At 71.6% G+C, this 57,152-nt stretch carries 46 protein-coding genes, 1 tRNA gene and 1 pseudogene (2 of these 48 running past the window's edge); 20 read left to right on the top strand and 28 right to left on the bottom strand.

Features of this window, described 5'->3' with window-relative positions; genetic code table 11:
* Positions 1–411: the beginning of a phosphatase PAP2 family protein gene (locus QFZ64_RS13190; RefSeq protein WP_307065328.1), read on the bottom strand. 717 nt of this gene lie to the left of the window's left edge; only the first 411 of its 1,128 coding nucleotides appear in the window; it begins with the start codon at positions 409–411; its stop codon lies off the left edge, out of view.
* Between the two features lie 178 nt (positions 412–589).
* Between QFZ64_RS13190 and QFZ64_RS13185 the strand changes: the two genes are divergently transcribed.
* On the top strand, positions 590–1,186 hold the full coding sequence (locus tag QFZ64_RS13185) for a histidine phosphatase family protein (RefSeq protein WP_307065326.1): 597 nt from the start codon (positions 590–592) through the stop codon (positions 1,184–1,186).
* Positions 1,187–1,220: 34 nt separating this feature from the next.
* On the opposite strand, the gene QFZ64_RS13180 is transcribed toward QFZ64_RS13185, so the two are convergent.
* Positions 1,221–2,684 carry a tetratricopeptide repeat protein gene (locus QFZ64_RS13180; protein ID WP_307065325.1) on the bottom strand — a complete coding sequence of 488 codons (1,464 nt, stop codon included), beginning with the start codon at positions 2,682–2,684 and terminating at the stop codon, positions 1,221–1,223.
* A 252-nt stretch (positions 2,685–2,936) separates the two neighbouring features.
* Between QFZ64_RS13180 and QFZ64_RS13175 the strand changes: the two genes are divergently transcribed.
* Entirely contained in the window at positions 2,937–3,368 is a 432-nt protein-coding gene (locus tag QFZ64_RS13175) for a hypothetical protein (RefSeq protein WP_307065323.1), read from the top strand.
* A gap of 97 nt (positions 3,369–3,465) precedes the next feature.
* Complete coding sequence (locus QFZ64_RS13170; protein ID WP_307065321.1) at positions 3,466–4,473, top strand: spermidine synthase; 1,008 nt, start codon at positions 3,466–3,468, stop codon at positions 4,471–4,473.
* Positions 4,474–4,554: 81 nt separating this feature from the next.
* Here the strand turns inward: QFZ64_RS13170 and QFZ64_RS13165 are convergent, their stop codons facing one another.
* Entirely contained in the window at positions 4,555–5,112 is a 558-nt protein-coding gene (locus QFZ64_RS13165; protein ID WP_307065319.1) for a hypothetical protein, read from the bottom strand.
* A gap of 130 nt (positions 5,113–5,242) precedes the next feature.
* Between QFZ64_RS13165 and QFZ64_RS13160 the strand changes: the two genes are divergently transcribed.
* From QFZ64_RS13160 to QFZ64_RS13150, 3 genes are all read left to right on the top strand, one after another.
* A complete protein-coding gene (locus QFZ64_RS13160) occupies positions 5,243–5,947 on the top strand; it encodes a response regulator transcription factor (RefSeq protein WP_307065317.1) in 705 nt (234 codons plus the stop codon).
* Positions 5,944–7,368, top strand: coding sequence for a HAMP domain-containing sensor histidine kinase (locus QFZ64_RS13155; RefSeq protein ID WP_307065315.1), 1,425 nt, complete (start codon positions 5,944–5,946; stop codon positions 7,366–7,368). Before QFZ64_RS13160 ends, QFZ64_RS13155 begins: the two co-directional genes overlap by 4 nt.
* A 204-nt stretch (positions 7,369–7,572) precedes the next feature.
* Positions 7,573–9,042, top strand: a complete 1,470-nt coding sequence (locus QFZ64_RS13150) for a cellulose binding domain-containing protein (protein ID WP_307065313.1) — start codon at positions 7,573–7,575, stop codon at positions 9,040–9,042.
* Between the two features lie 274 nt (positions 9,043–9,316).
* Here the strand turns inward: QFZ64_RS13150 and QFZ64_RS13145 are convergent, their stop codons facing one another.
* Both QFZ64_RS13145 and QFZ64_RS13140 read right to left on the bottom strand, forming a co-directional pair.
* The gene (locus QFZ64_RS13145; RefSeq protein ID WP_307065312.1) at positions 9,317–10,738 is read right to left on the bottom strand and encodes a GH1 family beta-glucosidase; all 1,422 of its coding nucleotides are present in this window, start codon (positions 10,736–10,738) and stop codon (positions 9,317–9,319) included.
* Between the two features lie 410 nt (positions 10,739–11,148).
* The gene (locus QFZ64_RS13140) at positions 11,149–12,192 is read right to left on the bottom strand and encodes a LacI family DNA-binding transcriptional regulator (RefSeq protein WP_307065310.1); all 1,044 of its coding nucleotides are present in this window, start codon (positions 12,190–12,192) and stop codon (positions 11,149–11,151) included.
* A gap of 495 nt (positions 12,193–12,687) precedes the next feature.
* On the opposite strand from QFZ64_RS13140, the gene QFZ64_RS13135 reads away from it, so the two are divergent.
* From QFZ64_RS13135 to QFZ64_RS13115, 5 genes are all read left to right on the top strand, one after another.
* Positions 12,688–14,004, top strand: a complete 1,317-nt coding sequence (locus QFZ64_RS13135) for an extracellular solute-binding protein (RefSeq protein WP_307065308.1) — start codon at positions 12,688–12,690, stop codon at positions 14,002–14,004.
* Positions 14,005–14,503: 499 nt separating this feature from the next.
* The gene (locus QFZ64_RS13130; protein WP_307065307.1) at positions 14,504–15,499 is read left to right on the top strand and encodes a carbohydrate ABC transporter permease; all 996 of its coding nucleotides are present in this window, start codon (positions 14,504–14,506) and stop codon (positions 15,497–15,499) included.
* Between the two features lie 14 nt (positions 15,500–15,513).
* The gene (locus QFZ64_RS13125) at positions 15,514–16,437 is read left to right on the top strand and encodes a carbohydrate ABC transporter permease (protein ID WP_307065305.1); all 924 of its coding nucleotides are present in this window, start codon (positions 15,514–15,516) and stop codon (positions 16,435–16,437) included.
* A gap of 279 nt (positions 16,438–16,716) precedes the next feature.
* On the top strand, positions 16,717–18,180 hold the full coding sequence (locus QFZ64_RS13120; protein ID WP_307065303.1) for a GH1 family beta-glucosidase: 1,464 nt from the start codon (positions 16,717–16,719) through the stop codon (positions 18,178–18,180).
* A gap of 225 nt (positions 18,181–18,405) precedes the next feature.
* Entirely contained in the window at positions 18,406–19,461 is a 1,056-nt protein-coding gene (locus QFZ64_RS13115; protein ID WP_307065301.1) for a LacI family DNA-binding transcriptional regulator, read from the top strand.
* 72 nt (positions 19,462–19,533) lie between these two features.
* On the opposite strand, the gene QFZ64_RS13110 is transcribed toward QFZ64_RS13115, so the two are convergent.
* The 5 genes from QFZ64_RS13110 to QFZ64_RS13090 all read right to left on the bottom strand — a co-directional run bounded on the left by QFZ64_RS13110 (position 19,534) and on the right by QFZ64_RS13090 (position 23,506).
* A complete protein-coding gene (locus tag QFZ64_RS13110; RefSeq protein ID WP_307065299.1) occupies positions 19,534–20,259 on the bottom strand; it encodes a hypothetical protein in 726 nt (241 codons plus the stop codon).
* A 170-nt stretch (positions 20,260–20,429) separates the two neighbouring features.
* Positions 20,430–20,502 (bottom strand) — tRNA-His (locus tag QFZ64_RS13105).
* A gap of 127 nt (positions 20,503–20,629) precedes the next feature.
* Positions 20,630–21,232, bottom strand: coding sequence for an oligoribonuclease (gene orn, locus QFZ64_RS13100; protein WP_307065297.1), 603 nt, complete (start codon positions 21,230–21,232; stop codon positions 20,630–20,632).
* Between the two features lie 150 nt (positions 21,233–21,382).
* A complete protein-coding gene (locus QFZ64_RS13095; RefSeq protein ID WP_307065295.1) occupies positions 21,383–22,672 on the bottom strand; it encodes a helix-turn-helix domain-containing protein in 1,290 nt (429 codons plus the stop codon).
* A gap of 387 nt (positions 22,673–23,059) precedes the next feature.
* Positions 23,060–23,506: a hypothetical protein gene (locus QFZ64_RS13090; protein WP_307065293.1), complete on the bottom strand. Its 447-nt coding sequence runs from the start codon at positions 23,504–23,506 to the stop codon at positions 23,060–23,062.
* 404 nt (positions 23,507–23,910) lie between these two features.
* On the opposite strand from QFZ64_RS13090, the gene QFZ64_RS13085 reads away from it, so the two are divergent.
* The gene (locus tag QFZ64_RS13085; protein WP_307065291.1) at positions 23,911–24,438 is read left to right on the top strand and encodes a universal stress protein; all 528 of its coding nucleotides are present in this window, start codon (positions 23,911–23,913) and stop codon (positions 24,436–24,438) included.
* A gap of 130 nt (positions 24,439–24,568) precedes the next feature.
* Positions 24,569–25,135, top strand: coding sequence for a GPR1/FUN34/YaaH family transporter (locus QFZ64_RS13080; protein WP_307065289.1), 567 nt, complete (start codon positions 24,569–24,571; stop codon positions 25,133–25,135).
* Positions 25,136–25,333: 198 nt separating this feature from the next.
* Here the strand turns inward: QFZ64_RS13080 and glmS are convergent, their stop codons facing one another.
* On the bottom strand, positions 25,334–27,151 hold the full coding sequence (gene glmS / locus QFZ64_RS13075; RefSeq protein ID WP_307065288.1) for a glutamine--fructose-6-phosphate transaminase (isomerizing): 1,818 nt from the start codon (positions 27,149–27,151) through the stop codon (positions 25,334–25,336).
* Between the two features lie 70 nt (positions 27,152–27,221).
* Entirely contained in the window at positions 27,222–27,479 is a 258-nt protein-coding gene (locus tag QFZ64_RS13070; protein WP_307065286.1) for a hypothetical protein, read from the bottom strand.
* A gap of 177 nt (positions 27,480–27,656) precedes the next feature.
* Between QFZ64_RS13070 and QFZ64_RS13065 the strand changes: the two genes are divergently transcribed.
* Both QFZ64_RS13065 and QFZ64_RS13060 read left to right on the top strand, forming a co-directional pair.
* Complete coding sequence (locus QFZ64_RS13065; protein WP_307065284.1) at positions 27,657–29,240, top strand: metallophosphoesterase family protein; 1,584 nt, start codon at positions 27,657–27,659, stop codon at positions 29,238–29,240.
* Between the two features lie 261 nt (positions 29,241–29,501).
* Positions 29,502–30,386, top strand: coding sequence for an amidohydrolase family protein (locus QFZ64_RS13060; protein WP_307071677.1), 885 nt, complete (start codon positions 29,502–29,504; stop codon positions 30,384–30,386).
* A gap of 20 nt (positions 30,387–30,406) precedes the next feature.
* Here the strand turns inward: QFZ64_RS13060 and QFZ64_RS13055 are convergent, their stop codons facing one another.
* The 9 genes from QFZ64_RS13055 to QFZ64_RS13015 form a co-directional block, all read right to left on the bottom strand.
* Entirely contained in the window at positions 30,407–32,176 is a 1,770-nt protein-coding gene (locus tag QFZ64_RS13055; protein WP_307065282.1) for an IucA/IucC family siderophore biosynthesis protein, read from the bottom strand.
* On the bottom strand, positions 32,173–32,727 hold the full coding sequence (locus QFZ64_RS13050) for a GNAT family N-acetyltransferase (RefSeq protein WP_307065279.1): 555 nt from the start codon (positions 32,725–32,727) through the stop codon (positions 32,173–32,175). The genes QFZ64_RS13055 and QFZ64_RS13050 overlap by 4 nt, the downstream gene beginning before the upstream one ends.
* Positions 32,724–34,007, bottom strand: coding sequence for a lysine N(6)-hydroxylase/L-ornithine N(5)-oxygenase family protein (locus QFZ64_RS13045; RefSeq protein WP_307065277.1), 1,284 nt, complete (start codon positions 34,005–34,007; stop codon positions 32,724–32,726). The genes QFZ64_RS13050 and QFZ64_RS13045 overlap by 4 nt, the downstream gene beginning before the upstream one ends.
* A complete protein-coding gene (locus QFZ64_RS13040; RefSeq protein ID WP_307065275.1) occupies positions 33,991–35,433 on the bottom strand; it encodes an aspartate aminotransferase family protein in 1,443 nt (480 codons plus the stop codon). The genes QFZ64_RS13045 and QFZ64_RS13040 overlap by 17 nt, the downstream gene beginning before the upstream one ends.
* A gap of 193 nt (positions 35,434–35,626) precedes the next feature.
* Entirely contained in the window at positions 35,627–36,676 is a 1,050-nt protein-coding gene (locus QFZ64_RS13035) for an ABC transporter substrate-binding protein (RefSeq protein ID WP_307065274.1), read from the bottom strand.
* A gap of 197 nt (positions 36,677–36,873) precedes the next feature.
* Positions 36,874–38,034 (bottom strand): acyl-CoA dehydrogenase family protein, encoded by a 1,161-nt coding sequence (locus tag QFZ64_RS13030; protein ID WP_307065272.1) that lies wholly within the window; start codon positions 38,032–38,034, stop codon positions 36,874–36,876.
* A 4-nt stretch (positions 38,035–38,038) separates the two neighbouring features.
* Positions 38,039–39,046 (bottom strand): hydroxymethylglutaryl-CoA lyase, encoded by a 1,008-nt coding sequence (locus QFZ64_RS13025; RefSeq protein ID WP_307065270.1) that lies wholly within the window; start codon positions 39,044–39,046, stop codon positions 38,039–38,041.
* Positions 39,043–40,980, bottom strand: coding sequence for a biotin carboxylase N-terminal domain-containing protein (locus QFZ64_RS13020; protein WP_307071676.1), 1,938 nt, complete (start codon positions 40,978–40,980; stop codon positions 39,043–39,045). The genes QFZ64_RS13025 and QFZ64_RS13020 overlap by 4 nt, the downstream gene beginning before the upstream one ends.
* Positions 40,981–41,036: 56 nt before the next feature.
* Positions 41,037–42,659: a carboxyl transferase domain-containing protein gene (locus QFZ64_RS13015; protein ID WP_307065269.1), complete on the bottom strand. Its 1,623-nt coding sequence runs from the start codon at positions 42,657–42,659 to the stop codon at positions 41,037–41,039.
* An 85-nt stretch (positions 42,660–42,744) separates the two neighbouring features.
* Between QFZ64_RS13015 and QFZ64_RS13010 the strand changes: the two genes are divergently transcribed.
* Together QFZ64_RS13010 and QFZ64_RS13005 are read left to right on the top strand one after the other, a co-directional pair.
* Positions 42,745–43,365, top strand: a complete 621-nt coding sequence (locus QFZ64_RS13010) for a TetR/AcrR family transcriptional regulator (RefSeq protein ID WP_307065267.1) — start codon at positions 42,745–42,747, stop codon at positions 43,363–43,365.
* Between the two features lie 217 nt (positions 43,366–43,582).
* The gene (locus tag QFZ64_RS13005; RefSeq protein WP_307065265.1) at positions 43,583–44,374 is read left to right on the top strand and encodes a phosphatase; all 792 of its coding nucleotides are present in this window, start codon (positions 43,583–43,585) and stop codon (positions 44,372–44,374) included.
* 55 nt (positions 44,375–44,429) lie between these two features.
* Here QFZ64_RS13005 and QFZ64_RS13000 read toward each other — a convergent pair.
* The 3 genes and pseudogenes from QFZ64_RS13000 to QFZ64_RS12990 all read right to left on the bottom strand — a co-directional run.
* A pseudogene (locus QFZ64_RS13000) lies at positions 44,430–45,376 on the bottom strand (cation diffusion facilitator family transporter); the annotation flags it as partial.
* Positions 45,377–45,495: 119 nt separating this feature from the next.
* A complete protein-coding gene (locus QFZ64_RS12995) occupies positions 45,496–46,377 on the bottom strand; it encodes an acyl-CoA thioesterase II (RefSeq protein ID WP_307065263.1) in 882 nt (293 codons plus the stop codon).
* A 61-nt stretch (positions 46,378–46,438) separates the two neighbouring features.
* Entirely contained in the window at positions 46,439–47,596 is a 1,158-nt protein-coding gene (locus QFZ64_RS12990) for an acyl-CoA dehydrogenase family protein (protein WP_307065260.1), read from the bottom strand.
* Between the two features lie 288 nt (positions 47,597–47,884).
* On the opposite strand from QFZ64_RS12990, the gene speB reads away from it, so the two are divergent.
* Positions 47,885–48,865, top strand: a complete 981-nt coding sequence (gene speB, locus QFZ64_RS12985; protein ID WP_307065258.1) for an agmatinase — start codon at positions 47,885–47,887, stop codon at positions 48,863–48,865.
* 337 nt (positions 48,866–49,202) lie between these two features.
* On the opposite strand, the gene QFZ64_RS12980 is transcribed toward speB, so the two are convergent.
* Positions 49,203–50,075 (bottom strand): endonuclease I family protein, encoded by an 873-nt coding sequence (locus QFZ64_RS12980; protein ID WP_307065256.1) that lies wholly within the window; start codon positions 50,073–50,075, stop codon positions 49,203–49,205.
* A gap of 137 nt (positions 50,076–50,212) precedes the next feature.
* Positions 50,213–51,637, bottom strand: a complete 1,425-nt coding sequence (locus QFZ64_RS12975) for an MFS transporter (protein WP_307065254.1) — start codon at positions 51,635–51,637, stop codon at positions 50,213–50,215.
* Between the two features lie 55 nt (positions 51,638–51,692).
* Between QFZ64_RS12975 and QFZ64_RS12970 the strand changes: the two genes are divergently transcribed.
* Together QFZ64_RS12970 and QFZ64_RS12965 are read left to right on the top strand one after the other, a co-directional pair.
* A complete protein-coding gene (locus tag QFZ64_RS12970) occupies positions 51,693–52,451 on the top strand; it encodes a helix-turn-helix transcriptional regulator (RefSeq protein WP_307065252.1) in 759 nt (252 codons plus the stop codon).
* Positions 52,452–53,478: 1,027 nt separating this feature from the next.
* Positions 53,479–54,042: a dihydrofolate reductase family protein gene (locus tag QFZ64_RS12965; RefSeq protein ID WP_307065251.1), complete on the top strand. Its 564-nt coding sequence runs from the start codon at positions 53,479–53,481 to the stop codon at positions 54,040–54,042.
* Positions 54,043–54,122: 80 nt separating this feature from the next.
* Here the strand turns inward: QFZ64_RS12965 and QFZ64_RS12960 are convergent, their stop codons facing one another.
* The gene (locus QFZ64_RS12960) at positions 54,123–55,823 is read right to left on the bottom strand and encodes a CocE/NonD family hydrolase (protein ID WP_307065249.1); all 1,701 of its coding nucleotides are present in this window, start codon (positions 55,821–55,823) and stop codon (positions 54,123–54,125) included.
* Positions 55,824–55,881: 58 nt separating this feature from the next.
* On the bottom strand, positions 55,882–57,152 hold the 3' portion of the coding sequence (locus QFZ64_RS12955; protein ID WP_307065247.1) for an amidohydrolase family protein. 70 nt of this gene lie beyond the right edge of the window; the window shows 1,271 of its 1,341 coding nt (coding positions 71–1,341); its start codon lies off the right edge, out of view; it ends in the stop codon at positions 55,882–55,884.

The raw sequence follows: 57,152 nt of genomic DNA, 5'->3' as shown, positions 1-57,152 counted from the left end.
GTAGTGCAGCGACGCGTACCAGAAGTCGGCCGGGACGCCGGCCCAGGCGTGCTGCGTGAACAGCCGGTTGAGCGGATGCTCGGCGTTGATGTGGAGGGTCTTCTCGACGCGCAGGATCGCCAGGCCGTGGTCGACGGCACCGGGCACGTCCCCGCGCACTATGAGCCGTCCCGCCGAGTACGCGACGTACACCACGACGATCAGCGGCAGTTCCGTCCACCAACGGGCACGGGTCCGCGCGGGCTTCTCCGGGGCCTGGTCCCGGCCCCGGTCCCGGTCCTGGTGCGGCCGGACCTGCGGGCGCTGCTCGCGCTCCGGCACGGGCCGCGGACCCGCCTCGATGTCCGGCGATTCGGTCTGCGCCATCCGATCGCCCTCCCCCTTCTCGTCGCTGCGGGTGCCCGATGGCATGACGGCCCACCTTACGGTGCCGATGCACGTCGCCGTGGGTGCCCCCGGCACTGCAAGACGCGGGGATCGCCCTCCGGGTTGCCCGTAAGGCCCTGTCGGAGGCGGCCGGGGGGCCTGCGGCAGGGTGCGCGATGATGGAGGAAACCGCCTCTTCCCCTGTCGCGAAAGGTCCCCCCTCATGGCACCGCGCATCCTGCTGGCCCGGCACGGACAGACGGAATGGTCCCTGCTCGGGAAGCACACGGGTCGCACGGACGTGCCGCTGCTCGAGGAGGGCCGGCAGGGGGCCAAGGCGCTGGGCGAACGGCTGCACCGGGCACCGCTGGACGGTCTGCCCGGGGCCGTGGTGCGCACGAGCCCGCTCCTGCGCGCGAGTGAGACCTGCGAACTGGCCGGCCTCGGCGACCGGGCCGAGCCCTGGGACGCGCTCCTGGAGTGGGACTACGGGGCCTACGAGGGCATGACGCCGGACGAGATCCAGGGCATGCGGCCCGGATGGCTGCTCTGGCGCGACGGTGTCCCCGGGGGCGAGGCGGTGGCGGAGGTGTCCGCGCGGGCGGACGAGGTCGTGTCCTGGGTACGGGATCAGGAGCGGGACGTCGTGCTGTTCGCCCACGGGCATGTGCTGCGCGCGATCGGGGCGCGGTGGCTGGGGCTGCCGCTGTCGTTCGGGGCGCGCGTGCGGCTGAGCCCCGCGTCGCTGTCGGTACTGGGGTGGGCGTACGGGGAGGCCGCGATCGAGTCGTGGAACGACGTGGGGCACTTGGCGGGGTGACGGCGGTCTTCCGAGGGGCGGGGCACGTCCTCGCTCAGCGCGTCGGACGCGGGATGGTGACGGGAGCGGGACCGCGGTCGGTCACGGGAACGGGGCCGTGACGGTCGAGGAACGTCGCGACCTCCGCCGTCCTGCGGTGGGGGAGGAGCAGCCGCGTCGTGCCGGACAGCATGGTGCGCACGCGGGCGGACCGGACCTCGCCCAGCAGGTCGAGCACGCGGTGGCCGGCTGCCGCGGCCTCGTCGGGCCGGCCGCCCCGGGCCAGGTCGTCCGCCAGTTCCGCCGTGTAGAGGACGATGTTCCGCGTGAAGTGCGGGTCCTGCAGGCGCACCGCGCGGTGGGCGTGGCGGGCCGCCCGCGACCAGTCGCCCAGCGTCGACCAGCACTGCGCCTCCAGGCCCTCCAGTTCGGCCTCGCCGTAGAAGGACATCCACTCCGGGTCCGCCGCCGCCGGACCCCGCGCGAAGAGCGCCTGGGCGCGGGCCAGCGCACGCTCACAGGCCGCGCGGTCGCCGAGCCCCGCCCAGCCGCCCGCCTCGCGCAGCGCCAGCAGCGACAGCAGCCGGTGCGAACCCAGCGGCCGGGCCGTCCGCTGGGCCGCCTGCGCCGCCCGCACCGCCTCACGGGGCCGGCCCGCGTCCCGGGCCAGGAACGAGGCGTTGCAGAAGGCGTGTGACTCCAGGGCCGGGTTCCCGGCCATCCGGGCCGTCGCCAGCGCCTCCGCGTAGTACGAGCGCGCGTCGTCGAAGCGGCCCGAGTCGTGCGCCAGCCAGCCCACCGAGACGGCCAGCTCGCCCGCCGCCGCGTACAGCCGGTCGGCCGTCGAACGGCGTGCGGTATCCGCGTCGAGCAGGGCGTAGGCGGTGCACAGCGGGACGGCCGCGTGCCGGTGGAGGCCGTCGGCGCCGTGCCGGTCGTCGAGCAGCCGGATCCGCCGTACGGCCTCCTCCAGCAGGTCGGCCTCGGCGGCGCCCGCGCGGCGGGCCGGGCGTCCGGCGGCGGCCGTGGCGTCGGGAGCGGGACCGCAGGGCGTCATCGCCGTCAGGGGTGTCAGGGAGACGGCCGCCACGGTGGCGGTGCCGCCGGTCATGAATGCGCGACGCTGCACGTCGCTCTCCTCTTGGTTCGGTCGGTGCGGGCCGGGGCGCGGATCGGGCCGCGGATCGGGTCGCGGGGCTGGGGGATCGTCGGCGGCCGGGCGCGGGCAGCGGCCGCGTACGGACGAGCGAGGGGCGAACCCCAGGTCGGTCAGTTCCCGGCCGGGGAACATGTGCAGGAACACCCGTTCGTAGGCGTAGTTGGGGCAGCGGATCTCCCCCGCCTCCACCCGTCCGATGTACCGGGCGTCGCAGCTCACCCGCTCGCCGATCTCCCGCGCGGCCCGCCGCACCGCCGCCGCGAACTCCCCCGGCGAGCGCTGCCCGCGCAACTGCCGGAAGGCGAGGTTCGGCCTCGGTGGCAGGGGGGACTGGGACGAGGTCACCGCTGACGACGCCATGGCCGGGCCCTCTCTCGCACTCCGTCGAACCGTCCGACGGGGCATGAACGTACCCGTCCGTCAGATGCCGTCATGCGAGGTTTGGCTACAAACCGGATATCTCATCCTGGATCTGCCATGAACTGCCATCCTCCGGAAGGCGTGTGCGCCGTAGCCGTCGACGGGCTCGTGCGTTGTACCTCACGGATCGGGAGCCGCCCGAACTCCCGACCACTCAGCTGTCAGGAGGGGTACGCCGTGTGGGAGGCCGGGATGAAGAGGATCGATCCCCGAAGGTCACATGGGTCACTTGGGTCATTCGAGCCACTCGAGTCACATGGGTCACTGCCGTCGCCGAACGTTCCCGACGTGGTGACCGTACCGGCGCGGCAGGGCCTGGAAGCCGTGGACATCCTGCGCCGCGGGACCGGGGACCGCGTCGGACCCGTCCTGCACGACGACGACTGCGACACCCTCGGCTTCCTGGTGCCGGCCGGGACGGCGGACGCCTGGGACGTGCCGGGCAGCACCTGTACACAGACGGACGGCGGGGGGACGGCCCCGGCCGCGCCCGAACCGGCCGGCGAGGGCGGCGGCTGGCTGCTGCCGCCGGGCGGCGCCGAGCCTGCCACCGACCCCGCGGTGCTGCGGGACGCGCTCGGCGAGGCCGCGCGACTGCTCCGGGCGGCGGACAGCTGCCGGTGAGCCGCGCGGACGGGGCCTGCCGGTAGGCGCCAGGGGCGCTTCGGCAGGGCTGCGAGGCGCCTCGGTGCGGGAGGCGGGCTGCACCGATAATGGACGGATGGCGAGAAGCGCGAGGTCGGCGAAGGCCCCGAAGAGGGGGGAGGCCGCGAAGGCCGCGAAGGCGGCGAGGGCCTCGAAGGCCGTGAGTCCGGCGCAGGCCGCGCAGGCATCGAAAGCCTCGCAGGCCTCGCGGGCCGAGGCGCCGACGAGTGGCCGGGGCGGCGGTCGGCGGGCGGTCGCCGAGGTCGGGGCGAGCGTCGACGGCGGATCGGCCCGGCTGACGCCCGACCGCGACCGCCCCCGCTCCTGGAGCCTGTTCCTCGACGGCGCCCCGCAGTCGCACGTCGACCTCGACGACCCCACCCGCCTCGTCTTCGACTACCAGCGCCGCCTCGGTCATGTGATCGACCTCGCCGCCCCGCCCGGCCGGCCACTGCACGTGCTGCACCTCGGCGGTGGGGCCTTCACCCTCGCCCGGTACACCGCCGCCACCCGGCCCCGCTCCACCCAGCAGGTCGTCGAGCGCGACGGCGCCCTGGTGCGGTTCGTGCGCGAGACGCTGCCGCTGGATCCCCGCGCGCGGATCCGCGTCCGCACCCTCGACGCCCGCGAGGGACTCGCCAGGACGCCGGACGACTGGGCCGACGTCGTCCTCGCCGACGTGTTCGCCGGGGCCCGCACACCGGCCCACCTCACCTCGACGGAGTTCCTCGTCGACGCGCGCCGGGTGGTGCGCCCCGGCGGCCTGTACGCGGCGAACCTCACGGACGGTCCGCCGCTGACCCATCTGCGCGGCCAGATCGCCACGGCCGCGGCCGTCTTTCCGGAGCTGGCACTGGTCGCGGAACCGGCAGTGCTGCGCGGGCGGCGCTTCGGCAACGCGATACTCGTCGCCTCCGACGTGCCGTTGCCCGTCGCCGAGCTCACCCGCCGCGCGGCCTCGGACCCGCACTCCGCGCGGGTCGAACACGGCAGGGCGCTCACCGACTTCACCGGCGGCGCGCGCCCGGTCACGGACGCGGACGCGGTGGCGTCACCGGCCCCGCCGCCGACGGTGTTCGACTGAGGGGGGGCGGGTACCGTCCGGTGGCCGGCGCGTAAGGGGCCGCACCCACCGCGCACGGACTCCTCGGATCCCTCGGACCCCTCAGTAGGTGCCGATGTCCACGTGCGGCGGTCCGTCGTGCCAGGTGCAGAAGACCGACACCTTGTCCGCGCCCGAGGTGAACTCCACGCGGATCCACGACTCCGTCTTCCACACCTGCATCGACCAGCCGGCCCCCGGCGTCGCGGACACCAGCGTCGCGGAGGTCTCGCCGATGTCGAACACCACCCGGCCGCCGGCGGTGTCGTAGCCCTTGACCTGCCCGGACGAGGCCGGCGGCGAACTCTGCGACGAGTGCGCGGGAGAGCCGGAGGAGGACGGGGCGGACGGGGAGGAGGTGGGGGAGGCCGGAGTGCCGTGCTTCGTGGGCGACTTCGGCGCGCGGGACGGTGACGGACTTCTCGTCGGCTTCCGCGGGCGGCTGGTCGCGGAAGCCAGTGCCCGCGCCTCCTGCGTCGAGCCGACGGCCGTGATCGGCAGGGCGCGCGGCGGGTCGTAGGCGGTCCCCGCCATGACCGTGTGGACACCCCACCACGACAGCGTGACCGCCGCGCCCGTGGCGAGCGACCACGCCAGTACGTGAACGAGTCCTCTGTACATCACTGTCATACTGCCTCACCCGCCCCACGGGTGTCTCACCAGTCGTACACAGTCTCGAATGTCCTTTGTGCGTCGTGGAGTTGTCCACAGGCCCGGAACGGCTCCGCACGCATGGCGTACGGTGCGGCGCATGGCAAGTGTGCTCGTGGTCGAGGACGACCAGTTCGTACGCTCCGCGCTCATCCGGCATCTGACCGACGCCGCGCACACCGTGCGCAGTGTCGGCACCGCACTCGAAGCGCTGCGAGAGGTCGCCCACTTCTCGTTCGACGTCGTGATACTCGACCTCGGACTGCCCGATCTGGACGGGTCCGAGGCGCTGAAGATGCTGCGCGGCATCACCGACGTACCGGTGATAGTGGCCACCGCGCGGGACGACGAGACGGAGGTCGTCCGGCTGCTCAACGCGGGCGCCGACGACTACTTGACCAAGCCGTTCTCCGTCGAGCACCTGTCCGCGCGGATGGCCGCCGTGCTGCGTCGGGCCCGGTCGGGCGCGGGCGAGGCACCGGTGTCCGCGGTGATCCGCGTCGGCGGGCTCACCATCGACCCGCTGCGCCGCCAGGCCGAACTCGACGGCCTGCGCCTGGACCTGACCCGGCGTGAGTTCGACCTGCTCGCCTTCCTCGCCGGCCGCCCCGGCGTCGTCGTCCCGCGCAAGGAGCTGCTCGCCGAGGTGTGGCAGCAGTCCTACGGCGACGATCAGACCATCGACGTCCACCTCTCCTGGCTGCGGCGGAAGTTGGGCGAGACGGCGGCCAGGCCCCGCTATCTGCACACCCTGCGCGGCGTGGGCGTGAAGCTGGAGCCGCCGAGAGCGGAGCCGCTGTCATGAGGTGGGCACTGGTCAAGGTGTGCCTGGCGGTGACCACCATGGTCGTGGTCGCCTTCGCGGTGCCGCTCGGCCTGGTCATCAAGGAGATGGCGCGCGACCGCGCCTTCTCCAACGCCGAGCGGGAGGCGGCGGCCGTGGCGCCCGCGCTCTCCATCACCACCGAGCGGGACCAGTTGGAGCGCGTCGTCGCCTCGGCCGGCTCCGACGACGAGGGCATAGCGGTGCACATACCGGCGACCGCGGGAACCGACGGCGAAGGGAACGTGGTCAGCGGCGAGGGCGCCACCAAGGCCCTCGACCTCGGCCGGCGGCGCGCCGCCGACAAGGACATCGAGGCCACCCGCAAGCTGGGCCGGGCCTCCACCAGCGAGGTGAAGGGCGGTTCCACCCTGCTCCAGCCCGTCGCGATCGGCTCCGGCGCCATCGCCGTGGTCGAGGTGTACGTGCCCGAGTCCGAGGTCAGCAACGGCGTCGGCACGGCCTGGGCGGTGCTCGCCGCCGTCGGTGCCGCACTGATCGTCGGCTCGGTCGCCGTCGCCGACCGGCTCGGGGTGCGCATGGTGCAGCCCGCGCAGCGCCTGGTCGAGGGCGCGCACGAACTGGGGGAGGGGAAGCTGGGCGCCCGGGTGCCCGAGGAGGGACCGACCGAACTGCGGCTCGCGGCGGTCGCCTTCAACTCCATGGCCGACCAGGTCGTCCAACTGCTTGCCAACGAACGGGAACTGGCCGCCGACCTGTCGCACCGGCTGCGCACCCCGCTGACCGTGCTGCGGCTCAACGCGGCCTCGCTCGGCGAGGGCCCGGCCGCCGACCAGACCCGCGCGGCCGTCGCCCAGCTCGAACGAGAGGTCGACACCATCATCCGCACGGCGCGGGAGGCCAAGCCGCAGACGACCGCGCCCGGACCCGGCGCCGGCTGCGACGCGGCCGAAGTGGTGCGCGAGCGCATGGAGTTCTGGTCCGCGCTGGCCGAGGACGAGGGACGCAAGGTACGCACGGCCGGCATCGACCGCCCGGTGCGCATACCCGTGGCCCGCGCCGACCTGGCCGCCGCGCTCGACGCGCTGCTCGGCAACGTCTTCCGGCACACCCCGGAGGGCACCGCCTTCGCGGTCGACGTGCATCACGCGGAGGATGCGGTGATCGTGCTGGTCTCCGACGCGGGACCGGGCATCACCGACCCCGACGCCGCGATGGCCCGGGGACGCGGCTCGGGCAGCGACGGGTCGACGGGGCTCGGGCTGGACATCGTCCGGCGGCTGGCCGAGTCGACGGGCGGCGACGTACGCATCGGCTCGTCCGTCCTCGGCGGCACGGAGGTCCGCATCTGGATCCAGCTCGACGGCTGCGGCACGACGACGCGCGGCCGCGGCCACCGGGGGCGGGAGCGCAAGCGCAGGCGGGTCGTGCTGGCGAAGTGAGGCAGAGGGCGCGCCCCGCGCCCGCAGGTCCGCGTGCCGCCCGCCCGCGCACCGATTGGTCTCGACCTTTAACGCCCTCCGATCCCTTCCTTAAGCGCACCCTAAGATCCCCGACCCCCGCCCGGTTCGGGCGATCCGCCCGAATCCCGCCCGCTAGCTTTCTGCCGCACCCCCACTTCCGTGAGCAGTGAAAGCAGGCATTCGATGAGCAGTACGCACCGGCGCAAGGTCAGCGGCAGGAACAAGGTGATCGGCGGCGTCGTCGCGGCGGCCGTGGCGGGCGGCGGCGCCTTCGCGCTCACCGGTACCGCGCACGCGGCCGGCGTCGGTGCCGTCTACACCAAGTCCAGCACGTGGGAGACCGGCTACACCGGCCAGTACGTCGTCACCAACGAGACCGGCGCCAAGGAGGCCGACTGGAAGCTGGAGTTCGACCTGCCTGCCGGTGCGAGGATCAGCTCGCTGTGGAACGCCACGTCGAAGGTGAGCGGACAGCACGTCACCGTGACGGCGCCGTCCTGGGACAAGGACGGGCTCGCGGCGAACGAGTCCGTCACCGTCGGCTTCGTCGTCAGCGGCAAGGGCGACCCCACCGGCTGCCGCATCGACGGCGCGAGCTGCTCCGCGGACGACGGCGCCACCCCCGAGCCGAGCGGCCGCCCCTCGGAGCCCGCCACCTCCGAACCGAGCACCCGGCCCAGCAAGCCTGCCACCCCGTCGCAGAGTGCCGACCCCAAGCCCAGCTCCACCCCGTCGACCCCCGACACCGGCAACGGCAGCGCGGGCAGCGCCGGATTCGCGCCGTACGTCGACACCTCTCTCTACCCCGCCTTCGACCTGCTCGCCGCCACCGACGCCACCGGGGTGAAGACCTACAACCTCGCCTTCGTCACCGACGGCGGCGGCTGCACGCCGAAGTGGGGCGGCGTCAGCGACCTGGGCAGCGACGCGGTCGCCGCGCAGATCGGCAAGCTCCGTGCCAAGGGCGGCGACGTCCGCGTCTCCTTCGGCGGCGCCTCGGGCTCCGAGCTCGGCACCACGTGCTCCTCCGCCGACGCGCTGGCGGCGGCGTACGGCAAGGTCGTGGACACCTACAAGCTGACCAAGGTCGACTTCGACATCGAGGGCGGCGCGCTGCCGAACACGGCGGCCAACACCCGGCGTGCCCAGGCCATCGCCAAGCTCCAGCAGTCGCACTCCGGTCTGGACGTCTCCTTCACCCTGCCCGTCATGCCGGAGGGGCTCACCCAGGACGGCGTCGACCTGCTGTCCAACGCCAAGTCCAACGGCGTGAAGATCTCCGCCGTCAACATCATGGCGATGGACTACGGGGCCTCGTACAACGGGGACATGGGCGGCTACGCGATCCAGGCGGCCACCGCGACCCAGGCGCAGATCCGAAGCGTGCTCGGCCTCTCCGACGACGCGGCGTGGAAGGCCGTCGCGGTCACGCCGATGATCGGCGTCAACGACGTGTCCACGGAGGTGTTCAAGGTCGACGACGCCAAGCAGCTGGTGGACTTCGCGAAGTCGAAGGGACTGGCGTGGCTGTCGATGTGGTCCGCGACGCGCGACAAGCAGTGCGCGCAGGCGAAGAACACGGCCGACGCGACGTGCAGCTCGATCACGCAGGGGGCGTTCGACTTCTCGAAGGCCTTCGCGGCCTACAAGTAAGGCCTTCGCGGCCCGGGCGAGGCCTTCACGGCCGACAGCCGGGAGCAGGGGCTGTGACCTGACGGGAGCCCCAAGACAGAGGAGCTGCCCGGCGCCCTCCGCCGGGCAGCTCCCGTCCGGCGCGGGGCGCGGTCCGCTTCCCCACAGAACCCCCCACCAGGACCGCGCCCCGTCCCCCTGACCGGCCCGGCCGGCGTCCGCTTACGCCGGCCGGACCGGGGTTTTCGACCGTGCCCGCGCCGGGCGGGGCGGGTAGTGGCGCGGGCACGGCGGTCTATGGGTGCGGCGGCAGCACGCCGGTGCGGGCGGCGCGGCCGTACCAGTGGGCGCTCGACTTCGGGGTGCGGGCCAGCGTCTCGTGGTCCACGTACACCGCGCCGAACCGCTTCTCGTAGCCGTACGCCCACTCGAAGTTGTCCATCAGGGACCACAGGTAGTAGCCCCGCACCTCGGCGCCGTCGTCGATCGCGCGGCGCACCGCCGAGAGGTGGCCGCGCAGGTAGGCGATGCGTTCCGGATCGTGCACGCGGCCCTCGGCGTCGGGCTCGTCGTCGTATGCGGCGCCGTTCTCGGTGATGTACAGCGGCAGGCCGGGCACCTCACGGGTGTAGCGCATGACCAGGTCGTGCAGCCCGGTCGGGTCGACCGTCCAGCCCATCGCCGTCCGGTCGCCCGGCGGCTGGTGGAAGACCACGTCGTCGGCGCCCGGCCAGGGTCCCCCCTCGCCGGCGCCGTGATTGTCCGCGCGCGGACCGGACGGCGCGTTCCCCGCCGCACTCACCAGGGCGGGCGTGTAGTAGTTCAGGCCGAGCGCGTCCAGCGGCTGCTGGGCCAGCACCAGGTCGCCCCGCTGGACGAAGGCCCAGTCGGTGACCGGCCGGGTCGCCTTGATCAGCGTCTCCGGGTACGCCCCGTGCAGCATCGGGCCGTGGAAGACGCCGTTGGCGAGGTCGTCGATCCGCCGCGCCGCCTCCAGATCCGCGGGGTCCTGCGAGAACGGGCGGATCACCTGGGAGTTGAGGCTCACGGCGACCGTGTTGCCGGCCGGCATCGTGGCCCGCAGGGCGGCCGTGCCCAGGCCGTGCGCGAGGTTCAGGTGGTGCGCGGCCCGCAGCGAGGCCTCCGGGTCGGTGCGCCCCGGGGCGTGCACGCCGGAGCAGTAGCCGAGGAAGGCGCTGCACCAGGGTTCGTTCAGGGTGGTCCACTGCTCGACGCGGTCGCCGAGCGTCTGGCCGAGGAGCGCGGCGTACTCGGCGAACCGGTAGGCGGTCTCCCGCTCCGGCCAGCCGCCCGCGTCCTCCAACTCCTGCGGCAGGTCCCAGTGGTACAGCGTCAGAACCGGCTTGATGCCGTGGGAGAGCAGCTCGTCCACCAGGCGGCGGTAGAAGTCCAGCCCGCGCTGGACCGCCGGACCCCGTCCGGTGGGCTGCACGCGGGACCACGAGACGGAGAAGCGGTACGAGGACAGGCCGAGCTCCGCCATCAGCGCCACGTCGTCGCGGTAGCGGTGGTAGTGGTCGACGGCGATGTCGCCGTGGTCGCCGCCGGCCGTCTTCCCCGGTGTGTGACTGAAGGTGTCCCAGATGGAGGGCGTACGGCCGTCCTCCGCCGCGGCTCCCTCGATCTGGTAGGCGGAGGTGGCCGCGCCCCAGACGAAGGCGGGAGGGAAGCGCACGGGGGGTGTCGGCTCGGTCATGGAATCGCTCCCACGGGTCGGATGCGTCGCCCATTATGCATGGGAGCGCTCCCACGAGGAAACCCCCGCGCGCGGGATACGGCTCCGCGTCCCGCCGGGGCGCCCTCACGAGAGGCTCCACGGGTTTTTTCTCGCCCCCGCCGCCCCTGCCCTTCCCGTCCCCCCGGGGGGCTCCGCCCCCGGACCCCGAAAAGACCGCGCAGTTCCCCGTGCCCCTGATCAGGGGCACGGGGCAGTGTCGATATGCGGCTCCGCCGCGTGGGCGCGAGAAGCCCCACTCACCCGCACCCGCCATCCCGCGCGCCCCACACCCGCCATCCCGCGCGCGCCCCACCCCCCGAAGGCGCTGCCCTCGCGGCCACGGCCCCCGCCGGAGGCTCCCAAGCCCCAAGTCGGCGAGGGAACCCCCCTCACGCCGACTCCCGGACCACCAGTTCCGTCGGCAGTACGACGCCGCGGTGCCCCGCCCCCCGGTGCTCGATCTCGTCGAGCAGCAGCCGCGCCATCGTGCGCCCCATCTCCTCCAGCGGCTGCCGCACGCTGGTGAGGGGCGGATCGATGTGCCGCGCAACGATGGAGTCGTCGAACCCGATCACCGCCACGTCGTCCGGTACCCGCCGTCCCGACGCCCGCAGTTCCAGCACCGCCCCCGATGCCGTCACGTCCGACGCGGCGAACACCGCGTCCACCTCCGGCCGCCGTCGCAGCAGCTCCCGCATGGCCCAGCGGCCGCCGTCCTCGGTGAAGTCGCCCTGCACGACCAGGTCGTCGTCGACTTCGAGTCCCGCGCTCTCCAGTGCCCCCCGGTAGCCGTCGAGCCGGGCCCGCGCCACGTCCATGTCCAGCGGGCCGGTGATCGTGCCGATCGTCCGGCGGCCGCCCGCCAGCAGGTGTTCGACCGCGCTGCGCGCCCCGCCCCCGTTGTCCGCGCGGACGTGCCCCAGCGGTTCGCCGTCGCCGCGCCGGCCGGCCAGCACGGTCGGCACGGACAGCTCCTCCAGCCGGTCGGGAAGCGTGTCGTCGCTGTGCACGGCCATCATCAGCACGCCGTCCACCCGTTGCGCGGACAGGTACGTGGCCAGGCGCGCGTACTCCTTCTCGTCGCGCACCAGGACCAGCAGCAACTGCATGCCCGCGCCGGCGAGGCCCGCGGACACCCCGCGGATGATCCCGGAGAAGTACGGCTCGGAGAAGAGCCGGTTCTGCGCCTCGGGAACGACCAGCGCCACGGAGTCGGTGCGCTGGGTGACCAGGGAGCGGGCGGCCCGGTTGGGGATGTAGCCGAGTTCGTCGATGGCCCGCTGCACGGCGGCCCGGGAACGGTCGCTCACCTTGGGGGAGCCGTTGATCACCCGGGAGACGGTGCCCCGCCCGACACCGGCGAGCGCGGCCACGGCGTTGAGGGTGGGGCGCCGGACGTCCGCGTTCCTGGCCGGCGGGTCGGCAGGTCTCATCGTTCACCTCTCGGCGATCAGTGGGGGGTCGGCCTCATTCTGACCCAGAATTTTCCGAAACCGTCCCCGCGGGCCGCACCGGGCCTGCGGACGGGTCCGCGAACGCGCCGTTGACCTGCGGGGATCCGGCGTGTGACGGCCGTATGTCGCGCTGGTTACACGTGCCGTCACGACACGTAAACGTGACGCCTACAACACGCTTGCGCAACGACGCCGTTTTCAAGTCTTGACACTGGGGCTCACAGGAACGAGTCTTCCGGCATGCCGCGTGGGAGCGGTCCCACGGGTACTCGGGGGGTTACTCCCGTGTGGACCAGAACACCGAAGGCCCTTCCCTCCGCCTCGCAACACCCACTGTTGACCAGCATCTTTTCACCGCACAACCCGTGTTGTGAACTGGCCGCTGCTCGAACCGAGAGGGCAGGTCCGGGCCGCCGGGTCCCCGGCGGCCCGATTCCTGAGGTCCCGTTCCCCACTGGAACAAGGAGTAGTGGAATGCGCATCACCCGTACCGGCGGCGGTCGAGGCCGCAGAGCAGCGGCCGTGACCACCACGGTTCTTACCGCCTCCGCGCTGCTGCTGACCGGCTGCAGCAGCGACGACTCGGACAGCTCGGACTCCAACGGGAACATCACCCTCAAGCTCGCGGACTTCGGGCAGTTCGGCTACAAGGAAGCCAAGCTGTTCGACGAGTACCACAAGCTGCACCCGAACATCACGGTCAAGGAAGAGACGACCGCCGACGAGCAGGACTACTACCCGAAGCTGCTTCAGCAGCTGAACGCGGGCAGTGGCCTGGCGGACGTCACGGGTATCGAGGTCGGCCGCATCAAGGAGGTCGTCGACACCCAGGCGGCCAAGTTCCAGGACCTCAGCAAGGTCATCGACGTCAAGGACTGGGTCTCCTGGAAGGAGAAGCAGGCCACCGCCAAGGACGGCACGGTGATCGGCGCCGGCACCGACATCGGTCCGATGTCGCTCTGCTACCGCCGCGACCTGTTCGAGAAGGCGGGGCTGCCGTCCGACCGCGACGCCGTCGCCAAGGCGGTCAAGGGCGGCTGGGAGGACTACATCAAGCTCGGTGAGCAGTACAAGAAGAAGGCCCCCTCCGGGACCTACTTCATGGACTCCGCCAGCGCGATGTACAACGCGGTGGTCGCCTCCTCCTCGGAGCAGTACTACGACGCCAGCGGCAAGCCGGTCTACAAGGACAGCGCGTCGGTCAAGAAGGGCTGGAATCTCGCCGCCGACGCCGCGTCCAAGAAGCTGAGCCAGGGCCTGGCCGAGTTCCAGGACCCGTGGACCACGGCGCTGCGCAAGGGCACCATCGCCACGGTGGCCTGCCCGGCGTGGATGGCGGCCCAGATCTCCGTCAACTCGGGTGACAACTACAAGGGCAAGTGGGACATCGCCCGGGCGCCCGGCGACTCCGCCGCCAACTGGGGTGGCTCCTTCCTCGCGGTGCCGAAGAGCGGCAACCACGTGAAGGAGGCGCAGGAGCTGGTCAAGTGGCTGACCGCGCCCGAGCAGCAGGCCAAGGTGTTCAAGACCATCGGCGTCTTCCCGTCGAACACGGGTGCGTACGAGCTCGCCGACGTGAAGGACGCGAAGCTGCCGTACTTCAACAACGCCCCGATCGGCCAGATCTACGCCGAGGAGGCCAAGTCCATCCCCGAGGCGGTGCTCGGTGCGAAGGACGGCGTGATCAAGGACGCGATCTCCACGCAGATCAACAACATGGAGCAGCGCAACACCAAGCCGGACGACGCTTGGAAGGCCGCGACCCAGAACATCGACAAGGCGATCGGCTGAACCCCGGCGGTGCGGGTGGCTCCCAGGGGCTGTCCGCACCGCACCGGCGGCCTCGGCCGCCGACGGCACCCGCGTCACCGGGCCGGCGCTCACCCGCCGGCCGGGTGCGTGCCCCGGTGAGGGGTGCACCTGGTTCGCAGACCCGGATCCGCACAGGGTCCGGGTAAGAACCGCACCGGGTGCGGGCCCGTCGTACCGGCACCGGCACGGGGGAACGGTGCCGGTACGACGGGCCGGCCCCCGGCGGTCGCGCCCGATCCGGTCGCGCCCGATCCGGCCCCGTCCACAGGGCGGAGCCGGGAGCGACACCCGATCTCCGGTCCCGTCCGCCGGATCCGGTCCCTCAGCGGAACCCCAGGGTTCCGCACACACGTACGTCGGGCCGCGGCGCGGGCGGCTCGATACCGTACCGAACAGCGCAGGGAGCGGCGGGACGGTCGCCCGTGCACGCGCCTCCCGCCCCCTACCCGCCGCAACCTCCCAGGGAAGGACTCCCTCCGTGGCAACGACAACCCCCACACAGGGCGCCGTCAGCCCGCCGCCCGGCGGCTCCGGCACAGTGTCGAAGGAACGCAGCGCGTGGCGCTCCCGCCTGTGGCGCTTCGACGACAAGGCGTCGCCGTACGCCTACATCGCGCCCTTCTTCCTGATCTTCGGCGCCTTCGGCCTCTACCCGCTCCTCTACACCGGCTGGATAGCACTGCACCGGGTGGAGATGACCACCCTCGACCAGTCCGAGTGGGTCGGCTTCGACAACTTCACGAAGATCCTCCAGGACTCGGAGTTCTGGACGGCCGTCTCCAACACGTTCGTCATCGGCGTCATCTCGACCGTCCCGCAGCTGCTGGTCGCGCTGGGCCTCGCCCACCTGCTCAACTACAAGCTGCGCGCCAGCACCTTCTGGCGGACGCTGATCCTGACCCCGTACGCCACCTCGGTCGCGACCGCCGCCCTCGTCTTCGCCCTGGTCTTCCGGACCGACGGCGGCCTGCTCAACTGGGTGCTGCACTTCTTCGGCGCCTCCAGCGACACCAACTGGGGCAACGGGCACTGGACGTCCAAGATCGCCATCTCGGTCATCATCATCTGGCGCTGGACCGGCTACAACGCCCTGATCTACCTGGCGGCCATGCAGGCCGTGCCGACCGACCTCTACGAGGCCGCCTCCATCGACGGGGCGACGCGCTGGCAGCAGTTCCGCAAGGTGACCATCCCCTCGCTGCGGCCGACGATCCTGTTCACCATCGTCATCTCGACGATCGGTTCCATGCAGTTGTTCGGTGAGCCGCTGCTGCTGCAGGGCGGCACCCTGGGTTCCGTCGGCGGCAGCGACCACCAGTACGAGACCCTGAGCATCTACCTCTACAACTACGGCTGGAAGCTCGGACACCTGGGCCCGGCCGCGGCCGTCGCCTGGGCCATGCTCGTCCTGCTGCTGCTCATCGCCCTGATCAACTGGATCATCGGCCGATTCGTGCGCAAGAGCGCGGTCTGACGGGAGTGACATCGATGACCACGACAAGTCCCACCAAGACCGCCGTACCGGGGCCGGCCCCGGCCACGGGCCCCGCCGACGCGGGCCCGGCCCGCAGCCGCTTCAAGATGGGCGCCGGCCAGCAGCTCAAGGGCGGTCCCCTCACCTACGTCTTCCTGACGATCGTCGGCCTGGGCTCCGTCTTCCCGCTGTACTGGACGCTGGTGGCCGCCTCGCACGACCAGCAGCGCGTCCTCGACACCCCGCCCCCGTTCCTTCCGGGCGGCAGGCTGTGGACCAATCTGCAGACGGCCTGGGAACAGGCCAACCTCGGCAAGGCCATCGTCAACACCGCCATCGTGGCCGGCTGCATCACCGCCGCCACGCTGTTCTTCTGTACCCTGGCCGGCTACGCGTTCGCCAAGATGCGCTTCCGTGGCCGGGGCGCGCTGATGACCGCCGTGATCGCGACCCTGACGATCCCGCCGCAGCTCAGCGTCGTGCCGCTGTACATGATGATGTCGGACATCGGCTGGAACGGGAAGCTAGAGTCGGTGATCTTCCCGACCCTGGTCGGCGCGTTCGGCGTGTTCTTCATGCGGCAGTACCTGATCGAGGCGCTGCCCTACGAACTCATCGAGGCCGCCAAGGTCGACGGGGCGAGCAACATCCGCATCGTCTGGAACGTCGTCCTGCCCGCCGCCAGGCCCGCGATGATGGTGCTCGGCATGCTCACCTTCGTGCAGGCCTGGAACGACTTCTTCTGGCCGTTCCTCGCGCTGAACCAGACCAACCCCACCCTCCAGGTGGCCCTCGGCCAGCTCAGCGCCTCGTACACGCCGGACCAGAGCATCGTCATGGCGGGCGCGCTGATCAGCACGCTGCCGCTGCTGCTGGTGTTCGTGGTCTTCGGCAAGCAGATCGTCGGCGGCATCATGGCGGGCGCGGTCAAGGGCTGACGCCCGCGCGTCCACCGTCCGCGCGCAAGCGTCCGTCCGCCGTCCGTACGTCCTGCCCGGCACGGCCCGTCCCGCACACGGGCCGTACGGGCGGGGCCGCGGCGGGCGGGGGACAACGCGCTGTCCGCCCCGGCTCCTTCCCCCTCCGCCACCCGCGGGGTTCGCGCCGCACCGAACCCCCTTCCCCTCGCGGGCCCGCACCCGGACCCGACCCGCCTTCCCCCCCGCCGCCGGATCACCGTCCGGCCCTCCTCACGCCACTTTGGGAGCGTTCTCACCATGACCGCCGTACGACCCGAGACCACTGCCCGGCCGGCAACGGAAACCTCTCTCTCCTTCCCGGCCGACTTCGTCTGGGGTGCCGCCACCGCCGCCTACCAGGTGGAAGGTGCCGCCGCCGAGGACGGTCGCACCCCTTCCATCTGGGACACCTTCAGCCACACCCCCGGCAAGGTGCGCAACGGCGACACCGGCGACATCGCCGCCGACCACTACCACCGGTACCGCGACGACGTGGCGCTGATGAAGGACCTCGGCCTGAAGGCGTACCGCTTCTCGGTCTCCTGGTCCCGGGTCCAGCCCACCGGCCGCGGCCCCGCCGTCGAGCGCGGCCTGGACTTCTACCGCCGTCTCACCGACGAGCTGCTGGAGGCGGGCATCGCCCCGGTCGCCACCCTCTACCACTGGGACCTGCCCCAGGAGCTGGAGGACGCGGGCGGCTGGCCGCAGCGCGACACCGCGTACCGCTTCGCCGACTACGCGGAGATCATGGCCCGCGCCCTCGGCGACCGCGTCGGCGTGTGGACCACCCTCAACGAGCCCTGGTGCTCGGCGTTCCTCGGCTACGGCTCCGGCGTGCACGCCCCCGGCCGCACCGACCCGGCCGCCACCCTGCGTGCCGCCCACCACCTGAACCTGGCCCACGGCAAGGCGGTCGGGGTGCTGCGCGACAACCTGCCGTCGACCGCGCAGACCTCGATCACCCTCAACCTGCACCAGGTGCGTCCGCTGACCGACAGCCCCGAGGACGCCGAGGCCGCCCGCCGCATCGACGCCGTCGGCAACCGCGTCTTCACCGGCCCGATCCTGGACGGCGCCTACCCCCAGGACCTGATCGCCGACACCTCCCACCTGGTGGACTGGAACGAGCTGGTGCACGACGGCGACCTGGCGGAGATCTCCCGCCCGATCGACGTCCTCGGCGTCAACTACTACTCGCCCACCGTGGTCTCGCACCCGGTCGACGGTGCCGGCACCACGAAGAACGACGGCCACGGCGCCAGCGAGCACTCCCCGTGGACCGGCTCCGACCACATCGCCTTCCACCTGGCCAACGACAACGTCACCGCGATGAACTGGGCCATCGACGCCAGTGGTCTGCACACCCTGCTGACCGACCTGGCCGCGTCGCACCCCCAACTGCCGCTCATGGTCACCGAGAACGGTGCCGCCTTCGACGACTACATCTCGCCCGAGGGCAAGGTCAACGACCCGCAGCGGGTGGCCTACCTGCACGCCCACCTGGACGCCGTCCGCCGGGCCGTCGCCGACGGGGCCGACGTGCGGGGCTACTTCCTGTGGTCGCTGCTGGACAACTTCGAGTGGTCCTACGGCTACTCCAAGCGCTTCGGCGCCGTCTACGTCGACTACTCCACCCAGCGCCGCATCCCCAAGGACAGCGCCCACTGGTACGCGGGCGTGATCCGCGACAACGCGCTGCCGGCCACCGGCGCGCGGGACTGACCTCCGCGGGCCGGCCACCGGCGCGCAGGAGCGGCATCCGCCACCCGGGAGGGGCGCGGCCGGACACCGGCCGCGCCCCTCCCGGCTTTTGTGCCGCCGGAGGGGGCGCGGAGTCCGTCCGACGAGGGACGATGGTCGTCGGCGGGCGGCGACGGGCCCGTACGAGGTGCCGCCCCAGGCTGTTACATTCCTGCCCTGAAGGCGGCAAAACAGGAGGCGGCGACTATGGCGGTCAACGGCGGGCGGAGCCGGGGCGGTCGACGGCCCACCCTGGAGGAGGTCGCCGCCCGGGCCGGCGTGGGCCGCGGCACGGTCTCCCGGGTCATCAACGGTTCCCCCCGGGTCAGCGACGCCACCCGCGCCGCCGTCGAGGCGGCCGTCGCGGAGCTGGGATTCGTCCCCAACACCGCCGCCCGCGCCCTGGCCGCCAACCGCACCGACGCCATCGCCCTGGTCGTCCCCGAACCCGAGACCCGCTTCTTCGCGGAACCGTACTTCTCCGACATGCTGCGCGGGGTGGGCGCCGAACTGTCCGACACCGAGATGCAGTTGCTGCTCATCTTCGCGGGCGGCGACCGCGAACGCCGCCGCCTCGCCCAGTACCTGGCCGCGCACCGGGTGGACGGGGTGCTCCTGGTCTCCGTGCACGCCGACGACCCGCTGCCCGATCTGATCGCCCAGCTGGAGATCCCGGCCGTGATCAGCGGCCCGCGCTCGGGGGCGGAGACGCTCGCCTCGGTCGACTCGGACAACTACGCGGGCGCCCGCTCGGCCGTCGAGCACCTCCTGGCGGGCGGCCGCCGCACCGTCGCCCACATCACCGGCCTGCTCGCGGTCTACGGCGCCCAGCGACGCCTGGACGGCTACCGGGAGGCACTGCGGGACGCGGGGCTCCCGGGCCACGAACACCTACTCGAACCGGGCGACTTCACCGAGGAGGGCGGCCGCCGCGCGATGACCCGGCTGCTGGAGCGCACCCCGCACCTCGACGCGGTCTTCGCCGGCTCCGACGTCATGGCCGCCGGCGCCCGCCAGGTGCTGCGCGAGGCGGGCCGCCGCATACCCGAGGACGTCGCCCTGGTCGGTTACGACGACTCCGCGATCGCCCGCCACATGGACCCGCCGCTGACCAGTGTTCGCCAGCCGATCGAGGAGATGGGACGCGCGATGATCGATCTCCTCCTCCACGAGATCGCCGCCCACCGCCTCCCGGCCGAGGTCCCCGCGGAACGCCGCCACGAGGTCCTGCCGACGGAACTGGTGGTGAGGGCGTCGTCGTAGCCGGAACGCAGAGGTCCCCGGACTCACTCGTCGCCCGGACGGTGTGGCGGTCGTGCGGGAGCGCCCGGCCGGTCAGCTCCTCTGCGCGAGCGCGTCGACCTTCTCGGTCAGCGTCTCGACACTCTCGGTGAGGTGGGCGAGCCGGTCGGCGACCTCGGGGAGCAAGCTCTCCGCCACGGTGCCGCCCCTCGCGACGGCCAGGACGGCGGCCATCGGGAACATGCCCGGGTCGCCGTGCTCGTTGCCGCTGGGGACGTGCTGGTGTCCGCAGTGGCCGGAGAAGTGCAGCCACTTGGCGTCGGACATGCGCACGCCGTTGCCGGGGCCGCGGGAGGCCGGGTACGCCTTGAACGTCACGTCCGAGGTGAGGGGCACGCCGTGCTGCTCGTGCGCCCACTTGGTGAAGGCTCCGAGGTCCCGGATCACCCAGTCCGGCAGCTCCGGCGTGTACAGGTGGGGAGCGCTGCCCCACTTCCCGTGAGCGACCGGGTCGCACGTGCCGACGATCTCGATCTGGACCACGTTGAGCGTGTTGGTGGCCACGGAGCCCGTGTGGGCGAGGGCCCGGCTGGAGACGTCGAAGTCGAAGTGCTGGTACCAGACCAGCTTCTTGTGCGTGAAGTCCGGCACGGCCGTGAGGTTCGGGGCAATGGCCCCGCCCTCGTAGTCCGTCAGGCTCCTGCCCTCGGTGGTGTGCCAGACGACGGTGTTGACTTCCATGGCGTCGCCGCCGTACTTGTCCTGGTACCAGTACGTGGTGCTGGCGCCCGGGTAACGCTGGGGTCCTGTCTTGGTCATGAGGACCTCCTGGAGGTGGTCGCGTCAGGATCACAGAGACGCTCACGGATGCTCGCCCTGGAGGGAAGAGGGAACCTTCTTCATCATCCCAAGTGGCCATCGGTGCGGCCACTTGGGGAAGGGAAGAGGCCGATGACCTGTTGTTGCAGGTCATCGGCCTCTTCGAAGAGGGTGAGTGACGGGACTCGAACCCGCGACATCCTGGACCACAACCAGGTGCTCTACCATCTGAGCTACACCCACCATGACCGACGGTTTCCCTGGTGTTCCACCGACCGGCCGAGAAAAAGTGTACAGGTTCCGCGGGGGTGCTCGCGCACGCCTTTCCGCGGAGGGCGTCCGGGGCCGGCGCGGAGGCCGGATGCCCAGGTCAGGTACCGGGCAGGACGTGTTTGGCGGCGATCGTGCGGGCCGTGTCGGAGTCCGGTCCGGGCTGCGGTACGAAGATCGCCTCCCGGTAGTAGCGCAGCTCCGCGATGGATTCCCGGATGTCTGCCAGTGCCCGGTGGTTGCCGTTCTTGTCGGGGCTGTTGTAGTACGCCCGCGGGTACCAGCGCCGGGCCAGCTCCTTCACCGAACTGACGTCCACGATGCGGTAGTGCAGGTACTGCTCCAGGGCGGGCATGTCCCGGGTCAGGAAGCCCCGGTCGGTGCCGACGGAGTTGCCGCACAGGGGTGCCTTGCCGGGCTCCTTGACGTGCTCCCGCACATAGGCGAGCACCCGCTCCTCGGCGTCGGCCAACGTCGTGCCGGACGCCAGTTCGGACAGCAGGCCGGAGGACGTGTGCATCGCGCGCACCACCTCGGGCATCGTCTCCAGCGCCTCGTCCGGCGGCCGGATGACGATGTCCACCCCCTCGCCCAGTACGTTCAGCTCGGAATCGGTGACCAGCGCGGCCACTTCGATGAGCGCGTCGGAGGACAGCGAGAGACCGGTCATCTCGCAGTCGATCCACACCATGCGATCGTTCATGACGCTTAGCCTATGACCCCGCGACGGCGCGGCGGACCGGCCGTGCACGGGGACTTGTGCCCGGACGTACGGGAGCGGGGCGGGGCACGCCGTACCGGACCGGGTGGTCCCGTACGGCGTGCCCCGCCCCGCCCCGGCGGGTGGTGCCCGCTACGACGCGCCGCGCGAGCCAGGAGCCCCCGCGCGTCCGCTGCCCGCGTAGTGCATCTCCTGCGCGTGCCTGCCGATCCCCTGTCCGTGTCCGTGCCCGTGTTCGGGCGCCGGGGCCGAGACGGAGGCCGCCGCGCCCAGGGCGTTCGCCGCCGCGGCACGCCGCGACTGCATCGGCACCTGCGGCGGCTGCTCCTGCGGCGCCGACTGCGGGCCGCCGGGGCCCGCCACCTGACTCGGGGAGCCCTCGGTGTCCGTCGGCCGGTCACTCTGCGGCCGACGCGCCCGGTACGCCGCCCGGTACGCGGCCGGGGACGAGCCGAGCTGCCGCCGGAAGTGCCCGCGCAGCGCCACCGGCGAACGGAACCCGCAGCGGCCCGCGACCTCGTCGACCGAGTAGTCGGAGGTCTCCAGCAGCCGCTGTGCCTGCAGCACCCGCTGGGTGATCAGCCACTGCAGCGGCGCGCTGCCCGTGAGCGAACGGAACCGGCGGTCGAACGTGCGCCGGCTCATGTACGCGCGGGCGGCCAGCGTCTCCACGTCGAACTGCTCGTGGAGATGTTCCAGGGCCCAGGCGACGACCTCGGCGAGCGGGTCGGCGCCGATCTCCTCCGGTAAAGAGCGGTCCAGGTAGCGCTCCTGGCCGCCACTGCGGCGCGGTGGCACCACCAGGCGGCGAGCCAGCGCGCCGGCCGCCTCGTTCCCGTGGTCCGACCGCACGATGTGCAGGCACAGGTCGATGCCCGCGGCCGTACCGGCACTGGTCAGCACGTCGCCGTCGTCCACGAAGAGCTCGCGGGGATCGACGTGCACCGACGGATAGCGCTTGGCCAGCGTCGGCGCGTACATCCAGTGCGTGGTGGCCGGGCGGCCGTCCAGCAGTCCGGCGGCGGCCAGCACGAACGCGCCGGTGCACAGCCCGACGATCCGCGCGCCCTCCTCGTGCGCCCGGCGCAGTGCGTCGAGCGCCTCCTCCGGCGGCGGAGAAGTGATCGAACGCCAGGCCGGTACGACAACCGTGCCGGCCCGTGATATCGCCTCCAGCCCATGTGGTGCGGTGAGTTCGAGGCCCCCTGTGGTCCGCAGCGGGCCCTCCTCGCCACCGCACACCAACAAGCGGTAGCGCGGCACGCCGGCGTCCTGGCGGTCGATCCCGAACACCGACAGCGGTATGGAACTTTCGAAGATGGGGCCGCCGCTGAACAGCAGCACAGCGACGATCTCCTTGCGGCGGCGCCCGGAGAGTTTCCGGGCCGCGGCTTCCGGCGCGGCAGTGGAGTCGTGGCTCATACTGCTAAGCCCCCCTCGGTGGTCGCGGCGCCCTCCATGCTTCGGGTCTGTCGCTCCAACACGTTTCCCCTCGGTCCAGCACGAGTCCCCCGCCGTAAGACAGTCATGATCGAATCTACTGCTTCGGGTGGCGCCGGCGTGACCGGTTCACCATCCGGCGAATTGTCGACATGGCAACTTGGCGTAAAGCATTCGATCACGAAGCGTTGCACTCGTGGGCCGTGCAGGGAAGTGCGCCTTGTCCCGGTGGCCGGTCCCCATAGGGTGCGCGCGTCCCGGCAGACCCTTTCGGTGCAGGTCGAACGGGCTGTGGAGGGGTCTCCGGGGGGTGTCCGCACATGGCCGGGAAGTTGGCCGAAAACATGCGGGCGCGTGCGCGGAAACCGGTCAGTCGACCGGCGTATTTCGGCGGGGCCGGCGACCGCCCCTGTGCGCCCCCTGGGACACTCCGGCGTGAGCCGGCTGCCGGGTGCGCGCGTGGGCGGCCTGGCGTCCCCCTGGACCGGTCCGGGACTCCTGACGTCCGCGGGGCTCGTCGGACGCGTGGGCGGGACGGGGCCGGTGCGCCTCCAGTGCCGCTCGCGCGGCGTGCCGTTCGGAGCGGCGCAGCAGGGCGCGGCAGACGGCGGTGACGGCCGCCAGTCCCAGTGCGGCGCCGGTGGCACCGGCCAGCGAGGTGCCGTACCAGACGAGGACGACGGGCACGAGGACGCAACTGAACGCGGCCCAGCGGACGAGATCGCCGACGGTGTCCTGGGCGGGGGCGGGGGCAGGGGGACCGGTGCGGGTGCGGGCGCGCGGGCGGCGGCCGTGGGGCGGACGGGGTGCGGGCAACAAAGGCTCCCTGGGGCGATGGCTCACGGGGTTCAACGCGGGGTGGCGCCGCCGGTCACTGCGATGATCGGGTTGCGTGTGCGGCAAGGACGTCCGAAAGGCGCCCGGCAGGCGTCCGAAAGGCGCCCGATGCCCGGGAAGGTGCTGTGAAGTCCGCGTGAAGCCGCCGTGGTGACGCCTGTAAGGGGCAGGAACCGTTGCGTCGGGGGCGGTGGCTCGTGCATGCTCCGGGGAACCCCGCGCGGCCAGTGCGGGGGCCGGGCCCGTTCCCTGGGCCGGGAAGGCGTGCCGCCGTACCCTTTGGGGTATGGGCCGGGGAAGGTGTTTCCCGGACAGCTCCGCCGCGCACCGTCGTCTTCCCGCACGCCGCAGTCACCGACGAGGATCACAACGCCGAGACACTCATGGCCGGTCACGAATTCTTCGAACCCGCGGACCGCAAGCGGTCGGTCGCCGAGCCCGCCTCGGCCGACCCGCTGGCGTCGGACGAGAACCGCACGTCCTGCGACCCCGCGTTCCAGCACGGTGTGGTCGTCGGCTTCGACGGTTCCACCTCCAGCGAGCGCGCCCTCTCCTACGCGATCGGCATGGCCCGGCGCAGCCGCTCGGGCCTGATCATCGTGCATGTCGCCAACCGGCTGCCCACCACGGTGTGGGCGGGCTGCGAGCCCCCGGTCTTCGTCGACGTCCCCGACCACCGCACCGAGGTGCTGGGCCTGGAACTGGCCTGCGCGGACTATCTCGCCGAGGTGCCCTGGATCCTGGTCGAGCGCGGGGGCGACATCTGCCACGAACTCGAGGAGGTCGGGCAGGAGTACGCGGCGGACGCGATCGTCGTCGGCTCCACGCACGGCTTCGTGGGCCGGCTGTTCGGCTCGGTCGCGGGCCGCCTGGCCAAGCGCGCCCGGCGCCCGGTGGTCGTCATCCCCTGAACCGGACGGATCCTCCGCGAGCGCTCCTGACGCGCGGTGAAGTTACCCTCACGTAGAGGTGTTCGTACGCATGTGAAGGGCATATACCGGTCACGTGCAACTTCACAAGCGCGCATGAAGGGAGCCCGTCGTGGACAATGACGTCTCCGCGGGAAGCAGTACGACCACCGTCGCCGGCCGACTCGCCCTGGGTATCACCCTGTTGGCCTTCGGCCTCGGACACACCGACGTGATCGACGGCGTCACGGCGGCCAACGCCGTGACACTCGCCCACTACGTGGGCGGAGTCGCCCTCTTCCTCATCGGTCTGCTGGCCTTCCGTGACCGTGACACCGGCCACGGCACCGCCTTCGCGGCGCTCGGTGCCCTGTGGTTCACCTGGGCCGTCTCGGCGGGGGACCAGGTCTCCGACAACGCGGCCGGACTGTTCCTGCTGCTGTTCGCCCTCGTGGCACTGACCCTGACCCTCGGCGCCGCCGGCAGCGGCGTGCTCGACCAGGGCACCTACGGACTGTTCTTCGTCTCGCTGGTGCTGCTCGCGATATCCGTCCTCGCGGGCGGCGACGCCCTCGGCAAGGTCGGCGGCTGGTTCGCCGTGGCGGCGGGGGCGGTCGCCTGGTACGCGGCGACGGCGGCGCTGGCCCACTGGCCGACGACGGTGCCCCGCCGCACGTGGGGCCGTCGGGTGACGGCGTAGCCCTGACAGGGGCGCGGGGCCGTCTCGATGTGTGGCTCCGCCGCGTGGGCACATGTTTCGGAGGTCCGGAGGCGCGGCCCCCGGGGACGAAGGGGGTCCCCCTGCTCGGGCGAGGCCGAGATCTCGGGGGAGGGAAGGGGCGGCGGGGGCGAACAAGAACTCTCGCCGCACCCCGCCGCACACCCCGTGACGCCCGCCCTACTCCACCGTCACCGACTTCGCCAGGTTCCGCGGCTTGTCGATGTCCCGGCCCAGCGCCAACGCCGTGTGATACGCGAGGAGTTGCAGCGGAATCCCCATCAGGATCGGATCCAGCTCGTCCTCGTTCTTCGGCACGACGATCGTCTGGTCGGCCTTGGGCTGGTCCTGGTGCGCCACCGCGAGGATCTTGCCGCTGCGGGCCTTGATCTCCTCCAGCGCCGCCCGGTTCTTCTCCAGCAGATCGTCGTCCGGCACGATCGCCACCGTCGGCAGCGCCGGCTCGATCAGCGCCAGCGGCCCGTGCTTCAGCTCGGAGGCCGGGTACGCCTCGGCGTGGATGTACGAGACCTCCTTCAGCTTCAACGAGGCCTCACGGGCGACCGGGTAGCCCCGGACACGGCCGATGAAGAGCATCGAGCGGGCCTCGGCGTAACTCTCGGCAAGCCGCTTGATCTCCTCCTCCTGCTTCAGAACCTCGTTGATCTGCCCCGGCAGCCGCCGCAGCCCCTCGATGATCCGCTTCCCGTCCCGCACCGACAGATCCCGGGTCCGCCCCAGGTGCAGCGCGAGCAGGGCGAAGGCCACGGTGGTGTTGGTGAAGCACTTGGTGGAGACCACGCACACCTCGGGCCCGGCGTGCACGTAGATGCCGCCGTCGGCCTCGCGCGCGATGGCCGAGCCCACGACGTTCACCACGCCGAGCACCCGCGCACCCTTGCGCTTCAGTTCCTGCACGGCCGCCAGCACGTCGTAGGTCTCGCCGGACTGGGAGACGGCGACGTACAGCGTGTCGGGGTCCACGACCGCGTTGCGGTAGCGGAACTCGGAGGCCGGCTCGGCGTCGGCGGGGATGCGGGCCAGCTCCTCGATCATCTGCGCGCCGATCATGCCGGCGTGGTACGAGGTGCCGCAGCCCAGGATCTTCACCCGGCGCACCGCGCGCGCCTCGCGGGCGCCGAGGTTGAGGCCGCCCAGGTGCACGGTGGAGAACCGGTCGTCGATGCGGCCGCGCAGCACGCGGTCGACCGCCTCGGCCTGCTCGTGGATCTCCTTGTGCATGTAGGTGTCGTGGCCGCCCATGTCGTACGACTCGGCCTCCCACTCCACCGTGGTCGGCTCCGCCGTGGTGCGGGTGCCCTCGGTGGTGTAGGTGCGGAAGTCGTCGGCCTTGAGGGTGGCCATCTCGCCGTCGTCCAGCGTGACTATCTGCCGGGTGTGGGTGACGAGCGCCGCCACGTCGGAGGCGACGAACATCTCCTTCTCGCCGATGCCGAGCACGACGGGGGACCCGTTGCGGGCCACCACGATCCGGTCGGGGAAGTCGGCGTGCATGACGGCGATGCCGTACGTGCCCTCGACGACGCGCAGCGCCTCGCGGACCTTGTCCTCCAGCTTCGTCGCCTCGGAGCGGGCGACGAGGTGGGTGAGGACCTCGGTGTCGGTGTCGGAGAGGAACTCGACGCCGTCGGCCTCGAGCTTCTTCCGGAGGTCGGCGGCGTTGTCGATGATGCCGTTGTGGACGACGGCGACCTTGTTGTCGGCCGACAGGTGCGGGTGCGCGTTGGCGTCGGACGGGGCGCCGTGGGTGGCCCAGCGGGTGTGGGCGATGCCGACGGTGCCCTTGAAGCGCGCGGGGACCTTGGCCTCCAGGTCGCGCACCCGGCCCTTGGCCTTGACCATCTTCAGGCCGGTCGCCTTGGGGCTGGTGACGACGATGCCCGCGGAGTCGTAGCCCCGGTACTCCAGCCGCTGCAGCCCTTCGAGGAGCAGCGGCGCCACGTCGCGCCTACCGATGTATCCGACGATTCCGCACATATGTGAGTTCTGCCCCTTGTTCTGTGTGTGGTGTGATGCCCGCTGGTTCGTGGAGGGTGCGGCGGGGTCCTCAGCCGTAGACGATGCGACGCAACTGGCGGAGCGTCAGCTCCGGCGGCGACACCGCGCGGTACTTCAGGTCCGCCTCTATGTGTTCGAAGATGGACGCGTTCACCAGGCCCTGCGCCTGGAGTTCGCGGTGCCGGCGACGGACGTACGTCTCGGTCGTCTCGTCGAAGTAGGCGAGCACGTCCTGGACCACGCGCAGCGCCTCGCCCCTGCTGAGGGGCGTGGAGCGCGTCAGATGGTCAACAAGTTCGTCGTGCACCCGGTAGATCCTGGGGTAAGTCCGGCGGATCCGCAAGAATCTTGCCCGATTTCGGGCAGGGTGCTGCGGTATCTGATAATGAGAGTCTCATGGGCGCCTGTTCGACGGCTGTCCATCCCGTGTCCCGCCGCACGTTGCCTGTAGGGGGCAACTTCTGGCCACATGGACACACCTCGTATGGGAGTACCGGAGAAGCTGGCCGCGCGCATGAGCATGGCGGAGCAGCACGAATACCTGCGGGCGAGATTCTCCCGGCGCACGATGATGAGAGGCGGCGCCGTGACGCTCGGCGCCGTCGCCGGCGGTGTCTTCGTCCCCGGGGCGGTGGCCCAGGCCGCCACCCCCGCCGCGAGCACCGCCGCCCCGACGACGTTCTCCTCCGGGAAGGACGCGGCCGACGGCGCACTCGTCGCCCCCTTCGGCCGCCACCTCGCCTACGGCACCGACCCGCGTACCGAGATGACCGTCTCGTGGCAGGTGCCGACCGCCGTGAAGGACCCGTTCGTCCGGATCGGCGCCCACCCCTGGGACCTCTCCCAGAGGATCGGCGCCGAGGTCCGCTCCCTCCACACTCCGGCCGGTGTCGGCGCCGGCGGCGACCACACCCAGTACTACGTGCACGCGAAGCTGACCCACCTGCGTCCGGGCCGGACGTACTACTACGGCGTCGGCCACCGGGGCTTCGACCCGGCCGAGGCACACCTCCTCGGCACACTCGGCACCTTCACCACCGCCCCGTCCAGGGCCGAGCCGTTCACCTTCACCGCCTTCGGCGACCAGGGCGTCAGCTACCACGGCCTCGCCAACGACGCGCTGATCCTCGCCCAGAACCCGGCCTTCCACCTGCACGCGGGCGACATCGCCTACGGCGACCCGGCCGGCCAGGGCAGGAGCGACGACACCGGATTCGACTCGCGCACCTGGGACCAGTTCCTGCACCAGACCGAGTCCGTCGCCAAGCAGGTGCCGTGGATGGTCGCGTACGGCAACCATGACATGGAGGCCTGGTACGCGCCCCACGGCTACGGCGGCGAGGAGGCCCGCTGGACCCTGCCGGACAACGGCCCGGACACCCGGAACCTCCCCGGCGTCTACTCCTTCGTCCACGGCAACACGGCCGTCATCTCGCTGGACGCCAACGACGTCTCCTTCGAGATCCCGGCCAACCTCGGTCTGTCCGGCGGCACGCAGACGCAGTGGCTGGAGAGGCAGCTCAGGAAGTACCGCGCCGACCGGGACATCGACTTCGTCGTCGTCTTCTTCCACCACTGCGCGTACTGCACCTCCACCGCCCACGCCTCCGAGGGCGGCGTGCGCCAGGAATGGGTGCCGCTGTTCGAGAAGTACACGGTCGACCTGGTCATCAACGGCCACAACCACGTCTACGAGCGCACGGACGTCCTCAAGGGCGGCGAGGTCACCAAGAAACTCCCGATCGGCGGGACGGCGTACTCCGAGACGGACGGCGTCGTGTACGTCACGGCCGGCGCGGCGGGCAGGAGCCTGTACGCCTTCAGCGCGGACGAGTCCTACGAGGACAACGTCAAGGACAACGACGAGGTCCTCTCCTTCGTCGTCCAGAAGGACGGCAAGAAGACGGAGACGGTCGCCTGGTCCCGCGTCCGTTACCTCGACTACTCCTTCCTCCGCGTCGACGTCACCCCGGCCCCGCGCGGCCACTACGCCTCGCTGACGGTGCGTGGCATCGCGGAGACGGGCGAGCAGGTCGACCACTTCACGGTGGTCCGCCGGGCGCGCTGACCACCTTGGACCGCCCGGGGTGCCCTCCCGGGCGGTCCACGGCCGCCCCCTGCCGGCGCCGTCGGTCCGGCGCGGACAATGGGGCCGGCACGCGAGGTGCGTGTGCGAGCGAGGTCCCGGTGCGAGCGAGGTGCGGTGGCGGTCGTGAGCGAGGAGAGCGACGACGAGGTCGGCGGCGGGACGGGCGACGAGGTCGGCGGTGGAAGAGACGAGGAGACCGGTGACGAGACGGGTGACGAGACCGGTGACGAGACCGGTGAGGTGCGCCGGTTCTGGAGCGGGCTCGGGCTGCCCGGGCTGATCGACGTCCACACCCACTTCATGCCCGAGCGCGTCCTGCGCAAGGTCTGGGACTACTTCGACGCCAACGGGCCCCTGGTCGGCGGCCGGCCGTGGCCGATCACCTACCGTGCGCAGGAGGCCGAACGCACCGCCCGGCTGCGGGAGTTCGGGGTGCGGGCCTTCACGTCGATGCTCTACCCCCACAAGCCGGGCATGGCCGAGTGGCTGAACGGCTGGGCGGCCGACTTCGCCCGCCGCACCCCCGACTGCCTGCACACCGCCACCTTCCACCCCGAACCCGGCGTCGAGGGGTACGTCCGCGACGCCGTCGAGGCCGGCGCCCTGGTGTTCAAGGCCCACGTCCAGGTGGGGGCGTACGACCCGGCCGACGCGCGGCTGCGGCCGGTGTGGGGGCTGCTGGCCGAGGCCGGGGTGCCCGTGGTGGTCCACTGCGGCTCCGGGCCCGCGCCCGGCAGGCACACCGGACCCGAACCCGTCGCCCGGGTGCTCGCCGCGCATCCGCGGCTGCGCCTCGTCGTCGCGCACATGGGGATGCCCGAGTACGAGGAGTTCCTCGACCTCGCCGAGCGGTACCCGCGGGTGCGGCTCGACACCACGATGGCGTTCACCGGCTTCACCGAGGACTTCATGCCGTTCCCGAAGCGGGCCCTGCCCCGCCTCGCGGCCCTCGGCGACCGGATACTGCTCGGCACCGACTTCCCCAACATCCCCTACCCCTACCTCCACCAGCTCCGGGCCCTGGAGCGCCTGGGGCTCGGGTCCGACTGGCTGCGGGCCGTGTGCCACGACAACGCGGCCCGGCTGTTCGGCCTCCCCGGCCGGGACGCCCGCCCGGAGCACTGAAGCCCTGGGCGGGCACCGGGTCAGCGGCCGGCCAGCGGGTTGGCGAGCGTGCCCACCAGTTGCAGGGCGGCGGACGGGTCCGCCAGGTCCACCATCTGGCGGTTGTCGCGGAGCTGGAGGCGGTTGAGGCAGGACAGGGCGAACTCGGGCGCGAACATGTCGTACCGGCGGAACTTCTCCGCCAGTTCCGGCACGCTTGCCTGGTACTCGCGCACCACCTCCGCCACCGTCCGCCAGAAGTCGTCCTCCGTCAGAACCTCCGCGTCCGCCAGGATCGCGGACAGGAAGCGGAGGAAACAGTCGAAGACGTCCGTGAACAGGCACAGCGGCTTCTGCTCGTCGGGCACGTCGACACGGATGCGGTCCACCCCCGGCGGGAGCACCGCGTCCGGGTCCATGACCGCGATCTCCTCCGCGATGTCCTTGTGGATCGCGCGGCGGACCGCGCCGTCCTTCAGGACCAGGATGACGTTCTCGCCGTGCGGCATGAACGCCAGGTCGTAGGCGTAGAAGCTGTGCAGGAGCGGGGTGAGGTAGGCGCGCAGACAGCCGCGCAGCCACTCCCGCGCGGGCAGGCCCGAGCGGTCGATCAGGGCCGCCGCGAAGGAGCCGCCCTCGTGGTCCACGTGCAGCAGCGAGGCCATGGTGGCCAGGGTCTCGCCGTCCTCGAGCGAGGGCACCGGGCTCTCCCGCCACAGCGCGGCGAGCATCTTGCGGTACGGGGAGTACCGGTCGGTGGCCGCCTCGTACTCCAGGTGCCGGTAGCCGACGGCCGCGCGCTCGCGGATGACGGAGACACCGGTGGCCTTGAGCACCGGGTCGGCGTTGACGAGCCGGGCCAGCCAGTCGTTGATCGCCGGGGTCGCCTCCATGTACGCCGCCGACAGGCCGCGCATGAAGCCCATGTTGAGGACCGACAGGGCTGTCTTCACGTAGTGCTTGCCGGGGTGGCTCGAGTTGAAGAACGTCCGGATGGACTGCTGGGGCAGGTAGGTGTCGTCGCCCTCGCCCAGGCACACCAGGTTCCGGCGGGCGACCTCGGCGGCGAAGGTGACGGAGAGCTTGTTCCACCACTGCCAGGGGTGGACGGGCAGAAGGAGGTAGTCGGCCGGGTCGAGGCCCCGGTCGCGGAGGGTGCCCTCGAAGCGGGCGAGCGCTGCGGCGCCCAGTTCCTCGCGCACGAAGGACTCGTACGCGAGGCCCTCGCCCGCCGTGAACGTCGCCCGGGAGCGGTGCGCCGCCAGCCACACCAGGCGGACCGGGCTCGCGGTCTCGGGCGCGTACGACAGGTACTCGTGGATGCCGAAACCGAGCCGCCCGTTGTTCGCGACGAAGCAGGGGTGGCCCTCGGTCATGCCGGACTCCACCTCCTGGAACCCGGCGCGGGCCAGCTCGGCGGCGGTGACCTGCGGCTTGGCGAGCTTGTAGCAGGTGCTGGAGAGGGTGGAGGAGATCTCCTCCAGGTAGACCGGGAGGATCGTCTCGCTCAGCCCCAGCGTGGCGCGCAGCTCGATGAAGAAGTCCATCGCGTCGAGCGGGAGTTCGGTGCCCTCGCGGTGCCGGGCGACGGAATCCGCGTCCACGGTCCAGTGGTCCAGGGCGCGGCGGCGGGCGGTGAAGCGGTACACCGTACGGCCGTCGTCGCTGCGGACGAGGTAGCCGTCGCCGTCCGCCTCGGGGGTGAGCAGCCGTTCGTGGGCGAACTCGGCCAGCGCCTTGCGCAGCAGCAGCCGGTTGGCCCGCTCCCAGTGCGCGGGGGTCAGGTGGGCCACGGCGTCGGAGAGGCTCATCGGGCCGCCACCGCCCTCTCGAACCGCTCCCGGGTGCAGAAGCTCAGCAGCGCCCGTTTCTCGGGCTTCACTATCTCCCGGTCGGGCACGAAGCCGACGGCGGCGTTGAGGGCCTGCACGGCCGTGTTGCGCACGTCGGGCTCGACCACGACCCGGGTGGTGGCCGGGTCCTCGAAGAGGTGGCGCACGACGGTGGTGAGGACCGCGCGGGTGAAGCCGTGCACGGGGTGGTCGGCAGGGGCGACCAGGAAGTGCATCCCGACGTCGCCCGGCTCCGCCTCGTAGAGGCCGGCCAGCTCGCGGTGGGCGGGGTCGTAGCGCTCCATGAGGAACGCCGGGGCGCCGTCGTGCAGGCCGAGGAACGCCTCGTGGTGCGGGTCGGCGGCGATCTCCATGTACGCGCGCTCGACGTCCTCCAGGCGGGCGTCGCCCATCATCCAGAACGCGGACTTGGGGTGCGTGACCCAGCCGTGCAGCAGTTCGGCGTCGTGCAGCGGGTCGAGCGGGCGGAGGGTGAGGGTGCCCACGGCACCGGCGGTGTGCGTGCTCATACGGCGAACTCCTGGAAGGCGATCGACTTCTCCACGGGGTAGTACTCCCGGCCGAGCAGCTCCCTGATGATGACGCTGTTGCGGTAGGGGCCCATGCCCAGGTCGGGGGAGGTGACCGAGTGGGCGTGGACGCCGGCGTTCTGCAGGAAGACGCCGCTGCCGGTGACGTCGATCGCGTAGCCGCGCGACACGTCGAAGTTGCCCCGGGAGTCCAGGCGCAGCCGGTCGGCGACCGGGGCCAGGAAGTCCGGGGTGCGGTACCGGTAGCCGGTGGCGAGGACCAGCCCCTCGGAGCGCAGTTCGAAGTCCTTGCCCTGCTCCTCCTGCCGGAAGCCGAGGACGTAGCCGCCCTCCTCGTGCCGGGCGCTGGTGAGGGCGGAGTTGGTGAGCAGCCGGGTGGGGACGGCGCCGCCGAGGTTCTTCCGGTACAGCAGGTCGAAGATGTCGTCGATCAGGGCCCCGTCGATGCCCTTGAACAGGCCCTTCTGCTGCGCGGTGAGGCGGTAGCGGGTGTCCTCGGGCAGCGCGTGGAAGTAGTCGACGTACTCCGGGGAGGTCATCTCCAGCGTCAGCTTGGTGTACTCCAGCGGGAAGAAGCGCGGGGAGCGGGTGACCCAGTTGAGCTGGTAGCCGTGCACGTCGATCTCGCCGAGGAGGTCGTGATAGATCTCGGCGGCGGACTGGCCGCTGCCGACCAGCGTGATCGACTCCTTGCGCACCAGCTCGGCGCGGTGCTCCAGGTAACGGGAGTTGTGGATCCAGTCGCCGGGCAGGTCGCGGCACGGCTCGGGGACGTGGGGCGGGGTGCCGGTGCCGAGGACCAGCCGGCGGGCCCGGTAGGTGTCGCCGGTGCCGGTGCGGACCACGTACAGCGCGTCCGTCTCGTCGTACGTCACCTCGGTGACGGTGGTGTCGTAGCGGATGCTGCTGAGCTGTGCGGCGGCCCAGCGGCAGTAGTCGTCGTACTCGACGCGCAGCGGGTAGAAGTTCTCCCGGATGTAGAACGAGTACAGCCGCCCGGACTCCTTGAGGTAGTTGAGGAAGGAGTACGGGGAGGTGGGGTCGGCCAGGGTGACCAGGTCCGACATGAACGGGGTCTGCAGGTGGGCCCCGTCGAGGAACATCCCGGAGTGCCAGGAGAAGGCGGGCTTGGACTCCAGGAAGACGCCGTTCAGCTCGGTGATCGGCTCGGTGAGGCAGGCCAGGCCGAGGTTGAACGGGCCGAGCCCGATGCCGACGAAGTCGAGGGCGGTGTCGGGGTGTTCAGCAGGCGCGGTCAAGGGAGTCTCCCAGGTACTGCTCGGCGTGGCCGGCGATCAGATCGAGGACGGCGGCGATGTCGTCGGTCCGCGTCTCGGGGTTGAGCAGGGTGAACTTCAGGTAGTGGCGGTCGTTCACCTTGGTGCCGGCGACCACGGCGTCGCCGGAGGCGAACAGCGCCTTGCGGGCGTAGAGGTTGGCGCGGTCGATGGCGGCGGGGTCGGTGGCGGCGGCCGGGATGTAGCGGAAGACGAGGGTGGACAGGCGGGGCGCCACGACGACGTCGAAGCGCGGGTCGGCGGCGAGCATCCGCCAGCCCTCGGAGGCCAGGTCGCACACCTCGTCGAAGAGCGCGCCGATGCCGTCGGCACCCATCACGCGCAGGGTGAGCCAGAGTTTGAGGGCGTCGAAGCGGCGGGTGGTCTGCAGGGATTTGTCGACCTGGTTGGGGATGCGCTCGGCGACCGCCCGGCGCGGGTTGAGGTACTCCGCGTGGTAGGTGGCGTGCCGCAGGGTGCCGCCGTCGCGGACCAGGACGGCGGAGGAACTCACCGGCTGGAAGAAGGACTTGTGGTAGTCGACGGTGACGGAGTCGGCGCGCTCGATGCCGGTCAGCCGGTCCCGGTTCCGGCGCGAGACCAGCAGTCCGCAGCCGTAGGCGGCGTCCACGTGCAACCAGGCCCCGTGGCGGGCGCACAGTTCGGCGATCTCGGGGAGCGGGTCGATGGAGCCGAAGTCGGTGGTGCCGGCGGTGGCGACGACGGCCATCGGGGCCAGTCCGGCCTCCTGGCACGCCTGGAGCTCCCGGGCGAGCGCCACGGTCTGCATCCGCTTGTCGCGGTCGACGGGTACGGGGACGACGGCGTCGGGGGCCAGGCCCAGCAGTTTCGCCGATTTCCGCACGCTGAAGTGGCTCGCCTCGGAGGCGAAGACGCGCAGCTTCGCGGTGTCGTCGGTCTTGGCCTCCTCGCGGGCCAGCAGCAGGGCCTGGAGGTTGGACTGGGTGCCGCCGGAGGTGAACACCCCGTCGGCGGCCGGGCCGAGGCCGATCCGCTCGGCGGTCCAGTCGATCAGCTTCCGCTCGATGAGGGTGCCGCCGGCCGACTGGTCCCAGGTGTCCAGCGAGGAGTTGACGGCGGACAGCACGGCCTCGCCGACCAGGGCCGGGAGGACGACCGGGCAGTTGAGGTGGGCGAGGTAGCGGGGGTGGTGGAAGTAGACGGCGTCACGGAGGTAGACCTCCTCCAGCTCGTCCAGCGCGGCGGCGGTGTCGCCCAGCGGGCGGTCGAGGTCGACGGCGTCGACGACGGCGGAGAGGGCGTCGACGGTGACACCGGTGAACGGACGGTCGGCGGCGGCGATGTGGGTCGCCACCCGTTCGATTCCGTCGGCCACCGAGCGGCGGTACCGCTCCGCGGTCGTGTGAGTGAGCAGCTGCGAGCGCATGTGGGGGCCCTCCGAGACGGCTTTAACTTAGGTTAGCCTAACCTAAGTTGAGCGTCTGGATCTATGGCGGACGTGGCGACGATCGCGCCGGTGGGGACGCGGGGTGAGGCACCGGCTGAGGGCTGCGGGGGCGCGTCCTGTCGCTGTCCGCGCCGATGCCGGCCGCGCCCGCCTCCGTGGTCCGGGAGAGCGCTCAGCTCACCTTCTTCGCGCCCTCGATCGCCTTGGCGAGGTCCTCCAGGAGCGGCGCGCACTTGCCGTAGGACAGGATCGGCTCCGGGTTGCGCGGGACGACCTGACCCGCCTTCACGGCCGGCAGCTTCTTCCACGTCGCCTCGGTGATGTCCGCCGGCTGGATCGCGGAGGTCCGGTTGTCCATCATGATGATGTCGGCCGGGTGCTTGTCGACGTTCTCCCAGCTCAGGTTCTCGAACCAGCCGCCGCTCGCCTTCTTGGCGGCCTCGGCCGGCTCGACGAAGTTGACCCCGAGGGACTTGAAGTACTCCAGATCGATGGACAGATCGGTGCCGGAGACGTAGAAGATGTCCTGGCTCGCGGAACCGGCCATGACCTTGATGTCGGGGTGGGCCTTGGCGGCGGCGCGCAGCCGGGCCGCGGCGTCCTCGAACCGCTTCTTCGCGGCGGCGATCTCGCTGGAGCCGGTGTCCGCGCCGAGCGTCTTGGCGAGCGCCAGCATCCGCTGGAGCGGCTCGGGCATCTGCCGGTCGTAGACGGAGACGCCCACGCTCGGCGCGCCGACGGCCTCGACCTTCTTCTTCGACTCCTCGGGGACGTACCAGAGGGTGCCCGTGGCGTCGAACATGGTGGAGACGAGGAGGTCCGGGGCGAGGGCCGCGTACTTCTCGATGTTGAACTGGCCCCACTCGTTGCCGAGGACGGTCACCTTGCTGACGTCCATGTCGCCGGCCTGGACGTCGGCCTTGCCGTCCTTGGTCTTCGTCGGCCCGAAGACGCCCTTCACCGGCACGCCGTAGTCGTGCAGCGCGGCGGCCACACCGACGAACGCGACGATGTTCGAGGGGACCTTGTCGGCCTCGGAGGTCTTGCCGCGGTCGTCCTTGAAGCTCCAGGGACCCTTCGTGCCCGCCGCGGAGGAGTCGCCCGAGCCGCCGCTCTTCCCGTTGTCGTCACCGCAGGCCGCGAGCACGGCGCCGAGGCCGAGGGCGCCGCCGGCGGCGAGGATGCCGCGGCGGGAGGGGCGGAGGGCACGGGCGTTGGGCATGGCGTGGCTACTTTCGAACGGGGCGGGGTTCACCCGCCGGGCGAGTTCGAAGGTAGGTTAGCCTAACCTCATATCCTGTCCAGGGGGCGGGGTCCCGGGCGCCGCCCACAGGGGGGTAACCCGGCGGGCGACGCCGAACCGCACGGTCCGCGCATGTGCGGCCGACGCCCCCTGTGCGGATCCTCGACGCGCGGGCGTCAGCTCGGCAGGCCCAACTCCCTTGCGATCAGCATGCGCTGGACCTCGCTGGTGCCCTCGCCGATCTCCAGGATCTTGGCGTCACGCCACATGCGCGCCACCGGGTACTCGTTCATGAAGCCGTATCCGCCGTGAATCTGGGTGGCCTCACGGGCGTTGTCGACCGCGATCGTGGAGGAGTACAGCTTCGCCAGGGCGGCCTCCTTCTTGAAGGGGTCGCCGGAGACCAGCCGGGAGGCCGCGTCACGCCAGGCCAGTCGGGAGGTGTGCGCCTTGGTCTCCATGTCGGCGATCTTGAACTGGATGGCCTGGTACGCGCCGATGTGACGGCCGAACGCCTTGCGCTCCTTGGCGTACTTCACCGACTCGTCCACGCAGCCCTGCGCCAGACCGGTGGCCAGCGCGGCGATCGCCACCCGGCCCTCGTCCAGGATGCGCAGGAACTGGGCGTAGCCCCGGCCCAGTTCACCGAGCAGGTTGGCCGCCGGGACGCGGACGTCGGCGAAGGACAGCTCACGGGTGTCCGACGCGTTCCAGCCGACCTTGGAGTACGGTGCCGCGACCGTGAAGCCCGGGGTACCGGACGGGACGATGATCGAGGAGATGACCGGCCTGCCGTCCGGCTTGCGGTCCGTCACCGCCGTCACCGTGACCAGGCCGGTGATGTCCGTGCCCGAGTTGGTGATGAAGCACTTGGTGCCGTTGATCACCCACTCGTCCGTCTTCTCGTCCAGGCGGGCCGTGGTGCGCGTCGCCCCCGCGTCCGAGCCGCCCTCGGGTTCGGTCAGGCCGAACGCGCCCAGGATCTCGCCCGCGCACAGCCGGGGGAGCCACTCGCGCTTCTGCTCCTCGGTGCCGAACAGGTGCAGCGGCATGGCGCCGAGCGAGACCCCGGCCTCCAGGGTGATGGCGACGGAGGAGTCGACCCGGGCCAGCTCCTCCAGGGCGATGCCGAGCGCGAAGTAGTCGCCGCCCATGCCGCCGTACTCCTCCGGGAACGGCAGCCCGAACAGGCCCATCCGCCCCATCTCGCGGACGATCTCGTAGGGGAACTCGTGCCGCTCGTAGAAGTCGCCGATCTTGGGGGCGACGACGTCGTGGGCGAACTCCTCGACCGTGCGGCGGAGTTCTTCCAGCTCGGGGGAGAGCTTGTGGTCCATGGGGTCACTGCTCCTTGTGGGAGGCGGCGTCGGAGGCGGCCCGGGATGCGGCCTGGGATTCGGCTTGGGCGGCCCGGGGGGACAGGGCGCGGACGGTACGGGACGGGCTCGGGCGGCCCAGGTGGGCGGCCATCCACTCGCTCGTGGCGACGAGACGGCCGAGGTCGACCCCGGTCTCTATGCCGAGACCCCGGAGCATCCACACCAGGTCCTCGGTGGCGAGGTTTCCGGTGGCGGACTTGGCGAACGGGCAGCCGCCGAGGCCGCCCGCGGAGGCGTCCACGACGGTGACGCCGTGCTGGAGGGCGGCCAGGGTGTTGGAGAGGGCCTGGCCGTAGGTGTCGTGGAAGTGGACGCCGAGCGCCTCCGTGGGCACCCCGGCCTCGTTCAGCGCGGACAGCAGTGCCGTCACCTGGCCGGGGGTGGCCACGCCGATCGTGTCGCCCAGGCTCAGTTCGTCGCACCCCAGGTCCAGCAGGGCCCGGCAGACGCGGACCACCTGGGCCGCCGGGACCGGGCCCTCCCAGGGGTCGCCGAAGCACATGGAGAGATAGCCGCGGACGTGGCCGCCCTCCGCCTTCGCCCGGGAGACCACCGGGGCGAACATCGCCAGGGCCTCGTCCACCGTGCGGTTGAGGTTGGCCCTGGCGAAGGACTCCGTGGCGCTGGCGAAGACGGCGACCCGGCGGGCGCCCAGCGCGAGCGCCCGCTCCAGGCCGCGTGCGTTCGGGACGAGCACCGGCAGGGCCACCGGCAACTCGCTCACCTGGGGGAACAGCTTCTCGGCGTCGGCGAGTTGGGGCACCCACTCGGGGTGCACGAAGCTCGTCGCCTCGATCGTCGTCAGGCCCGCGTCGGCGAGGCGGCGGATGAACTCGGCCTTCACCGCCGTCGGTACCGTCATCGACTCGTTCTGCAGGCCGTCGCGTGCGCCGACCTCGTGGATGCGGACCCTGGCCGGCAGGCCCGGAGCGGGCACGGCCATGGGAAGTCCGAGTGTGTCCACCGTCATTCCTGACCCTCCTCGATCGGTGCCAGCACGGCGAGCACCTGGTCCATGGCGACCGTCGTGCCCGGGGTGACGTCCAGCTCGGCGACGGTGCCGGCGTGCGGGGCGGAGATGACGTGCTCCATCTTCATCGCCTCCACCACCAGCAGGCTCTGCCCGGCCGCCACCTCGTCCCCGACGGCCACCTTCACCACCGTCACCGTGCCGGGCATGGGCGCGGTCAGGGCGTCCGCCCCGGCGTGCGCGGCGCGGGTGAGCGAGGCGGCGACCGGGTCGTGGTCCCGCACCTGCCACGCGTCGCCGTCCCGGCCGAGCCAGTCGGCGGCGTGGTGGAAGGTGTGCGTGACGCCGTCCAGCGTGACCGTCACGCGGTCGGCGGTGACGTGGTGCGTGCCGCGCGGGGTGTGCGTCACGGGGTCGAGCCCCGCGACACGCAGGTCGAAGGAGACCGGCGCGGGCCGGCCGCCCAGGCGCCAGCCGCTGGGCACCGAGAACGGGTCGGTCCAGCCCCGCGCGCGCGGCGCGAGCGCGTCCAGGCGTACCGCCGCGGCGGCCTCGTAGACCTCCTCCGGCACCCCGTCCGGCACCAGGCCCTCGGCCTCGCGCTCCACCAGGCCCGTGTCCAACTCGCCCGCCACCACCGCCGGGTGGGCCAGCAGCCGGCGCAGGAAGCCCGCGTTGGTCGGCACGCCCAGCGTCACCGTGTCCGCGAGGGCGGCCCGCAGCCTGCGCAGCGCGGTCGCGCGGTCGGGGCCGTAGGCGATCACCTTGGACAGCATCGGGTCGTACAGGCTGCCGACCTCCGTGCCCTCGCTGAGCCCCGAGTCGGTGCGCACCCCGTCGCCCCGCGGCTCGCGCAGCGCCAGCACCCGGCCGCCGGAGGGGAGGAAGCCACGGGTCGGGTCCTCCGCGCAGAGCCGGGCCTCCACCGCGTGGCCGGCGAGGCGGACGTCCTCCTGGCGGAACGGCAGCGGCTCGCCGGCGGCGACCCGCACCTGCCACTCGACCAGGTCGAGGCCCGTGACGAACTCGGTCACCGGGTGCTCCACCTGGAGGCGGGTGTTCATCTCCATGAAGTAGTACGACGACGGGTCGCCGCCGGGCACGATGAACTCGACCGTGCCCGCGCCCCGGTAGCCGCAGGAGCGGGCCGCCTGGACGGCCGCCTCGCCCATCGCCGCGCGCGTGGCCTCGTCGAGCAGGACGCTGGGCGCCTCCTCGACGATCTTCTGGTGGCGGCGCTGCAGGGAGCACTCGCGCTCGCCCAGGTGCACCACGTTCCCGTGCGTGTCGGCCAGGACCTGGATCTCGATGTGCCGGGGGCGGTCGACCCAGCGCTCGACCAGGAGGGTGTCGTCGCCGAAGGAGGCGCGGGCCTCGCGGCGGGCGGCGGCGATCTCCTCCGCCAGCGCCCCGGTGTCCCGCACCAGCCGCATGCCCTTGCCGCCGCCGCCCGCGCTGGGCTTGAGCAGCACGGGCACGCCGATCTCCAGGGCCGCCGCCGCCAGTTCCGCGTCGGTGAGCCCCGAGCCGCTGGAGCCGGGCACGACCGGGACCCCGGCCGCCTTCACCGTCTCCTTGGCGCGGATCTTGTCGCCCATCAGGGCGATCGCGTCGGCGGACGGGCCGATGAAGACCAGCCCCGCCTCGGCGCACGCGCGCGCGAAGCCGGCGTTCTCCGCGAGGAAGCCGTACCCCGGGTGCACCGCCTGCGCGCCGCTGCGGGCGGCGGCGTCCAGCAGCCGCTCCACCGACAGGTAGCTCTCGGCCGCCGGTGCCGGGCCCAGCCGGACCGCCGTGTCGGCCTCGCGGACGTGGCGGGCACCTGCGTCCGCGTCGGAGAAGACGGCCACCGTGCGCACGCCCAGCGCCCGCAGGGTGCGGATCACGCGGACGGCGATCTCGCCCCGGTTGGCCACCAGCACCGTGTCGAACATGGCCGTCGCCGTGTTCGCGGTCGCGTTCTGGGTGGTGTTCGTGGTCATGGTCCCCCTCACATCCGGAAGACGCCGAAGCCGTCCGCCTTGGCCGGCAGCGGGGCGTGGGCGCACGCGGTCAGGGCCAGGCCGAGCACCTGGCGGGTCTCCAGCGGGTCGATCACGCCGTCGTCCCACAGCCGGGCCGTGGCGTAGTAGGCGTTGCCCTGCCGCTCGTACTGGGCGCGGATCGGGGCCCTGAAGGCCTCCTCGTCCTCGGCCGGCCACTCCTCGCCGCGCCCCTCCAACTGGTCGCGCTTGACCGTGGCGAGGACGGAGGCGGCCTGCTCGCCGCCCATCACCGAGATCTTGGCGCCGGGCCACATCCACAGGAAGCGCGGCGAGTACGCCCTGCCGCACATCGAGTAGTTCCCCGCGCCGTACGACCCGCCGATCACGACCGTGAGCTTCGGGACGCGCGTGCAGGCGACCGCCGTGACCATCTTGGCGCCGTGCTTGGCGATGCCGCCCGCCTCGTAGTCCCTGCCGACCATGAAGCCGGAGATGTTCTGCAGGAACACCAGCGGGATGCCGCGCTGGTCGCACAGTTCGATGAAGTGCGCGCCCTTCTGGGCGGACTCGGAGAACAGGATGCCGTTGTTGGCGACGATGCCGACCGGGTGGCCGTGGATCCGGGCGAAGCCGGTGACCAGGGTCTGGCCGTACTCCGCCTTGAACTCCGCGAACCGCGAGCCGTCCACCACGCGGGCGATGACCTCCCGTACGTCGTACGGCGTGCGGGAGTCGACCGGCACCGCCCCGTACAGCCCGTAGGGGTCCACCTTCGGCTCGACGGCCGCGGTGACCTCCCAGGGCAGCTCCCCGCGCGCAGGGAGCGTGGAGACGATGTTCCGCACGATCCGCAGCGCGTGCGCGTCGTCCTCCGCGAGGTGGTCGGTGACGCCCGAGGTGCGCGAGTGGACCTCGCCGCCGCCCAGCTCCTCGGCGGTGACGACCTCGCCCGTGGCCGCCTTCACCAGCGGGGGGCCGCCCAGGAAGATCGTGCCCTGACCCCGGACGATCACCGCCTCGTCGCTCATCGCCGGGACGTACGCCCCGCCGGCCGTGCAGGAGCCGAGCACCGCCGCGATCTGGGGGATGCCGGCGCCGGACATGCGGGCCTGGTTGTAGAAGATCCGCCCGAAGTGCTCGCGGTCGGGGAAGACCTCGTCCTGCATCGGCAGGAAGGCGCCGCCGGAGTCGACCAGGTAGACGCACGGCAGCCGGTTCTCCAGCGCGACCTCCTGGGCGCGCAGGTGCTTCTTCACCGTCATCGGGTAGTACGTGCCGCCCTTGACCGTGGCGTCGTTGGCGACGATCACGCACGCGCGCCCGCTGATCCGCCCGATCCCGGCGATCACTCCCGCCGCCGGGGCCTGCCCCTCGTACATCCCCTCGGCGGCCAGCGGGGCCAGCTCCAGGAAGGGCGAGCCCGGGTCGAGCAGGGTGTCCACCCTGTCCCGGGGCAGCAGCTTGCCGCGCGCGGTGTGCCGGGCGCGGGCCCGCTCGCCGCCGCCCGCGCGGGCCGCGGCGAGCCTGCCGCGCAGCTCCTCCACGAGCGCGCGGTGCGCCGCCTCGTTGGCCTGCCAGGCCGCCGACGCGGGGTCTGCCGCGCTGGTCAGCTCCGGTGCCTGTTGCATCCTGCGGTCCCCTCACGTGTTAATGAGCGTTAACGCACTGCGACCAGGTTAACGACCGCTAACGTGGATGTCTAGAATCGATTTCATGGCCACGAGAACCGACGCGCCCACCCGACGCGAGCAGATCCTCAAGGAAGCCGCCCGCCTCTTCGCCGAACGCGGCTTCCACGGCGTGGGCGTCGACGAGATAGGCGCCGCGGTCGGCATCAGCGGCCCCGGGCTCTACCGGCACTTCGCCGGCAAGGACGCGATGCTGGCGGAACTGCTGGTCGGGATCAGCGGGCAGCTCCTGACCGGCGGCCGAAGGCGGGCCGCGGAGGCGGCCGGCGACCCCGAGGCGGTGCTCGACTCGCTCATCGAGGGCCACATCGACTTCGCGCTCGACGACCGCCCGCTCATCACCCTGCACGACCGCGAGCTGGACCGCCTCCGCGACACCGACCGCAAGCTCGTACGGCAGCTGCAACGGCAGTACGTGGAGCTGTGGGTGGAGGTGCTGCGGGAGGTGTATCCGGGGGTACTGGAAGCCGTCGCCCGGGCGGCGGTCCACGCGGTCTTCGGCCTGCTGAACAGCACGCCGCACATGGGCGCCCGGCCGCGTGCGCTGCCGGGCCGCGCGGCGACGGCGGAGCTGCTGCGGGGCATGGCCCGCGGCGCGTTCGCCTCGGCGGCGGGGTCGCCTGCGGAGTCGCCTGCGACGGGCTGAGCGGGGGCGCCTTGCGGCTCGGGGACTTCTGCGAGTCGGCGGCTGCGGCTGCGTCGTGGCCGAGCGCGGTTCCCCGCGTCGCTGAAAGAACGGGGGGCGCCCCCTGGCTGTCGAGAGGCGTGGGGAACCGCGCGATCTTTCGGGGGTCCGGGGGCTTGCCCGCGGGGACGGGAAGGGCAGGGGCGGCGGGGGTGAGGAAGCGTACACAATGGGGGGCATGCCGATACCCGGGACGTCCCCCAGCCGCGCCGACCTCATCGCCCATCTCGTCCGCACCCGCATCGCGGGCGACGTCGCCACCCCCCGCGAGAACAACCTCTCCCACTACCGCAAACTGGCCAACGGCGACCGCAACTTCTGGCTCGGGCTGGAGCTCGGCGACCGCTGGACCGACGAGCAGGACGTCCTCGCGGTCATGGCGGAACGCGTCGGCGTCAACGACGACCCCGAGTACCGCTACGGCCAGGACACCATCGACCCCGAGCTCACCGTCGACGCCCTGGACCGCATGGCGGCCCGGCTGCGCAAGGCCGCCGACGGCCGTCAGCGCGTCCTGTTCGCCACCGGTCACCCCGGCGGCCTCCTGGACGTCCACCGTGCCACCGCCGCCGCCCTGCGCGCCGCCGGCTGCGACATCGTCGTGATCCCCGAGGGCCTGCGGACCGACGAGGGGTACGTCTGGCAACTCGCCGACGTCGCCGTCCTCGAACACGGTGCCAGCCTCTGGCACACCCACTCGGGCGACCCGATGCGGGCGATCCTCCAGGGCCTGGAGCGCGACGGCGACCCGGCGCCCGACCTGGTCGTCGCCGACCACGGCTGGGCCGGCCGCGCCGCCCAGGACGGCGTCGACGCCGTCGGTTACGCCGACTGCAACGACCCCGCCCTCTTCCTCGCCGAGTCCGAGGGCACGCTCCAGGTCGCCGTCCCCCTCGACGACCACGTCACCAGCCCCCGCCACTACGACCCGATGACGGCGTACCTGCTGGACCAGGCGGGGCTGCTCTGACCGACGGCGACGGCGAGCACGACGAGCGGGGCCGACGGCGGGCGGGCCCGGGAGCTCACGGCCAGGGGCGCAGCCCCTCGTCCCGTGGCTGCGCGAACCCCGGTGTCGGGTCCAGGTAGACCCGGCTCACCGAGGGGAACCGTTCTCGCAGCCGCCGCTCGGCCTGCTCGCACGCCCACTCGATCTGGGCCGCCGTCGACACGTCCCGGAAGTCGACCTTGGCCGCCACCAGCGCCTCCGTCGGCCCCTGCACCAGCGTCGTCAGCTCCAGTACGGCCTCGATGTGCTCAACCGCCACCAGCTCCTCCCGGATGCCCATGCGTACGGAGCGGGGCAGCGGGCGCCCGATGAGCAGCTCGGCGTTGGACCGGCCCAGCACCCGGGCGACGTACAGCAGCAGTACGCCGATGCACAGGGAGGCGACGCCGTCCCACACCCCGGAGCCGGTGAGCTGCCCGCCGAGCAGGCCGCCGGCCGCGAGCAGCAGGCCGATCAGGGCCGCCGAGTCCTCCATGACGACCGCCTTGACGGCGGTGTCGCTGGTGCGCCGCAGATAGCGCCCGAAGGGCACCTTCAGGCCGGCGGCCGCCCCGCGTGCCTGGCGTACCGCCGTGCGCAGCGAGAAGCCCTCCAGGAGGAAGGCGACCGCGAGCACGAGGTAGGAGACGAGCGGGTCGCCGAGCTCCTCGCCCGCTGTCAGGGTGTGGACGCCGTCGTAGAGGGAGAAGACCGCGCCGCCGACGAACGTGGCGACGGCGGCGAGCAGGGCCCAGATGTAGCGCTCGGGGCCGTAGCCGAGCGGGTGGTCCTCGTCGGCCGGTCTCGCGCTGCGTTTGAGCGCGGTGAGCAGCAGTACCTCGGTGACGGTGTCGGCGACCGAGTGCGCGGCCTCCGACAGCATCGCGCTGGAGCCGCTGATCAGCCCCGCGACGGCCTTGGCCACCGCGATCCCCAGATTGGCGAGGGCGGCGACGACCACGTGAAGGTGCTCTCGCCGCCGCCCCCACCGTCCCCGCGGCCCCGCTCACCGCTGTCCTCAGCCGCGCCCGCGTCGGTGCCGGCGTCGCTGCCCCTGCCCGCGTCCCTGTCCCTTTGCCCCATGCATGTCAGTGTTCTGCATGTCAGTGTTCCCGCGGGACGCGGACCACGCCCTCCTGGATCACCGATATCGCCAGGGTGCCGTCCTGGGTGTAGATGCGGGCCTGGCCCAGGCCGCGCCCTCCGGAGGCCGACGGGGACTCCTGGTCGTACAGCAGCCACTCGTCGGCCCGGAAGGGCCGGTGGAACCACATCGCGTGGTCCAGCGAGGCGCCGACGACGTCCCCGACCGCCCAGCCGCCCCGGCCGTGCGCGAGCAGGACGGAGTCGAGGAGGGTCATGTCGGAGACGTAGGTGGCGAGGACGACGTGCAGCAGGGGCGTGTCGGTCGCGCCCTCCAGCTTGCCGTTGGTGCGGAACCACACCTGGGAGTGCGGCTCGCGCGGCTCGCCGAAGCGGCCGTACGGCGGCTCGTCGACGTACCGCAGGTCGACCGCCTCGCGGGCCTCCAGGAACCGTTCGACGACCAGCGGGGGCAGGTGGTCGTAGGCGCGCAGCCGTTCGGCGGAGGTGGGCAGGGCCGCCGGGTCCGGGGCGGACGGCATCGGGGCCTGGTGGTCCAGCCCCTCTTCCAGCAGCTGGAAGGAGGCGGAGAGGTGGAAGATCGGCTGCCCGTGCTGGACCGCGACCACCCGCCGGGTGGTGAAGGAACGGCCGTCGCGGATGCGGTCGACGGTGTAGACGATCGGCGCGCCGGGGTCGCCGGGCCGCAGGAAGTACGCGTGCAGGGAGTGCGCGTGCCGGTCCTCGGGGACCGTGCGGCCGGCGGCGACCAGCGCCTGCGCGGCGACCTGCCCGCCGAAGACCCGGGGGACGACGGCGGGCCGGGAGGGGCCGCGGAAGATGTCCTGCTCGATGCGCTCGAGGTCGAGCAGATCGAGCAGCGACTGAAGTGCCTGACTCATGTGTCAGTTCTATCCTGCTCTGTCCTGCGCGTTCTCCGCGGGCGGTGTCGGGCCGGAGCCCTCACAGGCCCATGTTCTTCGCGATGATCGACTTCATGATCTCGCTGGTGCCGCCGTAGATGCGGTTGACCCGGTTGTCGGCGTACAGGCGGGCGATCGGGTACTCGTTCATGTAGCCGTAGCCGCCGTGGAGCTGGAGGCAGCGGTCGATGACGCGGTGGGCGACCTCGGTGCAGAACAGCTTGGCGGAGGCGGCCTCGGCCGCCGTCAGCTCACCGGCGTCCAGGGCCTCCAGGGCGCGGTCGGCGACCGCCTCGGCGGCGTCCACCTCGGCCTGGCAGGCGGCCAGCTCGAACTTGGTGTTCTGGAAGCTGGCGACGGTCTTGCCGAAGACCGTGCGGTCCTGCACGTACTCCTTGGCGAACCGGACGGCGGCCTTGGCCTGCGCGTACGCGCCGAAGGCGATGCCCCAGCGCTCGGAGGGCAGGTTGGCGCCGAGGTAGTGGAAGCCCTTGTTCTCCTCGCCGAGCAGGTCCTCGGCCGGGACCTTGACGTCGACGAACGCGAGCTCGGCGGTGTCGGAGGTCTTCAGGCCCAGCTTGTCCAGCTTGCGGCCGACCGAGTAGCCCTCGGACTTGGTGTCGACGGCGAAGAGGGAGATGCCGAAGCGGCGGTCCTCGGCGGTCGACGGGGCGGTGCGGGCGCAGACGATGACGCGGTCGGCGTGGACGCCGCCGGTGATGAAGGTCTTGGCGCCGTTGAGGACGTAGTGCGTGCCGTCCTCGCTGAGCTTGGCGGTGGTCTTCATGCCGGCGAGGTCGGAGCCGGTGCCCGGCTCGGTCATCGCGATCGCCCACATCTCCTCGGCGGAGACGAACTTCGGCAGGTAGCGCTTCTTCTGCTCGTCGGTGGCGAGCATCTTGATGTAGGGGAGCGCGAGCAGGACGTGCACGCCGGAGCCGCCGAAGGTGACGCCCGCGCGGGCGGTCTCCTCGTACTGGACGGCCTCGAACTTGTGGCTCTCCAGACCGGCGCCGCCGAACTCCTCGGGCACGTTGATGCCGAAGAGGCCCAGCTCGGCGAGCTTGTAGTAGAACTCGCGGGGCACGATGCCCTGCGTGAACCACTCGTCGTACGCCGGTACGACCTCGGCCTCGATGAAGGCGCGGAGGGTCTCCCGGAACGCCTCGTGATCCTCGTTGAACACCGTACGGCGCACTGCCGCCTCCTCGAACGTCGCCTGCGTGAGCCTGCCTAAGCGCTTGCTCAGATACCAAGGTACCGACGGGTAGGGACCGGCGTCCAGGGCGGGTGCGGGGACGGCGCCGTAACGCTCGTCACGCGGGGGCCGTGGAACCCGCCGGCGATCCCGGCGTCCCTCGGAGGAGGCCTTATCGTCGTGAGCGCGCACGTCACCGCGTGCGTGCCCCGGCCGGCGGTCCCCCTCGGCACCCCGAACACCCGCCCGACCGGGCATCTCACCGCACGCAGAAAGAGACAGTGCCCCATGAGCAGCGAGACGCCCCGCGGCCCCGTCGACTCCTCCCGCGTCCCCCGGTACGCGGGCCCGGCCACCTTCGCCCGGCTGCCCCGGCTCGACGAGGTCGGCGGCCGCGCCGACGTCGCGGTCGTGGGCGTGCCCTTCGACTCCGGCGTCTCCTACCGGCCCGGCGCCCGCTTCGGCGGCAACGCGATCCGCGAGGCGTCCCGGCTGCTGCGCCCCTACAACCCGGCGCAGGACGCCTCCCCGTTCGCCCTTGCGCAGGTCGCCGACGCCGGTGACATCGCCGCCAACCCGTTCCGCATCGAGGAGGCCGTCGAGACGATCGAGGCGGCCGCCGACGACCTCCTCGGCACCGGCGCCCGCCTGATGACCCTCGGCGGCGACCACACCATCGCGCTGCCGCTGCTGCGCTCGGTGGCGAAGAAGCACGGCCCGGTGGCCCTGCTCCACTTCGACGCCCACCTCGACACCTGGGACACGTACTTCGGCGCCGCGTACACCCACGGCACCCCGTTCCGGCGGGCGGTCGAGGAGGGCATCCTCGACACCTCCGCCCTCTCCCACGTCGGCACGCGCGGCCCGCTCTACGGCAAGCAGGACCTCACCGACGACGAGAAGATGGGCTTCGGCATCGTCACGTCGGCGGACGTCTACCGGCGCGGCGCGGACGAGGTCGCCGACCAGCTCAGGCAGCGCATCGGCGACCGCCCCCTCTACATCTCCATCGACATCGACTGCCTCGACCCCGCCCACGCCCCGGGCACCGGCACGCCGGAGGCGGGCGGCATGACCTCCCGCGAACTCCTGGAGATCCTGCGCGGCCTGTCCGCCTGCAACGTGGTCTCCGCCGACGTCGTCGAGGTCGCCCCCGCCTACGACCACGCCGAGATCACCTCGGTCGCCGCGTCCCACACGGCGTACGAGCTGACGACGCTGATGACACGGCGGATCGCGGAGGAGCGCGGAGACGCCGACGGGCGGTGAGGCATCCGCCCCGGTCGTTCGGAAGAGTGGAAGCCGGCTCCGAACACGCCTCCCCGGCACCTTGCCCCGTATCCCTCAGGCGTACGCCGGTCACAAGGAGGACAGGTCATGTCGAAGCTGTATCTCGAAGTCGATGACGAGGTCTTCGACGAGGCCGCCGAGATCCTGGGGACCGGGGGCGAAGCAGGACGCGGGTTCACACGGTGGCCGAGGCGACGGGGCAGCCCACACGGTGGGTGGCGCGGGCCGGAACGCTGTGACGTTCCGCCTCGGCGGGAATCCGGTGAGGCGGCCGAACACCCCGTGGGGGGAGGGTGTTCGACCACCGTGCCGGTGCCTACCAGATCGACTCGACCCACTCCGGGTGGTCGATGAACGGGTTGCGGTTGTGCTGGTAGGTGTCGTAGATGACGTCGTTGCGCTTCTCCTCGAAGGCGCTCGGCGGGTCCTGCTCGCTCCACGCCTTCAGGACGGCGAGCTTGCCGATGTACGGGGCGCTGCCGTTGTCGACCTTCTCGTTGGGCTCCAGGTCGGCGAAGCCGTCGTCGCCCTCGTAGCGCACGGCCATGTAGAGGATCATGCGGGCCACGTCGCCCTTGTCCGCGTCGCGCGGTTCGAAGGAGTCGGAGTCCACGCGGCTGCCGCCGCCGTTGGTCACCGTGCTGCCGCCGTTGTCGAAGTCCAGGTTGCCGCGGATGCTGTTGACCTGGACGTCCGCGGGCCGCAGGTGGTGCAGGTCCGTGCCGGGGCCTGTCACCTCGCCGAAGTCGCCGTGGGACTTGGCCCAGGTGTGCTCGCGGTTCCAGTCGCCGACGTCGCCGCCGTTGAGCGACTTGCTGCGGGAGACGCCGCTGTACAGCAGGATCACGTTGTTGCTGTTGTTCGGGTCCTGGTCGGTGACCTTCAGCGCGTTCCAGACCGCGGAGTAGGAGATCTTGGTCTGGTTGCTGATGATCGTGTGGAGGGCCGACTTCAGGCTGCTGCCGGTCTTGCCGACGGCGTTCTTGTAGTACGTGGAGTCGTACGGGCTCGTTGTCGCCGTTGCGGCTGCCGTGCCCGTGCCCGTGGTCGTCGCCGTCGCGGTGACCGGAGTGGGGGAGGCCGGTATCGCGGAGGCCGGGCTCGCGGTCAGGGCCGGGGCGGTGAGGCCGGCCAGAACGGTGGCCGTGGCCCAGGCCACCGCCTTGCGGTGGATGCGTGCTGCCGTCATGTGGGGGTCCCCTATCTACGCGGGTTGAACGGGGGCGGCAGACGGGAGCGTGACATGAACATGTGAACGTGTAAAGGGTGCGCGGGAGCCGGCGGGCGAAGCGGTGGCGTCGGTGCGGTGGCGCGGGTGACGGCGCCTCAGGCGCGGTTCTGCGAGGTACCGGTGGCCGCCCCGGCGTCGTACTGCCAGAACGGCCGTACGAGCAGGGCGCCGGCCAGGACGAGCACCATGCACGCCATGGCCGCGCCGGACCACGCGACGGTGAGGGAGGCCGCGGCGGCCGTCATCCCCGCGCGCAGGTCGCCCAGGCGGGGGCCGCCCGCCACCACCACCGTGAACACGCCCTGGAGCCGGCCCCGCAGCCGGTCCGGGGCGTACGTCTGCAGCATCGTCTGCCGGTAGACGGCGCTGACCAGGTCCGCGGCCCCGGCCAGGACCAGCAGCGTCACCGCGGCCCACAGGCTGTGCGCGAACCCGGCGGCCGCGACCGCCGCCGCCCAGACGACGACCGCGAGGGTGAGCGCCACCCCCTGGCGTCGCACCCGGCCGATCCACCCGCTGAACAGCCCGGCCGCGAGCGAGCCGAGGGCGATCGCCGCGTACAGCGGGCCCACGCCGCCGTGGAACCGCTCGGCGGCGGCCTGCGGGAACAGGGCCTGCGGCATGGCCAGGACCATGGCCGCGATGTCCACGGCGAAGGACATCAGCAGCACCGGGTTCCCGCCCAGGAACCGCAGCCCGTCGAGGACCGAGCGCAGCCCGGGGCGCCCGGTGCCCGGCTCCGCGGGCGGGAGCGGAGGCAGGCGGAGGGCCGCGTACAGCGCCGCCGTGAACAGCACGGCGTCGGCCCCGTAGGCGAGGGAGAACCCGCCGGGCAGGGCGATCAGGAGACCGGCGAGCAGCGGGCCCAGCACCTGCCCCAGGTTGCCGACGGTGTACAGGAGCGCGTTGGCGCCCGGTATCTGCCCGGCCGGCACCAGCAGCGGCACGATCGCCCCGCGCACCGACGACGACACCGCGAAGCCGCCGGCCTGTACGGCGACCAGGACGAGGATCAGCGCGGGGGAGTGCAGGCCCAGCACGCTCTGGAGGAGCAGCGCGAGGGTCACCGCCCAGGTGACGAAGCAGGAGCCCACGTAGAGCCGGCGCCGGTCGACCGCGTCCGCGACGGCGCCCCCGTACAGCCCGAACACGACGATGGGCAGCAGCCCCACCAGCCCGCTCAGGCCGACGACCAGCGAGGACCGGGTCAGCGCGTAGAGCTGGACCGGGACCGCGACGGAGGTCAGCATGACGCCGACGAGGGCGGCGCCCTGCCCGAGGAACGTCCGCCGGAAGGCGGGCACGGAGAGCGGCCGGGTGTCGGCGACTGCTCGACGGAGCAGCCCGCGCAGGCCGGTACGGGCGGTGTCGGGGGTTCCTGTGATGTCAGGGGTCCCTGTTTCGGTGTCTGCGGTGTCTGCGGTGTCTGCGGTGTCTGTGGCGTTCGGGGCGGACGCGGGCTCGGATTCGGGCTCGGATTCGGGCGTCTCCGACGCGGCCGTCGAGGGGGTGTGGCTCATGGGCACCACCCTGGTCGACGCCCACCCCTGACGGCTTTCGATAACCTGTCCACTTGTGTCGCAGAACCGCCAAGACCACCATCCCGGCCAGCACATCGCCCGGCACCGGCACGAGGACCACCAACTGATCTACGTCAGCAGCGGGGTTCTGGCCGTGCGGACCGACCACGGGGCGTGGGTGGCCGGTGCCCGGCGCGCCGTCTGGGTCCCGGCCGGGACCTGGCACGAGCACCGCGTCCACGGGCACACCGAGGTGCACACCCTCCAGTTCCCCCTCGGCTGCACCCCGCTGCCCACCGACACCCCGACCGTCATCGCCGTGCCCGCGCTGCTGCGCGAACTCCTCGTCGCCAGCACCGAGTCCGGCCTGACCCCGGGCGAGAGCGACCGGCTGCGCGCGGTCATCGAGGACCGGCTGTGCCGCGCCGACATCGCCCCGCTCCAGCTCCCCTGCGCCCGCGACCCACGCCTGCACGACGCCTGCCGGATCGTCACGGAGGACCTCGCCCGGCCGCTCACCATCGGTCGGCTGGCCCGCGAGGTCGGCCTCAGCGAACGGCACCTGAGCCGGCTGTTCCGCACGGAGTTCGGCACGACGTACCCGCAGTGGCGGACCACGGCCCGCCTCTTCCACGCGATGATCGAGCTCACCGACGGCGCGACGGTCACCGAGACGGCCCACCGCTGCGGCTGGTCCACCCCCAGCGCCTTCGTCCACACCTTCACCCGCACCCTGGGCCAGACCCCGGGCGCGTACCGGTCGGCGGGGAGCGCAAAGCCGCGGACGGGGAAGCCTGATTCGCCCCCGTGGTGAAGCCGGTGGGATGGTGCCTCAATTCTTGACCGGCAGTCCGTCAAGGAGCCGGTCACTGGTACGGGAAAGCCGACATGCCCAGGCTCTCGGACCCGGTGCATGAAAACGGTGTCCTGGTCGGCGACAGAGAACGAGGTGAATGGGCCGACTCTCTTTGAGAGCGGGTACCCATTGTGCGGTTCGCCGCGGCTGTGCCGGTCGCGGCTCTCCTTGACGGCGTCCACTGTCCTCGCCCTCGCATTCGTCGTCACAGGCGGCGGAGGAGATCGCATCACTGTTCGGCCCGCCCGTCCTCTCGTGGCGGCCCGACCCGAGGTCGTCGGCGTTCTCTGCCGTGACGGAGGGGGTCGCTGTTCGGCCCAAGTTCCTTGCCAATCAACCGAGTTGACGGTCGGTTGTGCTAGCGTCTCGTCACAGTATCGGACAATTGTCCGACTGAGGTGACAGGTGCGCGGAGGGCGGACCTGGTGGAGCACATAGAGATGGGGAACGTTGAAATCTTCTCGATTCCGTAAGATCGGCACTGCGGCCGGTGTCGCCACGGCGGCTTTGATGGTGTCTTTCGTCGGCGCGTCCACTGCGTCGGCGTCAGCGGGTGTGGTTATTCACAAGGACGACATCCTCACCCCTGAGGTGTGCGTTATTCGCGGCAACGGAATGATCGCCAACGGTACTGCCACCTCATTCACCTGCACCCCGAAGTACGGCGACGTCTGGACCCTGACCTGGTGGTAACGCGCCTCGGGGCTGTGCTGTTCATTCGATAGACACGGATCAGGAGGCCCGCCTCACGCGACGGCATCGCCTCCGGTTCTTCGTGACGGTCCGCCGGCCGAGTCGGTGGACCGTTTCGCTCTCTGCGCGCGCCGGCGGGTACGTTCGGCTCGCGGGTCTTCCACCTCCCACCTCCGCCACCGCGTGCTGCGGCAGCGGAATCGGGCGAACCGCGGGAAACCGGGAAACAGCGATGAGTCGTGTGTCGTGCGACGGTCCTACGGTCGGCCCCGTTTCCGAGGAGGACTTTCCGATGCGCAAGGTGACCTGTTCCATGAGCGTCTCGCTCGACGGCTACATCGTCGGGCCCGACGGCCGCTTCGACTGGTCGGTGCCCGACGAGGAGGTCTTCCGCCTCGCCATGGACGAGGTGCGCGGACTCGACGTCCACCTGCTGGGGCGGCGGCTGTACGAGACGATGGTGTTCTGGGAGGACGCCGACCGGAAACCCGAACTCGACGACCTCGAGCGTGAGTTCGCCGTGATCTGGAACGCGCTCCCCAAGGTGGTGTTCTCCACCACGCTGACGGAGGTCCGGGGCAACACCCGCCTGGCCTCCGGCGGCCCGGTGCAGGAGATCGAACGGCTGCGGGCCGAACCCGGGGAAGGCCACATCGGGATCGGCGGTGCGACGCTCGCCGCCGAGGCGGCGGCGCACGGTCTGATCGACGAGTACCGGATCAGGGTCTACCCGGTACTCGTCGGCGGCGGCACGCCGTTCTTCCCCCGCGACGAACGCCGGGAAGACCTCGTCCTCGCCGAGACCAGCACTTTCGACTCGGGGGTCGTCTACCTCCGCTACCAGGTGCGGCGTTAGGGACCGTCCGGCGGATCAAGCCGCAGGAGGGGAACGGTGCCTTGTCCTGTCGCCGTCGCTGCCGGGCGGACCGCCGGAGGTCAGCCGGCCGGGCGGTCGATCACGGGCAGGAGGAGCCGGGAGGGGTGGTCCCCGCCGGTGTGGACGGTGTGCCGGCCGGTGTTGTGCGGTTCCTGGTGGTGGATGACCGCCGGAACTCCGGGATACGTGTAATAGTCGCTGCCCTTCACCCGCACCGCCAGGCGCTCCCCGGCCCGGAACAGGGTCGAGGACGGCCAGATCTCGATGTCGACGAGGGTGGGACGGCCGGGCTCGAGCGGCACGGACCGGGCGTGGGTGTGCCACGGCTGCTGCGGGGTCGAACGCTCGGCATCGAGGTCGCGGTGGCTGGCACGAAGCCACCCGAGAGCGACCGGCCCGTCGTGGAACATGGACTGGAACGGGAACGGCACCCGCACGCCGTCACGGTCGAACTTCTCCACGGCCACGAAGAGATCGGCCTCCTCCGTCTCGCTCTCCACCCACAGCCGCAGGGACATGGCGCCCGTGACTTCGGTGTCCTCGTCGAAGACGACCGAGAACTCGACGAAATCCCGCGGGTCCTCGGAGTCGTAGCTGAGGCTGGACGCCGCCGGGAGGTCCTTCACGAGCGCGCCGGCCGCGGCGTCGAGGAACAGCGGCGTCGAGACGGTGCCCTCGAGCGGCCAGGTGTTCTCGGCTCGTACCTCGCCCACGAAGTGCGACTCGCGCACCTCGATGTTCACCCGCGGCCAGGACAACGTGGCGCCGGGTGCCTCCTTCAGGAACGTCGTGAAGAACTCCAGTTGCCGGGCCAGGCTCTCGGGACGGTAGTAGTAGGGCCACTTCATGCGGCCGTGCACCTCGAGCCACTTCTCACGGGAGCCGGCCTGCTTGAAACCCTCGATCGTGCCCCGGGTGTGGATGCCGTGGTCGCCCCAGTCCACGACTGCGTACAGCGGCACCTCGATCTTCGACAGGTCGGGCGTTCTCGCCTTCCAGTACGCGTCGAAGTGCGGGTGCTGCCTGCACAGTTCGACGACGTCCTCCACCCGGTTGCGGGAGTAGGCCGTGGACTCGATCCACCACCCGCGGAAACGGGTCTCGCGGATCCCGCCCTGCATGGCGATGTCGCGGTAGGGGTCGGAGTAGCCCTCCCACGGGTTGATGGCGAACAGGTGCGGCGGCCGGGTCGCCGCCACGTTCCACTGACTCCACGCCAGGTAGGACACACCGGTCATGCCGACCCGTCCGTTGCTCCACGGCCGGCCGGCCGCCCACTCGATGATGTCGTAGCCGTCGGCGGCCTCCTGCGGGGAATGGAACGTCAAGGACCCCTCCGATCCCCACGATCCTCGGGAATCCGCGTTGACGACCGCGAAGCCCTGACGGCACCAGTACAGCGGGTCGGGGCCCTCCCACACGGTGTAGTGCGACACCGAGACATCCGTCGTCCCCGGGTCGACGAACCCGTGGTCCTCCTGCCCGGCCTGCGGGTACAGCATGTGGAACCCCTTGCGGGCGTGTTTTCCGTACGGGCTGTAGGTGAACAGCACCGGCAGGTCCGACTGCCCCTCCGGGCGGAAGACGTCCACGCGGAGCACGACGCCGTCCCGCATCGGGACGGCCACATCGCGTTCGACGATCAGACCGTGCTCGACGCGACGGGAAGGAGCCAGGCCGGGGTACTTTCCCTCTTCCGGTGGGATCGGCAGTCGGTAGAGCATTTCGAAGCTGTCGTTCTCGTTCTCGTTCTCGGGCATGACGAGCCTTTCGCCTGACTGGTGCTCCGGGGGCAGTGTGGAATGGTGCGGGACGGTGCTACGAATTCGCGAGCAGATATTCCTTCGAGGCCTCACCCGCTTCTGCGAGATTCTCGAAGTCCTGGCCCACGAGCCGGCCGCCCCATTTCGCCACGACGCCGTTGACGAATACGGCGTCGACATTCTCGATGGCGGCGAAGTTCACGACCGTACCCATGACGGAGCCGGCGCCGCGCGTGTTCACCCGGTCCAGCGAGAGGACGACCAGGTCGGCTTTCTTGCCGCTTGTGAGCGTCCCGATGCGATGTGACAGCGCGGCATTCAGCGCACCACCGATCGTCGCCGCCCTGAGCACGTCCAGGGGCCCATAAGGGGCCGGGGCGTCCGCCGCGCCGGACTGCTGTTCACTGAGGCTCAGGCCACGCTGTACCGCCTGCAGAACGCGCATCTCGGTGAAGAGGTCGTGCCCGTAGGCCAGCTCGTTGTCCGAGCTGATGCCCTCTTGGATATCGCGCCGATTCGCCTCGAGGACCGGGATGAAGGGCCCGAGCCCGAGGTGCGGATCCGACCGGGGAACGACGTTCACCGCGGCGCCGCTCTCGGCGATGGCGTCCCACGACCTGTCCGTCAGCCCCGAGCAGTGGTTGAGGGTGTGTCCCGGGTGCAGCAGGCCGGAGGTGAGGAGCTGTTCGGCATCGGTGACCCACCCGCCCATCTCCGAGGACACGTCGATGCCGTGTTCGGCCGCGAACCGCCAGGACTCGAGCGTCGGCCAGCTGTCCATCATCCTGATGGTGAGGAGTCCGTCGGCCGATGCGTGCGTGTCACGCAGGCGCAGGATGTCGGCGGGGAGCTGGTGGCCGTGATCGCCCTCCATGGCCGGCCCCGCCGCGTACACGGCCCGGATCCCCGATCCGCGCAGGGCCTCGATCGCCGCGTCCGAGTGCTCCGCACTGCGCGAGTTGTGACTGTTGTCGACGATCGTCGTCGTGCCGGCGTTCAGGGCCCGCGCCGCGGTCAGCCGCTGGGCGATGGCGATGTCCTCGGGCCGGTAGGCCTTTCCCAGCTTTCCGTGGGTCAGGGCCATGTATTCCGCGAAGGTCGCGTCGGGAGCGATGCCACGCAGCTGGCCCTCCCAGGCGTGGATGTGCGAATCCACCAGTCCGGGAATGACGATCGACCCGGTGAGGTCGACGACGATGGCGTTTCCCCCCACACGTGCCGCCAGACCCGGTCCGACCGCCTCGATGGTGTCACCCGAGATGAGGATGTCGCCGAGGAATCCAGCCTGATCTTCCATGGTGATGACGTGCGCGCCGGTGAGCAGAA

The sequence above is a fragment of the Streptomyces sp. B3I8 genome, from assembly GCF_030816915.1.
In the GTDB taxonomy this organism is placed as follows: Bacteria; Actinomycetota; Actinomycetes; order Streptomycetales; family Streptomycetaceae; genus Streptomyces.
This window is presented reverse-complemented; position numbering and strand designations above follow the sequence as displayed.

Bases quoted from the DNA above. Each gene is read 5' to 3' on its own strand.
- QFZ64_RS12980 (WP_307065256.1), bottom strand. From the start codon at position 50,075: ATGACGGCAGCACGCATCCACCGCAAGGCGGTGGCCTGGGCCACGGCC.
- QFZ64_RS13055 (WP_307065282.1), bottom strand. From the start codon at position 32,176: ATGAGCCTCTCCGACGCCGTGGCCCACCTGACCCCCGCGCACTGGGAG.
- QFZ64_RS13155 (WP_307065315.1), top strand. From the start codon at position 5,944: ATGAGGTGGGCACTGGTCAAGGTGTGCCTGGCGGTGACCACCATGGTC.
- QFZ64_RS13095 (WP_307065295.1), bottom strand. From the start codon at position 22,672: ATGAGCCACGACTCCACTGCCGCGCCGGAAGCCGCGGCCCGGAAACTC.
- QFZ64_RS13135 (WP_307065308.1), top strand. From the start codon at position 12,688: ATGCGCATCACCCGTACCGGCGGCGGTCGAGGCCGCAGAGCAGCGGCC.
- QFZ64_RS13150 (WP_307065313.1), top strand. From the start codon at position 7,573: ATGAGCAGTACGCACCGGCGCAAGGTCAGCGGCAGGAACAAGGTGATC.
- QFZ64_RS13005 (WP_307065265.1), top strand. From the start codon at position 43,583: ATGCCGATACCCGGGACGTCCCCCAGCCGCGCCGACCTCATCGCCCAT.
- QFZ64_RS13040 (WP_307065275.1), bottom strand. From the start codon at position 35,433: ATGCGCTCGCAGCTGCTCACTCACACGACCGCGGAGCGGTACCGCCGC.
- QFZ64_RS13110 (WP_307065299.1), bottom strand. From the start codon at position 20,259: ATGACCAAGACAGGACCCCAGCGTTACCCGGGCGCCAGCACCACGTAC.
- QFZ64_RS13125 (WP_307065305.1), top strand. From the start codon at position 15,514: ATGACCACGACAAGTCCCACCAAGACCGCCGTACCGGGGCCGGCCCCG.
- QFZ64_RS13165 (WP_307065319.1), bottom strand. From the start codon at position 5,112: ATGTACAGAGGACTCGTTCACGTACTGGCGTGGTCGCTCGCCACGGGC.
- QFZ64_RS12960 (WP_307065249.1), bottom strand. From the start codon at position 55,823: ATGCCCGAGAACGAGAACGAGAACGACAGCTTCGAAATGCTCTACCGA.
- glmS (WP_307065288.1), bottom strand. From the start codon at position 27,151: ATGTGCGGAATCGTCGGATACATCGGTAGGCGCGACGTGGCGCCGCTG.
- QFZ64_RS13120 (WP_307065303.1), top strand. From the start codon at position 16,717: ATGACCGCCGTACGACCCGAGACCACTGCCCGGCCGGCAACGGAAACC.
- QFZ64_RS13065 (WP_307065284.1), top strand. From the start codon at position 27,657: ATGGGAGTACCGGAGAAGCTGGCCGCGCGCATGAGCATGGCGGAGCAG.
- QFZ64_RS13025 (WP_307065270.1), bottom strand. From the start codon at position 39,046: ATGACGGTGGACACACTCGGACTTCCCATGGCCGTGCCCGCTCCGGGC.
- QFZ64_RS13015 (WP_307065269.1), bottom strand. From the start codon at position 42,659: ATGCAACAGGCACCGGAGCTGACCAGCGCGGCAGACCCCGCGTCGGCG.
- QFZ64_RS13035 (WP_307065274.1), bottom strand. From the start codon at position 36,676: ATGCCCAACGCCCGTGCCCTCCGCCCCTCCCGCCGCGGCATCCTCGCC.
- QFZ64_RS13085 (WP_307065291.1), top strand. From the start codon at position 23,911: ATGGCCGGTCACGAATTCTTCGAACCCGCGGACCGCAAGCGGTCGGTC.
- QFZ64_RS13175 (WP_307065323.1), top strand. From the start codon at position 2,937: ATGAAGAGGATCGATCCCCGAAGGTCACATGGGTCACTTGGGTCATTC.
- QFZ64_RS13160 (WP_307065317.1), top strand. From the start codon at position 5,243: ATGGCAAGTGTGCTCGTGGTCGAGGACGACCAGTTCGTACGCTCCGCG.
- QFZ64_RS13020 (WP_307071676.1), bottom strand. From the start codon at position 40,980: ATGTTCGACACGGTGCTGGTGGCCAACCGGGGCGAGATCGCCGTCCGC.
- QFZ64_RS13010 (WP_307065267.1), top strand. From the start codon at position 42,745: ATGGCCACGAGAACCGACGCGCCCACCCGACGCGAGCAGATCCTCAAG.
- QFZ64_RS13115 (WP_307065301.1), top strand. From the start codon at position 18,406: ATGGCGGTCAACGGCGGGCGGAGCCGGGGCGGTCGACGGCCCACCCTG.
- QFZ64_RS13050 (WP_307065279.1), bottom strand. From the start codon at position 32,727: ATGAGCACGCACACCGCCGGTGCCGTGGGCACCCTCACCCTCCGCCCG.
- QFZ64_RS13145 (WP_307065312.1), bottom strand. From the start codon at position 10,738: ATGACCGAGCCGACACCCCCCGTGCGCTTCCCTCCCGCCTTCGTCTGG.
- QFZ64_RS12975 (WP_307065254.1), bottom strand. From the start codon at position 51,637: ATGAGCCACACCCCCTCGACGGCCGCGTCGGAGACGCCCGAATCCGAG.
- QFZ64_RS13030 (WP_307065272.1), bottom strand. From the start codon at position 38,034: ATGGACCACAAGCTCTCCCCCGAGCTGGAAGAACTCCGCCGCACGGTC.
- QFZ64_RS13140 (WP_307065310.1), bottom strand. From the start codon at position 12,192: ATGAGACCTGCCGACCCGCCGGCCAGGAACGCGGACGTCCGGCGCCCC.
- QFZ64_RS13180 (WP_307065325.1), bottom strand. From the start codon at position 2,684: ATGGCGTCGTCAGCGGTGACCTCGTCCCAGTCCCCCCTGCCACCGAGG.
- orn (WP_307065297.1), bottom strand. From the start codon at position 21,232: ATGAACGATCGCATGGTGTGGATCGACTGCGAGATGACCGGTCTCTCG.
- QFZ64_RS13170 (WP_307065321.1), top strand. From the start codon at position 3,466: ATGGCGAGAAGCGCGAGGTCGGCGAAGGCCCCGAAGAGGGGGGAGGCC.
- QFZ64_RS12995 (WP_307065263.1), bottom strand. From the start codon at position 46,377: ATGAGTCAGGCACTTCAGTCGCTGCTCGATCTGCTCGACCTCGAGCGC.
- QFZ64_RS13185 (WP_307065326.1), top strand. From the start codon at position 590: ATGGCACCGCGCATCCTGCTGGCCCGGCACGGACAGACGGAATGGTCC.
- speB (WP_307065258.1), top strand. From the start codon at position 47,885: ATGAGCAGCGAGACGCCCCGCGGCCCCGTCGACTCCTCCCGCGTCCCC.
- QFZ64_RS12965 (WP_307065251.1), top strand. From the start codon at position 53,479: ATGCGCAAGGTGACCTGTTCCATGAGCGTCTCGCTCGACGGCTACATC.